This is a genomic window from Streptomyces sp. NPDC096324, from assembly GCF_044763015.1.
Lineage (GTDB): Bacteria > Actinomycetota > Actinomycetes > Streptomycetales > Streptomycetaceae > Streptomyces.
The window spans coordinates 339,833-396,884 of record NZ_JBIWFK010000007.1 but is presented as its reverse complement, the minus strand read 5'-3'; the positions used below and the strand labels follow the sequence as shown (position 1 = coordinate 396,884).

Genomic DNA, 57,052 nt, shown 5'->3' with positions numbered 1-57,052 from the left:
ACGCCCGCTCCACGGTGTGTGGGTCGACGGCAGACGGGATGGGAGCCGGGGTGAGTGGTGGGTTGCGGTAGCTGAGCGGCGTGAGTCCAGCGGACCCGGGATCAAAGCAGCAGCTCGGGCGGGGTAGCCTGGCATTCCATGGCAATAAGCACCGCCCTGTGGTCCTTCGCCCTGGTTGTAGGGCTTCTCACTCTGACTCCCGGACTCGACACCGCGCTGATCTTGCGCACCTCCGCCCTCGGTCGGCGCAGGAGAGCCTGGGGAGTCGTCCTCGGAATCCAGACCGGCACCCTGCTATGGGGTGCGTTCACATCCCTCGGAGTGACCGCACTTCTCACGGCCTCCCACCTCGCCTACACCGCGTTGCGCTGGATCGGCGCCGCCTACCTCGTCTGGATGGGGGCCCGCATGCTCCGGGACACCTTCCGGGCTCTGCCCGCGGCAGACACGACCGATGCAGTCCTGAACGCCGGCGCGGACTCGGTCACCGGCGGCTGGCGACAGGGAACACTCACCAACCTCCTCAACCCGAAGATGGGCGCCTTCTACGTCGCCGTCCTGCCCCAGTTCATCCCTACAGGCACGGATCACTTCACCATGGGCCTTCTGCTCACCACGGTGCACGTCCTCATCGGCCTGCTCTGGTCTGCCGTCCTCATCGGCTTCGCTCGTATCCTGCACGGCTGGCTCCGCAAGCCCCAGGCCCGCCGCCTGCTCGACCGGATCACCGGCACGGTCATCGGCATCTTCGGCATCAGACTGGCGCTCAGTAACTGACCATCCGACTGTCAGAAATCAGCAGGCAGAGCAGCGCCGAATCGGGATCAAGTCTCGTTGGAACTGCGGATCAGAAGGCATCGTGCCCCAAACGTGCCCGATCGAGCGGGGAACGACGGTGAACCGCGGGCACCCACGGGCACCCACGGGCAGCATGCAGCGCAACGGCCCCTAGAAAGCGCCGTACCTGGTCAGGGGCCGTTCACCTGCGGTGGGCGTGGGATTTGAACCCACGGTGACTCGCGCCACGACGGTTTTCAAGACTGTCCGCCAGGCCTCACCGCGGCAGGTCGAGGTGTGCAAGGAGGCGCAGCACACCAGCGAGGTGATCGAGATCGTGCCAGAGGGGGATCACGTCCTCAGGATCGCGTCGCACGAGCGCCGTAATCTCGGCGACATCGTCGCTGACCTGTCCGCAGCCAAGCGGTGCTGCTGGCGTCTCGCTCATGTCGAACGCAGTCGCAAGGTCGAGAGTCCAGTAGTAGTCCGTGGACACCCTGGAGAGGTCCACCTCGAGGCCGAACCGGCGTTCCGTCTCGTCTAGGAGTACAGAACAGGCCCGCCGGAGGTCGGCCATCCTCAGCACGTATTCGCTCTGCGTCATGCGAGCGATGATCCCGGGTGCTGACATCAGTGGCTGACACCAACAAGCGCGAACAGTGACGGCCAGCACCAGATCTCAGCGGACGCTCGACCGAAGCGCCTAGCTGGTCGACCGGTGTCGACAGCTTCCCGTGATTGACCTGATAAGGATGAGGCCACAGCTTCAAAAGCTCGCGACTATCCCGGCGTAGGCTGCCCGACTTGCCGACCTCCTGCCGTCGCCGGACGGACGTATGGCCCTTGATACCGTCCCGCCTGTGAAGAATGCGCACTGGTGGCCGAAGACGAGACACCTGCTCGTGGCCTGGCTCATCACGACGCCAACCCTGTGGGCGGTGGGCAGGCTCACTGGAGAGCGTGAGGGCATCGTTTCTTGCGCTGTTCTTGCCGTCTGGGTGACCGCGGGCGGTGAGCTCGCGCCCAAGTGGCATCGGTACCGTCGATCAAGGAAGCAGGCTCGGAACGCCGCCGCATGATCAAGGTCGCGTCGTGTGCCACGGCCGTGCCAGAACGGGCGGGGAGCACCGGGAAGCCACGGACAGTGGCGTGATCCGGGAACGAGAACGACCCCTGACCAAACTTGCTGGTCAAGGGCCGATTCCCATTAGGGTGGCGGCGCCAGGATTCGAACATGGGAAGGCGAAGCCGGCAGATTTACCGACTCCATCCGCCCGCTTGATCGAAAGACGGCAAGCACAGAGCCCCCGCCCAGAGTTCTGAGCGGAGGCTCCGTACAGCGACCGCGAGATCGCTAGGTCAGCCTGTGATGGGGCTTGTAGCGCATGCGGCGTAGGCAGGGCCGAGGTCGAAACCCTGGTTCCACGGAGCAGGGCAGGGAACGTTGACGTTGACCAGGGAGGCGCCGACGGTACCCACGAGCTGGTCCGCCGCCCCGATCAAGTTGACTGGCGCAGCAGCGGTTTGGCCGAAGCCGCTAGGTGTCGGGTCTGCGTTGGCTGTCGTACCGCTACCGAGGATTACGGCGCCGACGAGCAACGCGACCGCACTCATCCTTCTTCCACGCATCAGGATTGCTCCGTTCTTTCATGTCAGCACGGGAGTGGTGCTGCTCGCCAGAACGACTGCAGCCTGATCTTGGTCACTCCATGGGGAGTACAGCAGCGAAATACCGCAACCTTCGCGACCAGCCCCGACCGCCATCGGCCCTGGGTGACCTTCTGACGTGCCCGGCAGGCCTCAGCGACCATCGTGCCCATAGTTCGCATCGAGGGGTGTCGATCGGGCGGCGGGTTACCTCTGCCATTGAGACTGCGGCATTCGAGCGGTAGCGGGCAGCCGGGTAGTACGATTCCGCTCCCATGACCCAACTCACGGGGGAGTTCCGCATGGCCAGCTACGAAGTACACGCCCAAGCCGCGAGCGATCTCTTGGCACCGATCAAGATCGGAAAGCTGGCCTCATATGAAGTCCGTGCCCAGGTTGCACAGGTCGAAGCCCTGCTGGCACTCGCCGCAGCCGTCGCCGGTCGTCAGACGGGATCGTCATTGCAGCCGCCGCAGTCGGAGCGGTAGCCGGGCCGTCACGGGGGCGTCCGGAGCGGACCAAGGTTGACAGATGTCGACAGCTACGGCGGCAATCGCTGTCTTGGCCTTGTGCACTGACCGACCTCTTTAGAGCTACGGATCAGAAGGCTTCTGACATCCACGTCTGACATCAACAACGCCGGACGGGGCCGCACGCCAGCAACTCTGTCCGGCCGTCGCACCAGTCGACGACAGCAGCGTGAGCCGTCGCGGATCGAACTCCTAAAGCAGGTGTCGCAGGTTCGAATCCTGCCGGGGGCACAGCATGAAGGGCCAGCTCAGGAGGGGTTTCCCCCTGGGCTGGCCCTTTGCCGTGATCACGGCCGTGCCACACGCTCGGTGGCTCAAGCCGTCAAGCCGACTGATCCTCGTGGCCCCACCGCGCCCAGAGAACGTGTTGCCAGTCGTTGTCCATGGCGTCCGGACCGGGTTTGGAAACGGCAGGTACCGGTCTGGGCCCTGTCTCGATGAGATGGAGGAGAGTCCAGGCGACGCCGTAGCAGTCGTCCGGGCCGAAGCAGGCAGCCAACGCCGCCGCCTCCTCGGCCGTGACGGGCCGGGGGATCTCCTCCAGTTGTTGCCACCGCCTGTCGATCTCCTCTTCGCTGCCATCCCAGCCAGGAAGAGGTCCGTCTGCGACAAAAAGCTGAACCTCGGGTCTCACCCCCGAATGCTCACCTGTTCCGTCCACAGTGAGCAAGACACAGTTCAGGCTCCTTCCGGTCTCCGCGCGAGTAGGCGCCATTGGGCCGGCAGCCTCACAGCACCTCCGAGGGGCGCCGGGACGCTTGCACCAGTAGCAAGAGCTCGTGTCACGTACATCGCAGGCGACTGACATCAGCGGCAAAGAAAAGGCGGGGGGTTCCACTTCTCGAGGGGTCTGGCGGAGAACGGAGGTGTCGGCGTCCGCCCCTGGGCGAGGGTGGCCTCGTCGACAGTTCGCCGTCGGTTTCTATTGCACGCGGCGGCGGCCCTTGGAGCGGCCGGGGTAGGGGAACAGGCGTGGGCGGCGTTTGGCGGCGACGTCCTCTATCCAGCCGAAGAGCAGGATCGCCAGGCAGATCAGCGGGACGGCTGTGATCAGCGGGGTCCATTTGCTCGACAGCAGCCACTGCGCGTGGTCGTAGAGGAAGGGGTTGCTCCACAGCGGGTCGATCAGCGGTTCGGTGATGACCAGCACGAAGGAGTGCCAGAGGTAGACCGTGACCGCGCGGGAGTTGAGCAGGGTGATCACGCCGTTGAACCGCTCCAGCGGCTTGGGCCACTGTTCCCAGGACGGGCTCAGGTGGAGCAGCAGCATCACCGCGCCGAACGACCAGATCGCCTGGGCGACCGGCACCGCTTCCAGGTCGTGCCCGAGCCGGGGGTCGTCCACCGGCGCCCGCATCAGCCACCAGAAACCGAACATGAGCACCAGCGGTGCGATGGACGGCACGACGTACTGCGGGATCTTGCGGAGCAGCCCCTCCTGGTGGGCCATGCCGAGCAGCCAGCAGGAGCCGAAGGTGGTGAAGTCGGTGGCGGCTTCCATCAGCCGGCCGGACTGGTCGATCAGGCCGGAGTTGATGACGAACGCGAGCGCCAGCGGCACGAGCAGGGTGACCCAGGGCAGCTTGCGCATCGCCTTGAGCAGGAGCGGCGACAGCAGGACGTACCAGAGGTAGGCGCGCAGGTACCACAGCGGCACACAGATCTGTTCGGCCCAGGACGCCGGCAGGTGTCCGCCGAAGGTGTCCAGCGAGGCCCCGAACGGCGGCTCGCTGAACGGCAGGATCCAGTAGGCGAGGTCGCCCCACCACCAGTTGGGGTGGTGGAGGTCGGGGCGCCAGCCTTCCAGGAGCATCAGCGGCACCACGACCGCGCCGAACAGCCACATCGGCGGCAGCAGACGGCGCAGCCGGCCGCGGATCACGCTCAGCGCGGGCCGGTTGAGGGAGCGCGCCATCAGCGACCCGGCCAGCGCGAACATGACGCCCATGGAGGGGAAGACGATCGGCAGCCAGGTCCAGCTGAAGTTGTGGTAGATCACCACGCGGACCAGGGCGAGCGCCCGCAGCAGGTCGAGGTAGCGGTCACGGCCGGGCTTCCGCGCCGGCGCCGGGGCGGTCTCCTCGGGCCCCGGGCCGCGCTGCGTGGGAATCCCGGCGGGGTCCACCCGCAGGGCGACGGTGTCGTAGGACTCCTGGATGCCGAAGGCACCTGGTTCCGCGGTGTTCATGAAGAGCTCGCCCCCGTTGTGACATCAAGTCCGACCTCGCCGGTGCGCCGCAGCTTCTGCCAGCGCAGCCGGCCCCCGGTCAGCGCGGTGATGGCGGACTGCAGCAGCACCATGTACATGAGCACCCGGTAGACCACCTGCTGGGCCGGCAGCGTGATCAGATGCCACGCCTTCTCCTTGTCCAGGTGGAAGGACCACCAGGCGCAGACGGCCTGAAGGGCCATCACGGCGAACCAGGCGGCCAGGGTCCTGTACGCGTCGACGAAGACCACGCCGTAGATCATGCCGATGTCGATGGCGGGCGCGAGCAGCGGTGTGATCACCATGAACAGGGCGACGAACGGCAGGCCCACGCGGCCGAAGTGGCCGGCCGCGCCGCGCTCCAGCACCGAGTGCCGGTGCTTCCACATCGCCTGCATGGTGCCGTAGCTCCAGCGGTACCGCTGCGACCACAACTGCTTCATGCTGACGGGCGCCTCGGTCCAGGCCCGGGCGTCCTCGGCGTAGACGACCCTCCAGCCGGCCCGGTGCAGGGCCATCGTCACGTCGGTGTCCTCGGCGAGCGTGTCGTCGCTCATGCCGCCCGCCTCCTCCAGCGCCGAACGGCGGAAGCCGCCCACGGCGCCGGGAATGGTCGGCATGCAGTTGAGCACGTCGTACATCCGGCGGTCGAGGTTGAAGCCCATCACGTACTCGATGTGCTGCCAGGCCCCGATGAGCGTGTCGCGGTTGCCGACCTTGGCGTTGCCGGCCACGGCGCCGACGCGCGGGTCGGCGAAGGGCTGGACGAGCTCGCGGACGGTGGACGGCTCGAAGACCGTGTCGCCGTCCATCATCACGATCAGGTCGTACGAGGCGGCGGCCACACCGGTGTTGAGCGCGGCCGGCTTGCCGCTGTTCGGCTGCCGGATCAGCCGGACCATCGGCAGGTCGAGCTCCTCCACGATGGCGGAGGTGTCGTCGCTGGATCCGTCGTCGACCACGATCACTTCGATCGGGTAGTCGCTTCTGGTCAGGGACAGCAGGGTGTTGGTGATGCACTCCTGCTCGTTGTACGCGGGCACCACCACGGTGACCGGTTCGGTGACCGGGTCGCCCCAGGAGAAGCCCTTCTTCCGGGTGCGCCGCACGTGGACGGCGGAGAGCACCAGCATGAGCGCGAACCGCAGCATGACGAGGACACCGACGACCGCGAGGAGGCCGACGAGCCACGGCAGCAGGTGCACCGAGAAGGTGGTGCACCACAGGAACGCCTTGCCGAGCCACAGGTTGTAGCTGGAGACCTCGGTGTTGGCGGAGCCGGTGCCGAGCGCCTCGCCGATGGTCTTGAAGGTGTAGCCCCTGGCCTTCAGCTTCTCGATGATGACCGGCAGCGCGTCCAGCGTCTGGGACCGGTTGCCGCCCGCGTCGTGCAGCAGGATCATCTCGCCCTGGCCGGGGAGGTCGGGCATGGCGGACTTGACGATGGCGTCGACGCCGGGGCGTTTCCAGTCGTCGGTGTCCTTGTCGATGAAGGCGGTCAGATACCCCTCGGACCCGGCCTGCTTGGTCACCGGCCACGACCAGTCGTCCAGCGCGTCCACGGTGGAGGAGTAGGGCGGGCGGAACAGGCTGGTGTGGATGCCGGCGACACCGGCCAGCGCGAGCTGGGTCTCGCCCAGCTCCCAGGTGAGCCGGGTGCCGGAGTGCAGCGCGAGGTCGGGGTGGGTGAAGGTGTGCAGTCCGATCTCGTGGCCGCCGGCCACGATCTGGCGGATCAGCGACGGGTTGCGGGTGACCATCGAGCCGGTGACGAAGAAGTCGGCGCTGATGTTCTCCTTCTTCAGCACCTTGAGGATCTTCGGCGTCCACTGGGCGGACGGTCCGTCGTCGAAGCTGAGGACGACCGTCTTGTCCGGGATCGAGTAGTTGACCGGCTTGTTCTTCTTGTCGCCGCGCGCGTCGACGATCGGGCCGCCCTCCAGCACGCTGGTCGGGACGGTGGCCTTGTCCACCGAGGTGGCGATCTTCTCGTCGTGGAAGACCTCGTTGTTCGCCATGCCCCGCAGCACCATCAGTGCCAGCAGGGTCGCCAGCACGGTCACCGGCAGGAAGAAGCGCAGGGGAGGCGCGGCGAGTCGGCGCGGGCGCGCTATGGACTGCCGGGGGCGTTGGTGACGGGAGCGGGACATGGACTTCCTGGTCGTTCGCGTCTGGCTGCTGCGCGGTGTCGGGCACGGAGTCCGACGCCGTCGTACAGGCCGTCGTCGTCGCGACGACCGACGCGGTGGTGTCGGGTGTGTTGGCTTCTGGCTACTGCGCGGTGTCGGGAACGGAGTCCGACGCCGCCGTACCGGCCGTCGTCGTCGCGGCGACCGACGCGGTGGTGTCGGGTGTGCCGGCTTGCCCGGGGCCGTTCACGGAGCTCGACCGTGTGGGGTCGGTCACCGGGCTCGACGCCGTCGTACCGGCGTCCGCCGTACCCGTGTCCGCCGTCGCGGTGGCCGACGCGGTGGCGTCGGGCGTGGTCACCGTGGGGGTGGCGGTGACCTCGGTCGCTGTGGCGGTGGTGCTCGTTCCGGGCTCGACGCCGGGAGCCGCGGGCAGCGGCGCGTTCAGGTACTGGCTGGGCGGCGTGGTGTTCGCCGTGCCCGGGATGGTCAGGGCGGGCGCCTGCGACTGGGTTCCGACGAGGCCGGAGATCATCGCCACGACGCACCCGGCGCAGAGGATGCCCACCAGCCAGCCGAGACCGCGCAGACGGCGGCCGCGCTGACCGGTCTGGTCGACGAAGACAGGAGCCGGCTCGACCTCCGTGGAGGTACTGGTCATCGACAGCTCCGGGCCTTCCTTCGTGCGTGGCATGACGACCGCCGGTCCGGCGGTGCCGAACTGGCGGTGAGTAGTGCGGAAAAGTGATCCATGTGCGAGGAAAGAGAGATTATTCGACCCGCTCCTGTTTCCGTACCAAGATTATTATGAAGATTCGATGAAGGTCACGCGGGTCTCGTAGAGTTCGGTGTGTCGTCGGCAAGTCTCGTAGAGTTCGCTCCGTCGCCTGCCCACCGCCTGATCGGACCTTCCCGCATGGCCATACCTCGCAGCCGCCGCGGCCGCCGTCTGACGGCCGCGGTGATCGTCGTGGTCGCGCTCTCGTTCCTGGTGGACGCCTGCGCAGGCGCGGGCGGCGGGGGCGACGCCAAGCCGGGTACGGCCTCCGCCCCGGGCGCGCGCTTCGACGTCTCGTCGCTGATCGAGCCGTCCGGCCGCGCGCTGGGCGTCGTCGACGACAAGACGCCCTGGCAGTACGACATCGTCGACACCTTCGCCGAGGAGGCCGGGCGGGCCCCCGACATCCGCGAGTACTACAGCTCCTGGGGCGACGACTTCGACACGGAGGGCAACGCCTTCCTGTGGCAGCACGGCCAGTTGCCCATGATGGCGCTGGTGCCCTCCGACACCTCGCTCGCCGACATCGCCCAGGGCCAGGACGACGCCTACATCCGCCGGCTGGCGGGCCAGGTCGCCGCCTACGACGGCCCGCTGGCCCTGTCCTTCGCCGGCGAGATGAACGGCCCCTGGAACTCCTGGGGCCCCAAGGAGACCAAGCCCGCCGACTTCGTCGCGGCCTGGAAGCACCTGCACGACCTGTTCGCCGACCGGGGCGTCACCAATGTGATCTGGGTGTGGACCCCGCACGTGGTCGACTCGGGCACCACCGCCAAACTGCGCCCGTACTACCCGGGCGACGCCTACGTCGACTGGGTCGGTCTCATCGGCTACTACGGGCCGATCGACGGCGTCGCCTTCTCCAGCCTCTTCACGCCCACCATGCGTCAGATCTCGGGCTTCTCCGGCAAACCGGTACTGATCGCGGAGACCGGGGTGGCGGAGAGCAGCCGCAAGGAGTCGGACATCCGCGACCTGTTCCAGGGTGCCGCGAAGGCCGGCGTCATCGGGCTCGTCTGGTACGACCAGCGCAAGGACTGGCCGGGCGGCAAGCAGCTCATGGACTGGCGGATCAGCACCTCGGTGGGTGCGCGGGCCGCGTTCCAGGTGGAGAGGGCGCGGGCCGGCTTCGGTCATTCGTTCACCAAGGGCTGATCCACGGACAGCCGGGGGAAGTCGGGCGCGAGCCCTCGAAGAAACGATCTTTATCGTGGCGCATCACTGCGGCAGGCGCATGCGGATGCCCGACCAGGGGAGAGCACGGAGATGACGACGGATTCGTCGCCGGGGCAGGGGGCTTCGCCGGAGGACGAGGGCTGGGCCTTCCGGCCCCGCAGGGCGTCCGCCGAATCACAGCCGTACCGGGAAGAGCAGCCGTACCGGGAAGAGCAGCCGTACCGGGAAGAGCGGTCGTACCGGGCACAGCGGTCGTACCCGGAACAGCAAGCGGCGTACCCGGAACAGCGGTCGGCATACCCGGAGGAGCAGTCGTACCCGGAACGGCAGTCCGCGTACCCGGAGCAGCAGTCGTCGTACCAGGAGCAGCGGTCCTACGGGACACAGCAGTCGTACCCGGAACAGCGGCCCCACCAGGGACAGCGGTCGTACCGGGCGCAGCAGTCGTACCCGCAACAGCAGCCTCACCGGGAGCAGCAGTCCCACCAGGCACGGCAGCCGCACCGGGAACAGCAGCGGACGGAGCCGGCCGTGCCGTGGGACGGCCGGTCGCCCGCCGAGCCGTACGACGACAGCTCCTCCGGTACCCGGTGGGACGGCACCATGGCGCTGCGGGTCTCCGAGCCCCCCGCCTCGGAGCCGCGGCCGGACTCGGGCGCGGACGGCAAGCGGGCCGGGAAGCCCCGGCGGGTGGGCAGGATCGTGCTCACCCTCGCCCTCCTCGCCGCCGGGGGGACCGCCGCCGTCCTGTTCAAGCAGGAGGAGGCCGCCGCCGTCGCCTCGGAGAACCTGACGCGGGCGTGGCAGACGCCGGCGCCCGCCGCCGACGACGCGCTGATCGGCAGCTGGCTCACCGACAAGCTGCTCGTCCGGGCGGGCAGCCGGGGCGGACTGCGGGCGTACGACCTCACGGACGGCAAGCAGGTGTGGCGCGCCACGCCCTCCGCCGGCGCGGCCGAGCGCGGCACCGTCCCCTGCGCGATGTCGCCGACGCTCAACGCCCAGGGCATCGGCACGGTCGCCTTCGGCACGGACGGCAGCACCTGCACCTGGCTGGCCGGTGTCAAGGCGTCCACGGGCAAGATCCTCTGGTCCATGCCGCTGACCGGCGCCAAGCACCGCAGTCCGGCGACCGCCGCGACCTATCTGCAGGGCGATGTCGCCACCATCGTCAGCGAGAACTTCCTCGGCGGTGTGGACGTCCGCACCGGCAGCCGCGTCTGGGGCTACAAGGCCCGCGGTCACTACTGCAACGCCTACGACTGGGGCACCGACGGCACCGTGCTGGTGGACGACTTCTGCCTCGACAAGAAGACCCGGTTCACCCTCACCGCGTACGACGGGAAGACGGGGAAGGTGATCTGGAGGAAGCCCGAGAAGGCCCACTCGGACGTGACGCACGTCCTGTCCGGCTCGCCGCTGATCGCCTCCGTCCACACGGCGCGCCAGGACGCCGTACGGGTCTTCGACACCGCCGGGAACGGCCGCAAGCTGGCCGTCGGCAACGACGAACTCACCTCCGGCAACGACACCGGCGCCGACCACTCCGCCCGGCTCTACGGCAAGGTCCTGGTCACCCCTGCCCTGGCCGCCGGCCACCCGGTGATCGACGGCTTCGACACGAGGACCGGCGCCAAGCTGTGGACGTACCGCTCCGCCGCGCTCGCGATCCCCGCGTCCGGGACGGACGGCAAGGCGTACGCCGTCACCACGTCCGGCCCCCCGCAGCTCGTGAGCATCGACCCGCGCACCGGTCGCAGCACCCCGGTCGCGGGCCTGCCGAAGGGCACCGGCAAGTGGAACTTCACCTCGGGCACGGTGTACGTCACGGCGGACGGCGGCGTGCTGGAGCTCAACGCCCTGGGCTCGAACGGCGGTGTACGGCTCTACCGGTAGACCGGGCCGTCACGCCGCTGTATCAGAATTTCGCGATCGCGAAGGCCCCGGCCGGTCATGGCCGGGGCCTTCGAGCCGGTCGTCCGGATCAGGCGGCGCCGGTGACGCCGGGGGCGATGAAGCGGCGGTGGAGGGGGTTGAAGGAGGTGTCGGGGGCGCCGGTCATGCCGGCCTTCTGGATCGCGGGGGCGAGGCGTTCGGCGAAGAAGGCCTCGAACGCCGCCTGGGACTCCCAGACGTCGGTGACGTGCAGCCCCCGCGCGTCGAACCAGGCCACGTGCATCTGACCGCCGGCCCCCGGGATCTCCTCCCACTGCACCGCGTCCCGCACGGTGTCGTACTGCTCCGGCGTGGCTTCCGCCCAGTGCATCGACATCACGATTGCCATGTCCGGCCCCTTGCTGCTCGTAGTGGTCACACCGTTTCCCGGTATCAGCAGACACCCGTCCGCCGCCGCTCACACCTCCACGGCGGCCAAAGGCGTTCCCCCCGCCGGGACCGGGCACCGGGATCGTTCCATCCGGCGGGCCGCGCCGGGCAGAGCGTGCGGAGGCACACCGGCGCCCGCGGACACGCCCGTACGCTCGTCCCGACTCCCCCGCTCCGGCGACGTCGTGGTTCCCGGCGGATCTCTCAGTCCTGGAAGCTCCGCGCGCCCGGACGTCCGTGCCCAGGCATCCCGTTCGGCACCGGCCACACATGGGGAGTTGTCACCGCCGCCGTACAACCTCTGCCGGTTCAGGGAGAGTTCGCCTCGGATTGCCGCACCCCTGGTCCGGACGGCTCCGGGCGTCGGCCCTCCGGAGGCGCGGCGCGGTGGCGGAGCAGCGCGGGGGCCAGGGCCAGCGTCACGGCGATCGACGCGGCGGCCATCACCGTCATCGCCGTCGCGGGCGAGGCGAGTTGGGCGATCCCGCCCGCCAGTGCCGCGCTCACGCCCTGCAGGGTGAGCATGCCCGCGGTGTGGAGCCCGAGGGCGTGGCCGCTGAGCTCGTCGGGGATGAGCGCCACCAGGCGTTCCTGCTGGATCAGGCTCGACCCGAAGCCGATCGAGGCGAGGGCGGCGAGGGCGGCCGCCACGGCCACGCCCGGGCGCAGCACGAAGAAGAGGTAGGGCGTCGCGAGGAGCAGCAGGAACGGTATGCCGAGGCGGGCGCGGACGCGGGGCGGCAGCAGCCGTCCGGTCGTCACGTCCCCGATGAACATGCCGAGGGCCGCGAAGGCGAACAGCGCGCCGGCCCGGCTCGGCGCGTACGACACGTACAGCGATTCGCAGCCGCCGACCAGGCCGTTCGGCACCCAGAGCAGGAGATAGAGGGTGCGGCGCTCCGGTGAGGAGAAGAGGCGGGCGTTCGTGCTCCAGGTCCGGGCGACGGACGGGCGGCCCAGGGCGCGCGGCGCCCGGGGTGTCAGGCCGAGCCGGGCGGTCAGGGCCGCCGTCAGATACAGCCCGGCTGCCAGGAGGAGCGTGACGCGCGGGGACAGCAGGGCCACCAGGACGCCACCGGTCGCGTATCCGGTGATCTGGGCGATCCCGCTCATCATGTTGAACACCGAACGCCCCAGCAGATAGCCCTCCTTGGCGAGGATCTCGGTCAGCAGGCCCCACAGGACCCCGCCGCCGAAGGACTGGATCAGACCGAGGAGCAGGAGGAGGGCGAAGATCGTCCAGATCGGCAGACCGGGGACGGCCATCGCCGCCGTGCCGAGCCCGAAGAGGAGCGCGATGCCCGCCACGGTCGCGCGCGGCGGCAGCCGGTCGGCGGCCGAGAGCAGGGTGGCAGCGCCGACCATCTGGGCGAGCGAGGGCCCGAACATGCTCAGCGCGCTGAGCAGCGGCGAGCCGGTGGCCCGGTACACGAGGGTGCCGAGGGCCAGACCGCTCACCGTCGAGGCGGCGGTCCGGAAACAGGAGGACAGGAAGAGCGGGGTGAACTCCCGCGTGCGGAAGAGCTCGGAGTAGCTGCGCATGCGCGGAGTCTGCGGGGACGCCCGGACGGTCGATATTCTTTCGCGCGGGCGCGAAACGTCAGGAGCGGGGAGGAGACCGGCATGGGCTGGTGGCAGGTGAACGCCGACACCCTCGCCGGGAGCCGCTTCGTGCTGTCGCCGCTCGCCGAGACGTTCGCCGCCCTGAAGCTGCTGCACTCGGGGGCGGCGACCCACCCCGGTGAACGCGCCTGGCTGGACGCCCATCTGCCTGCGTACCGCGGGCGGCTGGCCGCCGACCCCGTCACCGCGCTGCTCGTGCGCTGCGGGCTCGGGCAGGCGTGGATCGCCGACTTCCTCACCCCGACCCCGTACGGCGACGAGACCTTCGAGACCGAGGTCGCCCGGGTGCGGGACGTCTCGCCCCGCGACGCACGCGGCCATCTGGTGCGCTCGGTGGGCGGCCCGCTGCCCGCCGCCCTCGCGGACCGTGACGATCTGCCCGAGCGGGCCGCCGCCCTGCTCACCGCCGTGTGGGAGGAGTCCGTACGCCCCGACTGGGAACGGCGGCGGCGCGTCCTGGAGGCCGATGTGGTGGCGCGGACGGCGCGTCTCGGCCAGGGGGGCTGGGCGGCGGCGCTGGACGGGCTGCGGCCCGGGACGCGCTGGCTCGGCGGCAACAGGCTCCAGGTCAACCTCCACGAGTACCCGCCGCGCGAGATCTCCGGCGCCCAGCTCGTCTTCGTCCCCGTCACGCCGAAGGCCGGCTGGGTCTGCTGGGAGGGGCGGGACCGCTACGCGCTGGTCTACCCGTGCACGGGGGCGCTGACCGACGTGGGTGCCGCGGTGGTGCCGGAGAGTCTGGGGGCGCTGCTCGGGACGGCCCGGGCCGGTGTCCTGGTCCGCCTCGACTCCCCCCTGTCCACCAGCCAGCTCGTCGCCGTGACCGGGCAGGGGCTGGGGTCGGTCGGCCGCCATCTGCGGGTGCTGCTGGACGCGCGGCTCGTGCGGCGGCGGCGGGCGGGACGGTCGGTGCTGTACTCGCGCACGGCCGCCGGTGAGGTGCTCGTCACAGCGCAGCGCCAGGACCTGTCCGGCAGAGGGGAATTGCCGGGCGGGCCCGGGGAGCGGAGCGGCGGGACCGGCCGGACCGTCACCTACCGGAGTTAGCATCCGCTTATGACTACTGACAACACCGGTACCTCCGTGCTCGACATCGAGATCGGCGCCCTCCAGGGCGGCTCCGCCGACCTGTCCCAGTACGCGGGCAAGGCCGTCCTCATCGTGAACGTGGCCTCCAAGTGCGGGCTGACCCCGCAGTACGCCGGTCTGGAGCGGCTGCACGAGCGCTACGCCGGCCAGGACTTCACCGTCCTCGGCGTGCCCTGCAACCAGTTCCTCGGCCAGGAGCCCGGCACCTCCGAGGAGATCGCCGAGTTCTGCTCCGCGACCTACGGCGTGACCTTCCCGCTGACCGAGAAGGTCGAGGTGAACGGTGACGCGCGGCACGCGCTGTACGAGCGTCTGGTGGGCACCGCCGACGCCGAGGGGCACTCCGGCGACATCCGCTGGAACTTCGAGAAGTTCCTGATCGGGCGCGACGGCACGGTCGTCGGCCGCTTCTCGCCGCAGACCGAGCCGGAGGCGGCCGAGCTGGTCTCCGCCGTCGAGAAGGCCATCGGCTGAACCCTCCCCCGCGGTTGACCTTGCCCCTGGGGCAAGGGAGAGCGTCCCTGTCACCGGGCGGAAGGCGCCCGGTGACGGAGGATGACAGGGTGGACAAGGACCTGCTCACCATCGGCGCGTTCGCCTCGCGGGCGCGGCTCTCGGCGAAGGCTCTGCGGCTGTACGACCGGCTGGGCCTGCTGGCCCCGGCGTACGTCGACGAGGTCAGCGGCTACCGCTACTACCGGGCCGGGCAGACCGAACGGGCCCGGCTCGTCGCGCTGCTGCGCCAGCTCGACATGCCGCTGGCGCGGATCGCGGACGTGGTGGAGGCGCGCGGCACGGAAGCCGCCGAGCTGCTCGCCGCGTACTGGGACGGTGCCGAGGTCCGGTTCGCCTCGCAGCGGGCGCTCGCCGACTACCTCCGTGGACGTCTTTCCGGGAGGAGTTCCGAGATGTACGAGAAGTTCGTCGTCGAGACCAGTGAGGTGCCCGAGCAGGTCGTGCTGACCGAGAAGCGGCACGTCCTGGCGCCCGAGCTGCCGGTGTGGATCCCCGGCTCGCTGGGGCGGCTGGAGGAGGGCGCCCGGGAGGCCGGGGGCGTCACCGGGCCTCCGTTCGTCGTGTACCACGCGGAGGTGAGCGTGGAGAGCGACGGCCCGGCCGAGACGTGCGTGCCGGTCGCCGACGAGGCCGCCGCACGGGCCTGGGCCGAGAAGCAGGGACGGGCCACCGGGGCCGGGGTGCGGGTCGAACCGGCCCGCCGCGTCGCGTTCGTCCGCATCAGCAAGGCGCAGGTCGCCCACCCGCAGATCCTGGCCACCTTCGAGGCGGTCGAGAGCTGGGTCGGCGAGCGCGGGCTGACCGTCGACGGCCCCTGCCGGGAGATCTACTTCGCCGACTGGGACGCGGCGGGACCGCAGGACCCGGTCTGCGATGTGGCGTTCCCGGTGAAATGACCTGACGGGACGTGCCGGGGTGGCGTGGCGCCGCGCGGCGGCCGCGCCACGTCCACCTGCACGCGGTGCAGCGCCCACCTTCGTGTGACATTGCGGGCACGGCACGCGGGAGCCATGTACGAGTGGGGAGTTTCGGTGGTCTCGTCCCCTCCCGGGAGTTCGCTGTGCCTTCTGTCGCTTCCTCGGTCCCTGTTCCCGCCCCCGCGCAGGGAGGCGAGACGTCCACGGAAGTGGCGGAGTACCGGTTCTCGTGGGAGGGCTACGGGTACACCGCGCGGGTCGCCCGGCACGGCTCCCCCGTCACGGAGCCGCTGCTCGTGCTCGGCGGGTCGGATCAGACGCGGTACTCGTGGGTGCGCCACGAGCGGTGGCTCGGTGAGCTCGGGACCCTCGTCACCGTGGATCTGCCCGGATTCGGCGACGCGGACTTCCTGCCCGCCGAGCACGGGATCGACTTCCTGGCCGAGTGCGCGGGCCACATGCTGCGCGGGCTCGGGCTCGGTCCGGTCAACCTGTACGCGGGGTGCTACGGCGGGGCGGTCGGACTCCGGCTCGCCCAGCGGTATCCGGAACTGCTGCGCCGGATCGCGGTGCAGGGGATGTCGGACCACGTTCCGGACTGGTTCGCCGAGGCGCTCGTGGGCTGGGTCCGGCTCCTGGAGCAGGGGCGCGTCCAGGAGACCGCCGAGGAGTTCGTACGGTGCTTCGTCCCGCCGCCCGGCAACCGCACCGTACGCAAGCACGCCGCGCTGGCCCGGCTGATGTACCAGCAGTTCGCGGCGCAGACCCCGCGCGATGTCGCCGTGACGGTCGAGCGGAACCGGCGGCTGCTGGCCCACGAGTGGTACCGGCGGGCGCCCGTGCCCGCCGTCCCGTACCTCGTCTTCACCGGCGAGCACGACACGCTGACCACCCCCGACATGGTCCGCTCGGTGGCGGCGGACCTGCCGGGCGCGTCGTTCACCACGATCGCGGAGTGCGGCCATCTGGCCCATCTCCAGCGGCCCCAGGACTTCTGCGATCTGCTCGTCCGCTTCTTCCGCGACGGACGGCCGGAGGAGGCCGGCCTGTCGTACTGCGGGCCGTTCGAACGGTTCTAGGGCCTGTCCGGCGGTTCGGGGCCGGACGGGCCCCGGCCCGGTCGCGGAGGGGTCAGCGCAGTTCCTCCGGGCACGGTGTCCCGCGAGGAAGCTGGTACGGCGCCGCGAGCCGGTAGGTGCCCGGCTTCGGGGCGAGCAGCTCCGTCCACGTGTCGCCCGCCGCCGTCTCCTCCATCGGCGTCAGACAGCCGTTGAGGTTCTCGTACGTCTTCGGGGTGCCGTCCGTGCGGCGCTTCGACGCCCGCGTCTCCTGGGGCGCCTTCAGGCTCTTGCCGTCCGCGTCGACGATGCTCAGCCACGGCGAGTACGGGATGCGGATGAGGACGCGGCCCGCCTTCGTCACCTCGATGGTCATCTCGCCCTGCTCGGCCAGGTCGACGACGGCGTGCGGCTCGGCGAGCGGGGTGGGGTCGGTGACGGTGAAGAGCTGCCAGTTGGCGTCGCCCCAGATCTGCTTCAGATAGGGCATGCCCCGCTGGACGAGCTCCCGCTCGCGCTGGCCGCCGTCGCCGTCCGGTTCGCCCTTGGGCAGCACGACGTAGTGGATGGCCCAGCGCTGGAGCCACTCGTGGTAGTTCGCGGAGTTGAGCGTGTCGTCGTAGAAGAGGGGGTTGCGCTCCATGTCGGCCTGCCGGTTCCAGCCGCGGGCCAGGTTCACGTAGGGGGCGAGGGCGGAGGCCTCGCGGTGCGAGCGGGCCGGGACCACCTCGACACGGCCCTTCTCGGCGTCCACGAGCTGGAGCTGGTTGACGAGCGGGGCCAGCTCGCGCGCCCAGGACGCCGCCGGGGTCGTGTGCACGATGTCGTCGACCGTCTTGAAGCCGATCCAGCCGGTGAACACGCTGAGGGCGATGACGGTGGTGTACCACTTCCGCGACTTCGGCACGGTGAAGGGCAGCGCGGCGACCAGGGCGACTCCCGCGAACAGCATCGACAGGCGCGTGATGTTCGAGCCGATCTGGGAGCTGATCAGCCAGACGAGGAGCACCGCGAGGCCGTACACCGCCGCCGTGATCCGTACCGTCGTCCACTCCTTGGGCACCACGTAGTAGACGGCGGCGGCGGAAGCGAACGGCAGGATGACCGAGAAGAACGTCATCGGCTGGGTGCCGGAGAAGGGGAACAGCAGGGCCGAGAGCCCGACCACGACCGTCGGGGCGATACCGAGGGCGTAGGCACCGGGGCGGCGCCTCTGGAGGAACATGGCCGCGGCCAGCAGGCCCACGAACAGTCCCGCGACCGGTGAGGCGGCCGTCGCGAGCGCGGCAAGCGGCGCCGCGCACAGGGCCTTCGCCCAGCGCTTGTAGCGCCAGCGGTGGGGCCAGCAGAAGACGACGGCGACCGCGGCGAGCGAGAACGCCGTGCCGAGGCCGTACGTCACCCGGCCGGAGATCGCGTTGCAGACCAGCGCGAAGATGCCCGCGAACGAGGTCGCGATCGGGTTCCGGACGACCCGGCTGCGCACGAGGATCAGCGTCAGCAGGCCGGCCGAGAGCGTTCCGGCGATCATCATCGTCGTACGGACGCCGAGCACCGACATCAGATACGGCGACACCACGCTGTACGAGACCGGGTGCATCCCGCCGTACCAGGCGAGGTTGTACGCCGAGTCCGGGTGCCGACCGACGAACTCCGCCCACGCGTCCTGCGCCGCGAGGTCACCGCCACTGTTCGCGAACGTGAAGAACCACACGATGTGGAGCACGCCGGCGAAGGCGGTGAGGACGAGGACGGGGTAACGGTGGAGAAGGCCGAGCGGCGCGAAGCCGGCCGACGCGACCGGCTCGGTCACGGCGGGCTCGGAGTCGGCGAGATCTCCGGTGGGCTCGGACTCGGTGGCTTCGGACTCGGTGGCTTCGGACCCGGTGGACTCGGACCCGGTGGGCTTCCCGTCCGGCTTCTTGGCGGCGCCACCGCCCGTTGCCGCGGCCGAGTCCGCGTTCCTGTCCGTACCTGGGCTCGTGTCCGCGCCCGTGTCCGCGGCCGGGCGCGCGTTCGCGCCCGCGTCCGTGACTACGTCCCGGACCGCTTCCTGGATGCCGACGCGCGGTATTCGCGGGCCCGTTCCGTGGCCCGCGTCGGCGTCGTCGGCGTGTGTCGGCTCCGCTGTCGCCACTGCAAGGTTCTCCCGCTGTCCCGTTGGTCCGTACTGGGCCGGGACCCGCGGCTCGCGAGCAGCCCCGATGAGCGCGACGCTAGCACGCACTCCGCCGGACAGCCCCCGAGTGGGGCGCCGTCCGACGGAGTGCGGTGCGGGTACCGCTCCCCGCCGTACGTCACCGATGCGTGCGCGCGTACGCCATCGGTGCGCGTGTCGGCTCAGCCGACCCGGGTCACCTTCGCGCCGAAGCCGGGCTCGGCCAGGTCCGACTGGAGCGCGACGGGGATCCGTACGGCCTCGCTGGAACCGTCGCCGACCCTCAGCTCGCCGACGACCGTGCCGGCCTTGCCGGTGTGCGGGACGGCCGACTTGCCCTGGCCGATGCTCAGCTTCGTCTTCAGGCCGGGCCAGCCGATCGCGGTCATGTTCTTGGTGGCGACGACCGGGGTCCGGCCGCCGAGCTGGTCGTCCACGTAGCCGACGACCTGGCCCTTCTTCACCACCGTGGCGGTGACCAGGCTCTGCTGAACCTTGTCGATCAGCTTCTGGCTGTTGGCGAGCGCGAGCTGGAGGCTGTCCCAGACCTTGCCGGTACCGGCGTTCTGGTTCATGACCGCGCCGTAGATCGTCTGGGTCTTGCCGTCGACCACCTTGGTCGCGGCCCACACCAGGTTGCCGCCCGCGGGCGTCGACGAACCGGTCTTCAGACCGATCACGCCCACCTGCTTGACCAGCAGATCGTTGTTGTTGTAGATCGTGTTGGCCAGCCCCGGGATGTCCGCCTTGGCCATCCCGACGATGCTGCGGAACACGTCGTTCTTCATGACCTGCTTGGCCAGCTTGATCTGGTCGGTGGCCGTGCTGACCGTCGTCTTCTGCAGACCGCTCGGGTCCGTGTACGTGGTGTTCGTCATGCCGAGGTCCTTGGCCGCAGCGTTCATCTTGGTGACGAAGCTCTTGCTGTCGGAGTCCCAGCGGGCCAGCAGCCGCGCCACGTTGTTACCCGAGGGGATCATCAGCATCTGGAGCATCTGACGCTCGGTGAACTGCTGACCCTTCGACAGCGCCGCCGTCGACTCGTCCGGCAGCTTCGACTCGTCCTCGGCCTGCTGGTCGACGGTGATCTTCTCGCCGTCCTCGTTCCCCTTCAGCGGGTGCTCCTGAAGGATCACGTACGCCGTCATGATCTTGGCGACGCTCGCCGTGGGCGCGGGGGTCTGCTTGCCGTCGGTGCCGAGGACGCCCACACCGTCCACCTCGATCGCGGACTGTCCCTGACCGGGCCAGGGCAGGTCGAGGGTGCCGCCGCCGAAGGTGTACGTGCTGTCGGCGCTGAGCGTGAGAGTCGGGGCCGGCAGCGGGCGGAAGGCCTGCGCGACTGCAAAGATCACCACGAGCAGCAGAACCAGCGGCGTCCAGATCTTGACCCGCCGCACGAGGGTGCGGACCGGGGTCTGCGGCGGCGGCGGGGTGTTCGTCAGCTCGGCGAGCAGGTCCAGCGGGGGCTTCGGCGGAAGCGGGAGCTGGGTGGTGCGCTCGGGGCCGACCTGCGGAATGGCCGCGGTGGCCGCCGCGGGCCTGTCGGCCGGCTTGGGGGTGGAGGCCGGAGCGGCGGTCCGCTCGGGCTTCGCGGTCCGCTCCGGCTTCGCGGAGGGCTGGGGCGCGGGCTTCGGGCGCGTCGGCGGCGGGAAGTCGTCGAGGCGGTTGAGGGGGACGAACTTGCTGGTGCGTGCGGGGGTGCCGGCGGGCTTGGCGCCGGGCTCGCCGACAGGCTGCTCGGCGGGCTTGCCGGAGGGCTTGTCCGCGGGGGCGTCCGTCGGCCCGGCGGCGGGCTTGCCGTCGGCCGGCTTCGGGGTGGCGTCGCCCAGCTTGAGCATGGTGGTGGGCTGGTCCACGGCCGGGCGCCGGGGGGTCTTGAAGACGGCGGTGGGCTGATCGACGGGAGGCGCGGCGGCGGACCCCTTGCCGGCCTCCGCGTCCGAGTCCTCGCGGGTCGCCGGGTCCGCGTCCTCGCGGGTCGCCGGGTCCGCGTCCTCGCCGGTTTCCGGGTCCGTGCTCGTGTCCGGCACCGCGTCCGAGGGCTCGTCGGACACCGTGTCCGACGAGTCCTCGCGGGTCTCCGGGTCCGCGTCCTCGCCGGCCTCCGGGTCCGTGCTCGTGTCCGGCACCGCGTCCGAGGGCTCGTCGGACACCGTGTCCGGGATCGCGTCGGCCGGGGCGTCCGAGGGCTCGTCGGAGGAGTCGTCGTCGCCGTCGTCGTGCCGGTCCTCGGGCGCGGTGTCGCGCTCGTCCTCGGGTTCGGCGTCGCGCTCGTCGTCGGACGCGGAGGCGGGCTCGTCCTCGGCGGCGGACGCGGAGGCGGGCTCGTCCTCATCGTCGGCGGAGGCCTCGTCGGAGGCGGCTTCCGGCCCGGCTTCCGGCTTCCGGCCGGACTCGGGCTCCTCGTCGGTGGCTCCGTCGATGTCACGGTCGGGGCCGGCGGTGGGTTCGGCGGCCTCCTCGTCCGTGCCGGACGCCGCGTCGGACGCCTCGGACGCCTCGGACGTGTTCGCGGCCCTCGCGGGGTCCACGGGCTCGCCCGGCTCATCGGCGGGCTCCGCCTCGGCGTCGTCACCCTCGGCATCGCCGGCCGGCTCCGCGTGGTCCGCGTCCGCGACCGCGCCGTCCGTGTCCGTCTCGTCGCCGTCACCGTCGGAGGCCGTGGCCTCGTCGGGGCCGTCGTCGTCCCCGGAGCCGGTCGTGTCCGCCGGGGCGGGCTCGTCCCCTCCGGCGACCCACGCGGCCACCGCCGCGCGCAGCCGGGTGTCGCCCTCGGCGTTCTTGCCCCCGTCCACGGCTTCGCCGTCGGCGGAGTCGGAGACCCGTTCCGGCTCCGTCGTGACGGGAGCGTCCGCCGTGCGGGCGGTCTCACCCGAGAGCGCCTTCGTCGAGAACACGGCCGTCGCCTGATCCACCCGTACCGTGGCGGCCCGCTCACGGGCCATCGCCATCCGGGGGTCGGCCGGAGCCGAGCTCTGGGTCGACGTCGACGCCGGCGCGCCCGCCCGCGCCGGACTCGGAACCGGCGCCGGGCTCACCGGCGTCGCTTCTGCCGACGACGCCGACGACTCGTGCTGCTTCGACCTGTCGGGGGACTCGCCCGCCACCGATGCCTCCTCCATGCGGCGCGCGCCCTCCGCGCGCCGAAAACGAACCGTCAAACCCTTGAACCGCCGCCCGGACACCGCTGCCCGAACCAAGTATCAGTGTCCTGTGCCAGGGCTCGACCCTTGCGGTAGACGAGAACGACATACCTGCCGGTTCCCTCATATTCCGGTCACGTGCTCTCGACAGACCAATGTGAGAGGGGTCACCCTGTCATTCATCCACGCGGGGAGGCATGGATGGGCAAGAGCCGCAGAACAATTCCGGAGGAGCTTCTGCTGCTGGCGTTGGACCCGGCCACGGGTACCACCGCGCAGCCGCAGTCGCTCGACCTCGGTCTGGCCGGAGCACAGCTAGTGGAGCTGGCGCTGGCCGGACGGATAGCCCCAGACGGGGATCGTATCGCCGTGGTGGTGCCACGGCCGACCGGAGATCCAACACTGGACTGTGCGTTGGAACTCCTTCGCCGACGCGGAGCACCCGTACGCGCGGTCAACTGGATCGGCGGACCCCGCCTGGGGCTCCGCCAGACCTACCTCTCGCATCTGGAGAGGTGCGGCATGGTCCATGCCGTGGCCGGCCAGATGTGCGGGGTCCTTCCGACGACTCGCTACCAAGCGACGGACACGGAGATCAGCCGGGAGATCCGAACCCGGCTGGACAACGCGATCCGCACCGGCGTACCGCCGGACCCGCGGACCGCGGCGCTCGCCGCGCTGGCCCACGCGGTCGGTCTCGGCAAGCACCTGTATCCGGGGAACGAGGGACGCTCGTCCCGCTCCCGGCTGCGGGATCTGATCAGGCACGACCCCATGGGCGGCCTCGTGGCGCACGCCGTGATGGACGTTCAGAGCGGTGTGGCCGCACAGCCTCGCCGCAACCCGGCACCGGTCGGCCGTCCGGCCACCGCCGGTGTCAGGTCCGCACCGGAGCCCGCACGCGGGGTTCCGATGCAACCGCGCCATGGTTCGATGGCGCGCGCCGTGGCGCACTGAGCCGCGGGCCCACGACGGCCCGCGTCCCGCACCGCCGGCACCATCGGCGGCACACAGCACCCGCACCGCCCGCACCGCCGCAAGACACCAGCGCCGCACCGCAGTCCCCATGATCCGGTTCGGGAGCCGCCGGCTCGCGCGGGGTGGCTGGGACCGTACGTCCGGACGACGACACGGTCCCAGCGCCCCGCGCGACCGCATCCGAGGGGAAGCCCGCCTCCGGGGTCAGGCGCGATCTCGCCGTCCCGTCAGTGGAGTTCGGCAGGGCTGCCGGCCATGGCGCGGGGACGCGTATACACGCCGAATCTGCGAACTTGCGCCCACCAGGCGCATATACGCCGTTTCCCAGCGGTAGAAAGCACCTTGGTGGCAATCTGCTCAACAGCAGATACGCAAAGTACAGGCCCGCAGCCGGAGGTGCACGTCCCGTGGCGTCAAGTGTGAATCCCACCGTCCGGCGGCGCCGGCTGGGCCAGGAGCTTCGGCGGCTCCGCGAACTCAAGGGCATGACGGCCGAAGAGGTCGCCGAGCGCCTGCTGGTGTCCCAGTCGAAGATCAGCCGGCTGGAGAACGGCAGGCGCAGTATCAGCCAGCGCGACGTCCGCGATCTGTGCGGAGTCTACGAGGTCGAGGACCACCGGATCGTCGACTCGCTGATGCAGATGGCCAAGGACTCGCGCCAGCAGGGCTGGTGGCACTCCTTCGGCGACATCCCGTACAGCGTCTACATCGGTCTGGAGACCGACGCCGCGAGCCTGCGCGTGTACGACCCGCAGGTCGTCCCGGGCCTGTTGCAGACCCGGCAGTACGCCGAGGCCCTGATCGCGGGGGCCCTGCCGGAGACCGCGCCGGCCGACATCGACAAGCGCGTCCAGGTGCGGATGAAGCGGCAGGAACGAATCTCCGCCCCCGACAACCCGCTGCGCCTGTGGACCGTCCTCGACGAGTCGGCCCTGCGCCGCGCCGTCGGCAACCGCTCGCTCATGCGCGAGCAGCTCGAATACCTCGTGGAGCAGTCCCAACTGCCGCACGTCACCGTCCAGGTGATCCCCTTCGACATGGGCGCGCACCCGGGCCTGAACGGCCAGTACGCGATCCTGGAGTTCCCCGACGCGGCCGACTCCAGCGTCGTCTACATCGAGGGCGTGACCAGCGACCTGTACCTGGAGAAGGCGAACGACGTCCAGAAGTACAGCGTGATGTACGAGCACCTGCGGGCCCAGGCCCTGAACGTGGAGCAGTCACGGCAGTTCATCGCCGACCTCGCGAAGGACTACGCGCGCTGATCGGCGCGGGGGCGGCCTCCGAGGGCGCCCCCGCCGATGAGCGGCCGGACTCTACACTGTCGCCGCCCGGATGCGGAAGACCCCCATGGAATATGCCATCCAGTCGAGTGAATAGTCGCTTCGTCAGCCGATGTTGGCGAGTAGCGTCGATCACGCCATCGAGCAACAACGTTGGCGCAATCCGGACCGCTGGACTCCTGACGGATCCGCGGTCCGGTGACAGCGCGCCGACGGCTTCGTGGCGGCAACTCATCGACGAACGACAGCTTTCTGGAGCGATCATGGCAATTCAGCAGGGCGCCCTCGACACCTGGACCAAGTCTTCCTACTCCACCGGCAACGGCGCCTGCGTCGAGGTCAAGTCCCCGGTTCTCTCGGCCATGGCGGTCCGGGACTCCAAGGTCATCGCCGGCCCCACGCTCGCCTTTCCCGCGGACGCCTGGAACGCCTTCGTCACCGAGGTGAGCCGCGGAGCGTCCGGCCTCGTCTGACCCCTGTGGCCGGGACAACCTCACACGCTCCACCGCAGAGCCCTCTCGTCCGGCCCGCCGTCCTGGCCGAGAGGGCAGGTGCGCGTCAGCGAAGCCGGTCCACGTAGGTGTCCGTTCCCGGGATCGTGGGGATGAACGGTGCCACCAGCTCCACGCGGCCCAGACCTGATTCGGCCACGGCCTCGTCCAGGCCCGTGAAGTGCGCCTCCCAGCAGTCGCGTGGGTCCTCCTGAAGGAACCACAGCAGGGTCAGCCGGGTGTCCACGCCCTCGACCTGCTTGACATAGGTCATCCGGTCGCCCGGGAGCGGAGTCGGCCGGAAGACGGTGACGAGGGCCGCGGGTGAGCCCGCCAGCCGCCGGGGCAGATGGCGGGAGCGCAGCCACTCCAGCAGCTCCGCCCGCTGCCCGGCGGATTCGGCGTCGACGACCTCGACCACGAGGCCCGCGTAGGGGTGGTCGAGGGCGTGGAAGTCGCGGGGGCCCGCGGCGCCGTCGCGGTAGACGGTGGCCTCGTGGTCCTGGAAGGCCGTGAAGACGTGTGTGCGGTCCTGGTAGACGCGCCCGTCGCGGTTCAGCCGCTTGTTGATGCCGACGGTCCACTTCATGTGGTCGTCGTAGCGGCCCTCGGTGACCCAGTAGGTGGAGATGTAGCAGCCCGCGGTGACCGGCTGGGCGACCGCCGACTTCTCGGGGTAGCGCAGGAGCTGGAGGTCGCGGGTGGCCACCCAGCGGCGTCCCGCGTACATCCAGGGCATGGCCATCGCGCCCGCGTAGTAGTGGTCGTCCTCGTACCAGCGGTTGTAGGCGTACTCGTGGCCCTGGTGCGGTTCGACCAGGGTGATCAGGGCGTGGCCCGGACGGACGCCGTACGGGCCGAGGGCGGCCAGTTCCGCGTAGGTCTCGCTGCGGGTCTCCTCCGGCATGACGAACCCCTTCCTCGGTGGAACGTGCGCGGGACTTCCTTCCTCCGCCGGACGCCCATACTCTGACGCCCCGTCAGACAATGCGCCAGAGCCGAGGAGGCCCCGGATGTCTTTGCTCACCGGCAGGACCGTCGTGGTGTCGGGCGTCGGGGCCGGGCTCGGCCATCAGGTCGCGGCGGCCGTGGTCCGCGACGGGGGCAACGCCGTGCTCGGGGCCCGCACCGAGGCCAATCTCGCCAAGTCGGCGGCCGAACTGGACCCGGACGGCACGCACACGGCGTTCCGCGCGACGGACATCACCGACGAGGGGCAGTGCGACGCGCTCGCGGCACTCGCGGCCGAGCGCTTCGGGCGGATCGACGCGGTGGTCCATGTCGCCGCCTGGGACAGCTACTTCGGCGGTCTGGAGGACGCCGACTTCACGACCTGGCAGTCGGTCATCGACGTGAACCTGCTCGGCACGCTGCGGATGACCCGCGCCTGCCTGCCCGCGCTGAAGGAGCGCGGCGGTTCGGTCGTCGTCATCGGGACGCAGTCGTCGGTCGCCGCGCCGAGCCAGGTGCGGCAGGCGGCGTACGCGGCCTCGAAGGGCGCGCTGACGAGCGCGATGTACTCCCTGGCGCGCGAGCTCGGCCCGCACCGGATACGGGTCAACACCGTGCTGCCCGGCTGGATGTGGGGCCCGCCGGTCGAGGCGTACGTGCAGTTCACGGCCTACACCGAGCAGGTGCCCGAGGCGGACGTCCTGAAGCGGCTCACCGAGCGGATGGCCCTGCCCGAGCTGGCCACGGACGGGGACGTCGCGGACGCCGCGGTGTTCCTGGCCTCCGACCGGGCGCGGGCGATCACGGGGCAGTCGCTGCTCGTGAACGCGGGCGAACTCATGCGGTGACCGATACGGCCGGCGACCCCTCTCCCAGGCGCACGGGACCCGCATCCCGTACGGCTGTCGACTTGTCATCACTGTTGCTGTTGCTGTTGCTGTTGTGGGTCCGACGAAGTGCCCGCTCATGGTGTGGCCCCCGTCACGAACACGACAACAGCCCGGTGGGTAAAGTGGAGGCAAAATCGTTCTGCTTTCTGATCTGCGTTCATATCTGTGACCGTGAAGGGTCTTGACCGCTCCCTCCGAACGGCGGTTCAATCCCCGAAGTCCCCGCTCCCGCACGGGGCGCCCGCCCATGCACCTACCGGCGAAGTGCCGTCCGGTATCTGCAAGTTCACAAGGCGGACCCCTGGAGGGGGCACATGAACGGTCTCGACTGGGCCGTCCTGGTCGCGTACTTCGGCGTGATGACCGCGATCGGCGTCTGGTCCCACAAGCGTGTGGACGATGTCAGCGACTTCTTCACCGCGGGCGGCAAGATGCCGTGGTGGCTGTCCGGCATCTCGCACCACATGTCGGGCTACAGCGCGGTGATGTTCACCGGCTACGCCGGCATCGCGTACACCTACGGCATCACCTCGTACGTCACCTGGGCGCTGCCCATCGCCATCGGCGTCGCCATCGGAGCCAAGGCCTTCGCGCCCCGGCTCAACCGGCTGCGCTCACGACTGCACGTCGCCTCACCCCTCGAATACCTCAAGGACCGTTACAACGTGCAGACCCAGCAGGCGCTGGCGTGGTCCGGCATCCTGCTGAAGATCGTGGACGTCGGCGCGAAGTGGGCGGCCATCGCCACCCTGCTCAGCGTCTTCACCGGCGTCTCGCTCACCCAGGGCATCATCATCACCGGCGGCATCACGGCCGTGTACTGCACGATCGGCGGTCTGTGGGCGGACGCGCTGACCGAACTCGGCCAGTTCGTCATCCAGTTGCTGGCCGGTCTGTCGATGCTGGTCATCGTGCTGAACAAGATCTCCGACCGGGGCGGGCTCTCCAAGGCGCTGGACTCGCCGAAGCTGCACGGCCACGGGGACGGGTTCGCGGGCCCGTACCTGACGGTGTTCTTCATCGCGTACCTGTTCATCAAGCTCTTCGAGTACAACGGCGGCATGTGGAACCAGGCCCAGCGCTACATGGCCACCGGCGACGCCAAGCAGGCCACGCGGTCCGCGTTCCTGTCCGCCGGTCTGTGGTTCGTGTGGCCGGTGATCCTGTTCATCCCGATGTGGCTCTCGCCGCTCCTGGTCACCGCGCAGAAGCCGGACGGCTCGGACGCGTACGGTCTGATGACCGAACAGCTCCTGCCGCACGGGCTGCTGGGCCTGGTCGTCGTCGGGTTCTTCTCGCACACGATGGCCATGTGCTCCTCGGACGCGAACGCCATCTCGGCCGTCTTCACCCGGGACGTCATGCCGGTGTTCTCCCGGGCCGCGCGCGCCTGGGACACCCGGGCGGGGCTCATCGCGGGCCGCGTGACCACCGTCGCCTTCCTCGGTCTGTCCATGGCCGTGGCGACCCAGGTCAACTCCCCCGCGTTCAAGGACATCATCACCGTCGTCATCAAGTGGGTGGCGGGTCTGATGGGGCCGATCGCGATCCCGTTCATCCTCGGTCTGCTGCGGCCGTTCCGCAGGTCGGGACCGACGGCGGCCCTGACGAGCTGGGCGTGCGGTCTGCTCGCCTTCTTCCTCGTCAACTACCACCTGGACTTCTCGCAGCGCACGGACGTGAAGCTGGAGTACCAGGTCGCCCTCCCGATGGCCATCTCCCTCGTCCTGTACATCCTCATCGGCTTCCTGCGGCCCGAGGACACCCCGGAGCGGGACGCCGTCATCGAGCTGATCAACACGGACGACGACGGCTCGGCCGCGGCGGCGATCCCGGCACCGGCGGGTGCGGGCGCGGCGGACGGCGCGGTCGCCACGCCGGCGAAGGAGTAGACCGCTCAGGCTCGGGGGTAGCGGGCGAGCCAGCCCGGGGACGATCCGGCGGGGCCGTGCAGCGCGGGCCCCTGGGTCATCTCCATCGCGAAGTCGTCCGCGAGGACCAGCACCGTGGGACGGCCCTCCAGTTCGGCCAGCCAGGCCGGCGGGAGGGCCGTCTCGCCGTGCAGGGCGCCCAGCAGACCCCCCGTGAGGGCGCCGGTGACGGCGGAGGGCCCGCCGTGGTTCACCGAGAGGCACAGGCCGTGCCGGACGTCCTCGCCGACCAGCACGCAGTACACCGCGGCGGCGAGCGGCCCCTCGGAGATGCCGCTCACGGCGAGCTCCTGGACCCGCTCGGGAGAGGGCATGCCCTGCCGTACGGCGCCCAGCGCGTGCTGGAGCGCGGCGGCGACCGGCTGGTGCCCGGGCCGGGCCGCGAGCAGCGCGAGGGCCTGCTGCACGGCCGCGTCGAGGTTCTCGCCGCGGGCGAGCGCGTGCACGATCACGGCGTACGCCCCCGCCGTCAGGTACGCCGAGGGGTGGCCGTGGGTGTGCGCGGAGCACTCGACGGCGAGCTGCATCACGAGCTGCGGCTCCCAGCCGACGAGCAGCCCGAACGGCGCGGAACGGCCGGCGGCCTCGGGACCCTGCTCGCCGGGGTTCTTGGGGGCGTCCAGCGTCCCCATGATCTCGTCGGCGAGGCCGAGGAGACAGGCCTTGGAGGGGTCGCGGCGGGCATAGAGCCACTCCTCGCGGGCCAGCCAGCCGTCGTCCTTGCGGCGTTCGTCGGGCCCCCAGTCGGTCTGGGTGGCCGCCCAGCGGCGGTAGGCGCGGTGCAGGTCGGAGGGCGGATGCCAGGCGCCGGTGTCACGGCGCACCTGGGCGCGGACGAGTCCGTCGACGCCGAACAGGGTGAGCTGGGTGAGGTGGGTGACGGCTCCGCGCCGCCCGTACGCGGGAGCGGGACCGATGAGGCCCTCCGCCCCGTACGTCTCCAGGATCGCCTCCAGCGAGAGCCGGTCGACCGGGGCGCCCAGCGCGTCGCCGACGGCGGCGCCCAGCAGTGTCCCGCGGACCCGGCTCCGGAAGTCCTGCTGCTCCCCACGGCCCCAGACGGCACCGGCTGTCGTACCCACCGAGACCTCCTGAGGCACCGTCCCTACGTCCGACAGCAAAGCACTGTAATCGAACGTGAACGGTCGGTTGAGGCCACGGATCCATAAAGGCCCGGTCGGATCCACGACGGGCGTGATCAGCCGGTGTGGCGCTCCCGGACGGCGTCCCGGGCCGCGGTGACCGCCGTGAGGCGTGGGGTCAGCTCGGCGGTCTCGGCGTCGGGGCAGCGCAGGAGTTCGGCGAGGGCGTCCACGAGGTTCGCCAGCTCGTCCCAGCCGGGTTCCAGGGCCAGGAGACCGGTCAGTTCCCGGTCGGCGGCGGCCCAGTCCGCGAGGGCCCAGCCGACGATGCACCGGCCCGACGCGCGGAGCCCGTCCTCCGCCTCCGTGTCCAGCAGCCGTGCCAGCTCCCGCCACCAGGGCTCCGCGGCCGCCCGGCCCCGGAAGCGCCGCTCCGTCATCGCCAGCTCGTAGGTGCCCGACAGCGGGGCCTCCCCGCGCAGCCGCTCGGCGAGGTCCCTGGCCTCCTCCCACCGGCCCGTGTGCCGGAAGACCTCGACGTGGAGCTGGTCGCGGTCCGGGACGAGGTCGTCGTCCGGGCCCGGCGCCGGGTCCTCGGCCAGCCGGGCCGCCGCCTCCTCCCACCGGCCGGAGTGGATCAGCAGCTCCACGATCTCGTGGCGTGCCGTGGCCGCGTCCCCGCCCAGGGCGATCAGCCGCTCCCAGTCGGCCAGCGCCCGCTCCGTCCGGCCGGTCGCCCGGAAGACGCAGGCCCGCTGCTTGCGGGCGTAGACGTAGTCCGGGTCGGCCGCGAGGGCCCGGTCCAGCCAGACCAACGCCTCCGCGTGCTCTCCGAGATCGCGGTGGACCGCCCCCAGGCAGCCCATCGCCGAGGCGTTGCGCGGGTCCCGTTCCAGGAGGTCCCGGAAGACGGCCATCGCCTCCTGGTGCCGGTCCTCCAGGTAGTGGGTGTTGCCGAGCTCGATCTCGATCCAGTCGGCGTCCGGGTCCGCCGCGAGCGCGCGCCGCAGGTCCTCGTACGCGCCGGGCAGGTCCCCGAGGCGGCGCCTCGCCCGCGCCCGCATCACCAGCGCCCAGGAGTACTCCGGGGCCAGTTCGACGGCGCGGTCGAGGTCGGCCAGTGCCTCCGCTCCGTGGCCCAGTTCGTGGTGCGACACCCCGCGGCCCGCCAGGGCCGAGGCATGGTCGGGCTCCAGGGTGACGGCTCGGCCGAGTTCGGCGACGGCCTCCTCGAAGCGGCCCGCGAGCCGGTAGGTGTCGCCCCGTTCCGACGCGACCCAGGCGTTCTCGGGTTCCAGGCGGGCCGCCCGGTCCAGATCGGCGAACGCCTTCTCCCAGTCGTCCGTGTCCCGGCGCAGCCGGGCTCTGCGCACGAGCGGCCACAGGAAGTCCCCGTCGATGCTCAGCGCCCGGTCGAAGTCCGCGGCGGCCTCCTCGAACCGGCCGAGGGCGTGCCGGCACACCGCCCTGGTGGCCACCGCGTCGGCGTTCGTCGGGTCCAGGGCGACGGCCCGGTCGAAGTCGGCCGCCGCTTCCTCCGCGCGGCCGGCCATGCGGTGGGTCTCCGCGCGCTCGGCGATGATCCAGGCCGTGCCGGGCCGCAGTTCGTCCGCGCGGTCGAAGGCCGCGAGCGCCGCGGGGTAGTCGCCCAGCGACTGGTGGGTGAGGCCGTGGCCGTAGTGCACCCGTGCCTCGTCCGGATCGAGTTCCAGCGCCCTGTCGTACTCGGTCAGGGCCCGTGCGTACTCCCCGGCGATCCGCAGTTCCCTGGCCCGCACCCCGTGGGCCAGGGCCCGTGCCGGACCCTGGAGTTCGGGGCGGGCGAGCAGCAGTTCCATCGCCCGGCCGACCCCGTCCTCGTCGTCGGCGAGGGCCTCGGTCAGCGACCTGCCCAGCTCGCCCGGGACCGGGGCCCCGGCCGCGTCGCCGGCCTCCTGGAGCATCCTGGCCCAGGTGCGCCCGGCGACCTGGTCGGCGCGGCAGGCCTCGACCATGGTGTGCAGCGCGTCGCCCAGCGCGGCGACGGGGCGGGCGCACAGCCGGTGGTAGGACTCCTCGACACGAAGCCGCAGCCACGGTTCGTGCCGCCACACCTCGTCGGGATCCGCCAGCCCCCTCCCCGCCTCGTCGCGCCACCGGCGGAAGAACTCCGCGAGCCGCCCGTGGCGCTCGGTCCAGCCGCGCGGGGAGTGGCGGCGCTGGAGGCGGAGCATCGCCTCGCGGACGAGGTCGTGATAGCGGACCCGGTCGCCGCGGCCGTCCACGAAGGGCAGCGCGCGCAGCCAGTCGAACAGCGCGCCGCTCCCCTCGTCCACGTGCTCCTCGTCCGTGTGCTCGACGGCCGCCCGGAACACGTCCAGGTCCAGGCTCCGGGGCAGGGCGCCCGCGAGCGCCACCGCCCGGCGCAGCGGATCCGGTTCCCACTTCAGGAAGCGTTCGACGGCCGTGGCCGAGGGATCTCCGACGTCCTCGGGATCCGCGGGGCGCTGCTCGGCCAGGGTCGAGACCAGCAGGGGAAGTCCGCCGGTGAGCCGCAGGACCTCGGCGACCACCGGCTCCGAGACGACGCCCTTGCCGGCGAGGAGCCCCCGTGCCTCGGTCTCCGTGAACGGTCCGAGGGGCAGGTCGGTGACGAAGTCGCCGAAGCCGCCCCAGCGGGCGGTGTCGAGGGGACGCTGTCCGGCGGTCACCACGACGACCGTGGCGGGCAGGGCGCCGTACTCACGGGTGGTCATCATCGTGTGGAGCCAGCCGTCGAGGAAGGGGCCGGTCCGCTCGTACGTGTCGAGGAACAGGACGATCCACGGCACGGCCGGGGCCGCCTCGGAGAGCTCCGCGACGAGGACCGGGGTGAGCACGGCCTGCGGCGCGAGGACCAGCCGTACGTCCTCCTGGCTGCGCAGCCGGGCGCTGACCCTGGCGTGCAGCCGGTCGGCGCCCTGGGCCAGTTGGGCGGGGTCCATGATCCCGGCGAGGGCGCCGACGCCCGGCACCATCCCGAGCCCCAGCAGTCCGGCCCGCGCCACTGTCAGGCCGGCCGCCGAGGGGCCGGGCCGCTCCGCCTCCTGCGGGGCGAGGACGGCGCTCTGCGCCTCGTGACGCCGCTCGTGGTAAGCCGTCAGCAGGCGGTCGAGCTCCTTGAACCGGTGCCCCTGTGCGGCGAACTGACGGCTCATCGCCTCCATCGCCTCGGGCAGCCCGGTGACGTTCTCGTCGACGTAGGCCGTCAACGCCCCGTGCTCAGCGGCCAATTGCTCCATCTCACGGACGAGGAACGACTTCCCGACGCCCGCGTCGCCGTGCACATGGAACAGGAACCGGTGCCGCTCGTCCTCCGGGGGCAGCTCGAAGTTGGCGCGGAAAAGGGCGCGTTCGGTGCCTCGTCCGACGAACCCGTGCCGTCGTCGCCCCTCGATCAGCTCCTGCATCGACGGCCGCGCCCGCGCCATCGCCCCGCCCCCTCAGTCCAGCACCGGCAGCAGTTCCGGCAGGTGTCCGTCCGAGGCGGCCGCCGCGCGCTGCCGCTCCTGGGGGACCTCGCCGTAAAGGGTGGTGCGGGGCCTGGCGGGGCGGCCCGCCGCCTCGGCCACCGCGATCAGTTCCTTGACCGACTTGTAGGAGCCGTAACTGGAGCCCGCCATGCGGGAGATGGTCTCCTCCATCAGGGTGCCGCCGAGGTCGTTGGCGCCGGAGCGGAGCATCTCCGCCGCACCCTCGGTGCCCAGTTTGACCCAGCTCGTCTGGATGTTGGGGATGTGCGGGTGGAGCAGGAGGCGGGCCATCGCCATGACCGCGCGGTTGTCGCGGGTCGTCGGGCCGGGGCGGGCGATGCCGGCCAGGTAGACGGGGGCGTTGGTGTGGATGAAGGGCAGGGTCACGAACTCCGTGAAGCCGCCCGTCCGCTGCTGGATGCGGGAGAGCGTGCGGAAGTGGCCGAGCCAGTGCCGGGGCTGGTCCACATGGCCGTACATCATGGTGGAGGAGGAGCGGATGCCCAGTTCGTGGGCCGTGGTGACGACCTCGATCCAGGTGGCCGCGGGCAGCTTGCCCTTCGTCAGGACCCAGCGCACCTCGTCGTCCAGGATCTCGGCGGCCGTGCCGGGAATGGTGTCCAGGCCCGCCTCCTTGGCCGCGATCAGCCATTCGCGGATGGACAGGCCGGTGCGGGTCGCGCCGTTCACCACCTCCATCGGGGAGAAGGCGTGGACGTGCATGCCGGGGACCCGTTCCTTCACGGCCTTCGCGATGTCGAAGTACGCCGTGCCGGGCAGGTCCGGGTGGATGCCGCCCTGCATGCACACCTCGACCGCGCCGACGTCCCAGGCCTGGGCGGCCCGGTCGGCGACCTGGTCCAGGGACAGCGTGTACGCGTCGGCGTCCGTGCGGCGCTGGGCGAAGGCGCAGAAACGGCAGCCGGTGTAACAGACGTTGGTGAAGTTGATGTTGCGGGTGACGATGTACGTGACGTCGTCGCCGACGGCCGCTCTGCGCACGTCGTCGGCGATCCGGCACAGGGCGTCGAGCGCCGGGCCGTCGGCGTGCAGCAGCGCGAGGGCCTCGTCGTCGGTCAGCTTCGTCGGGTCGTCCGCCGCCGTCGCGAGGGCGGCGCGGACGTCCGTGTCGATCCTGGACGGCACCATCCCGGGGGCCGCGGCCTCCTTCAGGGCCGCCCAGTCGCCGTACACCGTGTCGAAGTCGTCGCGGCGGTCGCCGGTACGGCCCTCGGTGTCGATGGTGTGGTGCAGGTCGGTGCGCCCCGAGGACGTGAAGGCCTCCTCGGGCTCCTGCCAGGGCCGGCCCTCGACCACCGCGTCCGGCAGCGCGAGACCGGTCTCCGGGTCCGCGAGCGCCCGTACGTGGGGCAGCAGCCGCGGGTCCAGCCAGGGCTCTCCCCGCCGCACGAACTCCGGGTAGACGCAGAGGCGTTCGCGCAGTTCGAAGCCCGCCTCGGCCGACCGCTCGCGCAGCAGGTCGATCTGCGGCCAGGGCCGCTCCGGGTTGACGTGGTCGATGGTCAGCGGCGAGACCCCGCCCCAGTCGTCGATCCCGGCGCCGATGAGCCGCCCGTACTCACTGTCGACCAGGTTGGGCGGCGCCTGGAGGCAGGCGGCCGGGCCCATGATGTGCCGGGCGACGGCGACGGTGGCGATCAACTCGTCCAACTCCGCGTCCGGCATCCCGCGCATCGCGGTGTCCGGCTTGGCGCGGAAGTTCTGGATGATCAGTTCCTGGATGCCGTGCTGGGCCCGGGAGATCCGGCGCAGCGCGAACAGCGAGTCGGCGCGCTCCTCGTACGTCTCGCCGATGCCGATCAGCAGCCCGCTGGTGAAGGGGACGGAGGAGCGTCCGGCGTCCTCCAGGACCCGCAGCCGCACGGCGGGCTCCTTGTCGGGGGAGCCGAAGTGGGGGCCGCCGGGCTCGGACCACAGACGGGTCGCGGTGGTCTCCAGCATCATGCCCATCGACGGGGCGACCGGCTTCAGCCGCTGGAAGTCGGTCCACGACATCACACCCGGGTTCAGGTGCGGCAGCAGGCCCGTCTCCTCCAGGATGCGGATCGAGACGGCCCGTACGTAGGCGATCGTGTCGTCGTAGCCGTGCGCGTCCAGCCATTCGCGGGCCTCGGGCCAGCGGTCCTCCGGCTTGTCGCCGAGGGTGATCAGGGCTTCCTTGCAGCCGAGTTCGGCCCCCCGGCGGGCGATGTCGAGGACCTCGTCCGGGGACATGAACATCCCGTGGCCGGCCCGGCGCAGCTTGCCGGGGACGGTGACGAAGGTGCAGTAGTGGCACTTGTCCCGGCACAGCCGGGTCAGCGGGATGAAGACGCTCTTGGAGTACGTGATGACGCCGGGCCGGCCGGCCGCGTCCAGGCCCGCGTCCCGCACCCGCGCGGCGGAGGCGGCCAGGTCGTCCAGGTCCGCGCCGCGCGCCTGGAGCAGCACCGCGGCCTCGGTCACGTCGAGCGCGACGCCGTCCCGCGCGCGCCGCAGCGCTCGCCGCATGGAGTTCGCCGTCGGCCCGGATCCGGGAGTCGCGCCCGTCGCGGAGGTCGTCATCCTTCGAGCATACGGTCGAGGTCACCGGGGACAGCGGGACGCGAGGCATTCCGGCCGCACGGCATCTGTCGGTCTCCCCGCAAGCCGTCGATTCCCCTGGTGTGCACTCTCGTTCACTGCCCGCTCGCACAGTGGTCCGTGGCACTTCGCATCACTCATGTCACTGTCACGCCCGACTCCAGGGGAGCAGCAGTATGTGCGAGGACGACCACGGCATCGGCAGACGCGCGCTGTTCGTGACGGGAGCGGCGGCCGCGCTTACGTTGGGGAGCGTGACCTTCCCCAGCGGTGCGCACGCGGAAGCGGCGGACGACCAGGAGACGCGGACGGTACGGGGCACCCTCCCCACCGGCTCCCCCGACTTCGTGTATCTCCCGGTCGAGGTACCGGCCGGGGTCGCGGAGATCAAGGTCTCCTACAGCTACGAGCGGCCCACCGTCCCGGCCGGCACCGCGGGCAACGCCCTGGACATCGGCATCTTCGACGAGCACGGCACGGAGCTGGGCGGCCGGGGCTTCCGGGGCTGGTCGGGCGGCGCGCGCACGGAGTTCTTCATCCGCTCGGACGACGCGACCCCCGGATACGTCCCCGGGCCCATCCGCCCCGGCACCTGGCACATCGCGCTCGGCCCGTACACGGTGGCGCCGCAGGGTCTGGCGTACGAGGTCACGATCACCCTGACGTACGGGAAGCCGGCTCCGGCGCCGGAGCCGGTGTACCCGCCCTCGCGCGCCAGGGGCCGCGGCCGTGCCTGGTACCGCGGCGACTGCCATCTGCACTCCTGGTACTCGGACGGCCGCCGCACGCCCGCGGAGATCGCGGCGCTGGCGCGGGCGGCGGGCCTGGACTTCATCAACTCCTCGGACCACAACACGCATGCCGCGCATCCGCACTGGGCGGACCAGGCCGGCGACGATCTGCTGATCATGCTCGGCGAGGAGGTCACCACCCGCAACGGGCACGTGCTGGCGCTCGGCACGGACCCCGGCACCTTCGTCGACTGGCGCTACCGGGCCCGCGACAACCGCTTCGGCCGGTTCGCGCGCCGGATCCGCGGGGCCGGCGGGCTCGTGGTGCCCGCGCACCCGCACGCCACGTGTGTCGGCTGCGGCTGGAAGTTCGGCTTCGGCGAGGCGGACGCGGTCGAGGTGTGGAACGGCCCGTACACCCCCGACGACGAGGTCGCCCTCGCGGACTGGGACAACATGCTGGTCGCCTCCGTGCGCGGGGGCCACGACTGGCTCCCGGCGATGGGCAACAGCGACGCGCACCGCGACCCCGACCGGGTCGGCTCCCCGCAGACGGTCGTCCTCGCCGACGACCTGACCCGCGAGGCGGTCCAGGAGGGCATCCGCGCGGGCCGCTCCTACGTCGCCGAGTCGAAGCTGGTCTCCCTCTCCTTCTCGGCGTCCGGGGCGAAGGGCGAACACGCGGGCATCGGGGAGCGGTTGAGGGTCGCCCCCGACACCCCGGTCACCGTCCGCCTGGAGGTCACCGGCGCCCCGCGCTGCACGGTCCGCCTCGTCACCGACCAGGGCACCCTGTTCACCAGCGACCCGCTGCCGGTCGCGGGCTCCGGAACGGTCGAGTGGCGTACGACGGCGTCCTACGCGGCGTACGTACGCGCGGAGCTGCGCCACGAGACGGCGGCGGGCCCGGTCCCGGGGGCTTTGGCGGCGTTCACGAACCCGATCTTCCTGGGGGCGTAGCCGAAGGGGAGCGTGAGGGAGACCGTGCTCCCTCACGCCCACCCCTGGCACGCTGAGTTCTCCGGCTCCGCCTCTAGTTCTGGTAGACCTTGTCGGTGCCCGCGCCGCCGGACAGCCTGTCCGTGCCCGCGCCGCCGTGCAGCAGGTCGTTGCCGGTGTTGCCGTAGATCGTGTCGTTGCCGCTGTCGCCGTACAGTTTGTCGTCGCCCCTGCCGCCGTGGACGAAGTCGGCACCGGCGCCGGCGTGGATGACGTCGTTGCCGTCGTCACCGTACAAGTCGTTCTGGTGCCCGGTGGAGGTGCCGGTGAGACTGTCGTTGCCGGGCCCTCCCTGGCACCTGGAGTCGCAGTTGGTGAGCGTGTCGTTGCCCGCGCCGCCGTCCGCGCCCTCGCCGTAGACGCCCCCGCCGCCGTCGAGGCGGTCGTTGCCGTCGCCCCCGAACAAAATGGTGCCGCCGTCGCCCTTGATGACGTCGTTGCCCTTGCCGCCGGAAATCGTGGCCAGCGCGCCGGTGGCGGTCACGGTGTCATTGCCGTCACCGAGGTCGGCGTTGTACTGGTCCATGTCGCCGGTGCCGCCCACGCCGATCACCGCCGTGCACTCGACGACCTTGTGATCGGTCGCCGACGGGTAGGTGCACTTGTCCGTGGAGAAGGTGATGTCGTAATTGTCGCGGAAGGTGATACGGAGGTAGTAGTAATCCTCGGAGCCGGCGTCGGCCTTCTTCGTGGTGACTCTCAGGTTGTTGGTCTGTCCGGCGGCGGCTTTGTACGAGAATGTGCCGTAGGTGGCGCGGGTGAGCGTGGCTGAACTCGCCGTGGCCGCCTGGGCGGTGGTCACCGAGAACAGGCCTCCGCCGAAGGCGAGAGCGAGAGCGGCAGTGGCGGACATTGCCCTTAACGTGCGCATGCGGAAATAACCCTTCGCGGAATCAGTGATGTTCAGGCCCGACGAAGAAGAGCGCCGGTGAATTCGCCGTCATCGCTGCCACCGTCGTCACGGCGGTCAGCGAGCAGGGATCGGTGATCGAGTCGTGCGCCCGCACCTATGTGCGGGGCTGTTGTTGTTCCTGGTCCACACGTTTGGACACCGCACCCCGGACGGGGGTTGTAGCGGAATTCCACTCAGTTCTCGCAGGCGACCTTGATTTCCCTGCCATTAACCGGCCGGACACCGGCCTGCCGCCTTCTCTTCGGTTTATCGGAGATCTGACGAACGGTCGGCGGGACCGGCGCGGTCACCGGGCACCCGTCCCGCCCCCGCACTCCGCCCACAGCAGTTTCCCGCCTCTCGACGCGCCCATCTCGCGCAGGACGGACACGCCCCAGGCGTCGGCGCAGGCGCGTACGAGGTGCAGGCCGCGTCCGTGTTCGGCGTCCGCCGGGGGTACGGAGGTGTGGGGCTGCCCGTACCCGGGCGGGACTCTCGGGTCGGTGTCCCAGACGGCGACCGTCAGCCGGTGCGGCTCCGTCGAGAGGACCTGGAGGGCGTACGGGCCCCGGGTGTGCAGATGGGCGTTGGTGAGCAGTTCGGAGGCCAGGAGCTCGGCGGTGGGGGCGAGTTCGGTGAGGTCGTGCGCGGCGAGGACGGTACGGAGGGTGGCCCGGGCGATACCGGGGGCGCGGGGATCGTGCGGGAGTTGGAGGGTGTAGGCCCACGGCGGCGATACGGTGGCCATCGGAAGTCTCCGATCACGAGAGGGGGGTTGATCTCTTCGTCTCCGGTGCCCAGTGACCTGGCCGCTCCGTCGAGCGGGGTGCTTCTGGGCGAGGGCGCCTGCATACGAAGATACGGCTCCCGCAAATGAAATTTGCGCGAGTTCGAGATGATCCCGCCCGACTTCCCTCGTGTGGGTGACGACTCAACTGGACTTGCACGCCTGAGGAGTTCGAATGACCGCACGGCCTGCCCCTACGGCCCGGCGAATTCGCCTGGCCGTAGAGCTGCGCAAGATGCGCGAGCGCGCGGGCATGACGTCAACCGAGGCGGCGCGCGCCCTCGGGACGAGCCAAGGGCAGCTCTCCAACGTCGAAGTGGCACGGTTCGGTGTGAGCCCGGACCGCATCAGGTCCCTGGCCCGCTTGTACTCGTGCCCCGATCAGGCCTTCGTCGAAGCCTTGACCAAGATGGCGACGGACAAGACGCGAGGCTGGTGGGAGGCGTTCCGCGAGACCCTGCCTTCAGGGCTGCTCGACCTCGCCGAACTGGAATATCACGCCACCGCCGTACGCACCGCGTACACCACGCACATCTCGGGGCTGCTCCAGACCCGCGAGCACGCGCGGGAGATCTTCCGCCATGTGATCCCCGCCCCCACTCCCCCGGAGATCGAACACCGTGTCGCGCACCGCATCATGCGGCAGGACGTCATCTACCGTCCAGACCCGATTTCGTACCGGACCGTCATCCACGAAGCGGCCCTGCGCATCCGTGTAGGCGGACGGGAGGTGACTCGCGCCCAGCTACAGCATCTGCTCTACATGAGCGAGCGGGAGCACATCACCGTGCGGGTGCTTCCCTTCGAGGTCGGAGCGTTTCCGGGGTCGGGCCAGTCCATCAACTACCTGCACGGGCCTGTCCCCCAGCTCGACACAGCACAACTCGACCAGTTCCACGGTCCCGTGCTGCTGGACGCCGAGGCACTCTTGGAGAAGTACCGGAACCTGCTCGACGTCGTCGAGGACGCCTCCCTGAGCCCCGAGAAGTCCCGGGACCTCATACACGCCATCGCCAAGAACCTGTAGAGGAGCCCCCCATGCCCAATCACGACTGGCAGAAGTCGACCTACTGCGCCGAGGGCGAGGCCTGCCTCCATGTCTCCGATACCTGGCAGAAGTCCTCACACTGCCAAGAAGGCGACGCCTGTCTCCATGTTGCCGCCTCCGGCGTTGCAGAAACGGTCCACCTGACCGAGAGCGCCGACCCCGCCCACTCCACACTCTCGACCACCCCGGCCGCCTTCGGTGCCCTTCTCCGCGTGCTCAGGGGTGACGACCGCCGCTGAACCACCGAGGCTTCAGGGCGTGTCCCGGCCACCCGGCGGAAGGGACAGGTCGGCCACGACCGCCGCGTGGTCCGAGGGCCACACCCCGCCGACCGGGGCGTCCCCGGCCCGTCGTACGGACCGGACGTGCCCGAGGCCGCTGGGGCCGGGCGGGCCGACGTGGACGTAGTCGATGCGTGCGGCGGGGCTGTGCGGGCCGACGTGGGCGTTCGCCGGGTCCCAGGTGGCCCGGGGCGCCGTCGGGTCGGCGTACTCCCAGGCGTCGAGGAAGACCTGTCCGGGCACCACGGGGGACGTCTTGTATCCCCCGAACAGCCGGATCTCGTCGGAGTCCGGCCAGGCGTTGAAGTCACCCGTGACGACCGGGGGGAAGTCGGTGCCGCCCCGGTGCGCGGCGACGAACTCCGCGAGGGCGGTGACCTGTTCGCGGCGTACGCCCGAGGCGTGGATGGCCGAGGTGAGGTGGGTGGTGAAGAAGGGCACCTCGTGGGTGGGCGTGGCCAGGCGGGCGTGCAGGGCGAGCCGTCCGTCGTACAGCTCCTCGGGGGCGGGCAGCCGCAGCACCTCCTGCGCCACCACCGGCCAGCGGCTCAGCACGGCGTTGCCGACGTCGACGGTGGGATCCCCGATCCGCCGCTGCCAGCGGTCCGAGGCGTCGGAGGCGGCCCAGGTCCAGTGCATCCCGAGCTCGTCCGCCAGCCATCCGGCGAGATTCTGCCCGCCGCACTCCCACACCTCCTGCAACCCGACCACGTCGGGCCGCAGTTCGCGCAACACGGCCAGAATGGCCTTCTGCCGCTCCTCCCATGGCCCGAACCGCCACCAGAGGTTCCAGGTCACGACCCGCATCCTCAGCCACCTGCTCCCGTCGCGCGACATCGGGGACCATTGAAACAACTCCCTTGTGCCACACACCAGCCCGGACAGGAGACCCACCCACCATGGCCCGCCTCAGCGACCTCAGGTTCCGCACCACGACCGCCTTCCAGCGGCACCTCGTCAACCCGCTCGCGCGCCGGATGCCGTTCCAGACGCTCCTGGAGACCACCGGCCGTGTCTCCGGCCTGCCCCGGCGCACCCCGCTCGGTGGCCGCCGCGTCGGTGACACCTTCTGGCTGGTCTCGGAGTTCGGGGAACGGTCGCAGTACATACGCAACATCCAGGCGGACCCGAGCGTGCGGGTGCGGCTCCGCGGCCGCTGGCACGAGGGCACGGCGCACGTCCTCCCGGACGACGACCCGGTGGCCCGGCTGCGCACCCTGCCCCGGGGCAACAGCGCGGCGGTACGGCTCATCGGCACGGGGCTGCTGACGGTGCGGGTGGATCTGCGGGGGTGAGGTCGCCGGGGGGCGGGCCGAGGGTGAGCCGGCCGGGAGGTGAGCCGGCCGAGGAGTGAGTGCCCGGGGTGAGCCGGCCGGGGTCCCCGCATCCCTGTCGGGCATCCCAGGCTTCCGCGTTTCCGCAGGTCATCATGGGTGGGATGGTTCCACCGTCTCAGGTTGACGGGCTTCTGTTGTCCCGGGCCCCCGAGGAATCCCATGCTGTGGCTGTCGCACCGGCCGAGCAGGTCGTCCGCTCGGCGGCGCCACGACCATCCGGCCCGCCCGTCCACCGGGGACACCCATGTCCGTCGGTCCGGAGTGCCGGCCTCCGGCGCGTGCGACCTCCATACGGATCGGAAGAGGAAACGGGGACACCATGAACACGCCTGCCCGCAGGAACCACATGAGCTCCATGCGCTGGAAGTCCTACGCCCTCGGGGCCGCGGCGGCCGCGGCACTGCTCGCGACCACGGCGTGCGACCCGGGCGCGGCCGAGGGGTCGGGCGGCTCCCAGTCCTCGGCCCAGCCGAGTGCGACGGCTTCGGCGAAGCCGGGCGGCTCTTCGGGCGACGCGAGTGGTGACGGGGCCGGGAGTGGTGGCGGCAGCGCGGGAAGCGGTGGCAGCAGCGCCGGGAGCAGCGCGGGGACCGGAGGCGGCAAGGGCGGCGGCACGGGCAGTGGTGGGGGCAAGAGCAGCGCCGGCGGCACGGGCGGCACGACCACCGGCAGCAGTGGTGGCAGTGGTGGCAGCACCGGCGGTGGCGGCAAGGAGACGATCGCCGCGTGCTCCCAGACGGAGCTCGGGGTGTCCGCCGTGACGGAGCGGGACGCCCGGCACCTCGTCCTCACCGTCCAGAACGCGAGCGACAAGAAGTGCAACCTGTACGGCTACCCGCTCGTGCGGCTCGGCGACGGCCGGACCACGGCCCCCGTGATCAAGGACAGCGACCCGGACCCGGGAAAGCCCGTCACTCTCGACCCGGGCCGGGAGGGGTACGCGGCGCTGCTCGTCAGCGGCCCCATGGACGAGTACGAGGCGAAGAGCATCACCCTCACGCTCCAGGGCAGCAAGGCCGGCAGCACCGTGGGCGGCCCGATCGACGTCCCCATGCCCGTCAAGACGCTGTACGCCAACGACTATCAGCGTGTCACCTACTGGACGACCGCTTCCGGCTACGCCCTGGACTTCATCATGTCGAAGTAGCGAAGCGACGGACCCCGGACGGGACGTCAGTCCGCGTTGGACAGGCGGTCCAGCCACTCGCCGAACAGGGCCGTCTCGGCGGGGGTGAAGGCGGGGCTCGGGTTCCGGCGGAGCTGTGCGCCGAGGCGGGTCGCGGTGGCCGGGACGGCGGAGGCCTCGGACCCGGCCGTCCGCGGCTCGGGGGCGGTCACGTCCGGGGTGAAGACGGAGACGTGCACCGCGTCCCGTACCCGGCGCGACAGGGTCTCGTCCGTGAAGGTCGCCGGCCGGGAGACCAGCATCAGGCAGACGCCGACATTGGCGGACATGATCATCTGCGCGGCGAGTTCGGGGGCGAGCCGCAGCTTGCCCTGTTCGGCGGCGCGGCGCAGGTCGCCGGTGAGGATCCGGTGGGCCTCAAGGGCCGCGGCGGGCGGGGTGCGCATCGCCGGGGAGTGCATCAGCCGGTAGAGGTTCGGGTTCCGCAGGGCGAAGTCGGTGTGACCGTCCCAGCCGTCGCGCAGGTCCTGGACCGGGTCCGTGCCGGGGTGCCGTTCCCGTTTGGCCGCGAGGTAGCGCTCCCAGCCGTGGTCGACGACGGCCGACAGCAGGCCCTCCTTGTCGCCGAAGTGGCGGTAGAGCGCGGGTGCGCCGACTCCGGCGGCCTCGCACACGGCCCGGGTCGAGACGTCGCCGTCCGGGGACCTCGCGACGAGATCGGCGGCCACGGCGAGGATGCGCGCCCGGGTGGTCACCGGGGCCGCGCCGGGGTTCGTGCTGTCGCTCATGGCGGTGATCCTGACATCCTCGGCGCTGCGGGCGGAACGGACGGTGTCAGGCGATGCCGCCGTTGGCGCGCAGGACCTGGCCGTTGACCCAGCGGCCGGAGGGGCCCGCGAGGAAGGCGACGACGGAGGCGATGTCCTCGGGGGTGCCGAGCCGCTCCAGGGGCGGCTGGGCGGCCATCCGCGCGATGGTCTCCTCGTCCTTGCCGTCCAGGAAGAGGGCGGTGGCGGTCGGGCCGGGGGCCACGGCGTTGACGGTGATGTCCCGGCCGCGCATCTCGCGGGCGAGGATCAGGGTCATGGCCTCGACGGCGCCCTTGGTGGCGGCGTACGCGGTGTAGCCGGGGATCGCGAGGGCCAGTACGGAGCTGGAGAAGTTGATGATCGCGCCGCCCGTGCGCAGCCGGCGGGCGGCCTGCTGGTCCACGACGAACGTGCCGCGGATGTTGGTGCGGTGCATGCGGTCCAGGGCGTCGAGGTCGAGGTCGACGAGCGGGGCCAGGGTCATGACACCGGCGGCGTGGACGACGACGTCGACGCCGCCGAAGGTCTTCTCGGCCGTGTCGAAGAGGGCGGCGACCTCCGCCTCCTCGGCGACGTCGGCGCGGAAGGCGACGGCCTGCCCGCCCGCCTCGGCGATCGCCGCGGCCGCCTTGTCGGCCTCGGCGGCGTTGCCCGCGTAGTTCACGACGACGGCGTATCCCTCACGGGCCAGCCGCTCGGCGCACTCACGGCCGATGCCGCGGGACCCCCCGGTGACGACCGCGACGCGCGGGGAGGTGCTCGGCTGCTCACTCATGGCGTTGCTCCTTGTCTCGGCCGGGGTAGCGGCGTTCACCATCCCGATGAGAGCAACGCTAACACTCACACCGTAGCGTCGCTACCCGAGCCGGCCGCCTCCCTCCGTAGCGCCGCTGTCGGAGCCCACCCCTCTCGCCGTAGCGCCGCTACGGGCACCCGCCGCCTCACCCCGGCCACACGATCGCCTGGGTCTCGCTGTACGCGTGCAGGGCGTACGAGCCCACGTCGCGGCCCACTCCGCTCTTCTTGAAGCCGCCGAAGGGGGCCTCCATGTTGCGGCCGACGGTGTTGACGCCGACGCCGCCCGCGCGCAGCCGGCGGGCGACGCGGAAGGCGCGGGCCACGTCCCCGGACCAGACGTAGTCGATCAGGCCGTAGTCGGAGTCGTTGGCCAGGGCGATCGCCTCCTCCTCGTCGTCGAAGGGCAGGACGACGACGACCGGGCCGAAGATCTCCTCACGGACGACCCTCATGTCCGGTGTGCAGTCGGCGAGAAGGGTGGGGGCGACGTAGAAACCGCTGGGGAGGGAGGGGCGTTCGCCGCCCGACACGACCCGTGCGCCCTCCTTGCGGCCGAGTTCGACGTAGGACTCGACGCGGTCGCGGTGGGCCGCCGAGATGACCGGGCCGACCACCGTGCCCCGCTCGCGCGGATCACCCACCTTCAAATGGCCCGCATAGGTGGCCAGTTGACGGACGAGGGCATCGTGCGCGCCGCGCTGCACCAGCACCCGCGTCGGCGCCGTGCAGATCTGCCCGCTGTAGAACGAGAAGGTCGTGCCGATGCCCGACACCGCCGAACCCAGGTCCGCGTCGTCGAAGACGATCGCCGCGCCCTTGCCGCCCAGTTCCATGAGCTGGCGCTTCATGCCGCGCCCGCACACCTCGGCGATCCGCTGCCCGACCGCCGTCGAGCCGGTGAAGCTGACCATGTCGACGTCCTCGGAGTCGACCGCCGCCTCGCCGGACTCCGCCGTCGAACCGCTGACCACGTTGACCACGCCCGGCGGCACACCCGCCGCCTCCAGCGCCTCGGCCATCCGGTACACCGACAGCGGGTCCTGCGGGGCCGGCTTCACCACCACGGTGTTGCCCATCGCCAGCGCGGGGGCGATCTTGCCCGCCGGGTTGGCCCACGGATTGTTGTACGAGGTGATGCAGGTGACCACGCCGACGGGCTGGCGCACGGCCAGCGCGCCCATCACGGCGGCCCCGCCGAACGGGCCCGCCTCGTTGATCTGCGGCGGCAGCGCGCTCTCGACCGGCTCGGGCCGCGCGTAGCGCCGGAACCGGGCCACTCCGACCCCGACCTGCATGCCGCGCGCCGTCCCGGTGGTGGCACCGCTCTCCGCCTGCGCGAGATCGGCGTACGGCACGAAGTTGCGCTGGACGACGTCCGCCGCCCGCGCGAGAACGCCGGCCCGCTCCTCGGCGGGCGTGCGCGACCAGGGCCCGAACGCCTCGCGGGCGGCGGCCGCCGCCGCATGCACCTGGGCCCGGGAGGCCTCGGGCGCGAGCCCGACCACCTGCTCGGTCGCCGGGTCCAGGACCTCGTAGAAGCCGTGCTCGGGCGGCACCCACGCTCCGCCGATGAACAGCCGCTGCCCGGTGCTCCCGGAGGCCGTCACCGGGTGCCCACCGTCCGGGTGTCGCGGCCCGACCGCAGCACCTTGCCCGGCACCGCGCCCGTCACCACGTCGTCCCGGATCGCCTCGACCCCGTTGACCCACACGGCCCGCACCCCGATCGCCCGGGAGTCGAGACGCGGACTGTCACCCGGCAGGTCGTGCACCAGGGTGGCCTTGCCGGCGTCGATCCGCTCCGGGTCGAAGAGCACCAGGTCGGCATGGAATCCCACCTCGACACGTCCGCGTCCGCGCAGCCCGAACAACCGCGCCGGATCGTCCGTCAGCATCTTCACGGCCTGTTCCAAGGAGGCGAGCCCGCGGCCGCGCAGACAGTCGCCGAGGAACCGGGTGGTGTACGGGGCCCCGCACATGCGGTCCAGATGGGCGCCCGCGTCGGAGCCGCCGAGCAGGACGTCCTCGTGCCGCCAGGTCTCGGCGCGCAGCGCCCAGGAGTCCGGGTCGTTGTCGGTGGGCATGGGCCACAGGACCGTACGCAGTTCGTCGGCAGCGCAGATCTCCACCAGGCACGCGAAAGGCTCCTGGCCGCGCTCCGCGGCGATGTCCCGCACCACGCGCCCGGTCAGGCCCTCGTTCGCGGCGCTGTAGGTGTCGCCGATGACGTACCGGCCGAAGTCGGCGAGCCGCCGGAAGACGCCCGCCTCCTTGCTCTTGGCGCGCCGGAGCAGCTCGGCGCGGACCCCGGGGTCGCGGAGCTTCGCGACGCGTTCGGGCACGGGCAGCGCGAGGACCGGTCCCCAGCCGGGGATCAGGTTCAGGGCGCAGAAGGTGCCGAGCGACATGTTCATCGGGGTGAGGATCGGCATGGTGAGCGCGACGACCCGGCCGCCGGACTTGCGGGCGCGTTCGCTCGCCTCCAGCTGGCGCGGGACGCGCTCGGGGACGGCGGCGTCGATCGTCAGGACGTTCCAGTTGAGCGGGCGGCCCGCGGCCGCGCTCATCTCCACGAACAGATCGATCTCGGCGTCGCTGAACTGGTCGAGGCAGCCGGCCGTGATCGCCTCGATCTGGGTGCCCTCGTGCTCGCCCACGGCCCGCGCGAGGGCGAGCAGTTCGGCGGGCCGGGCGTGCCGGGAGGCGACCGGAGCGCCGTCGCCGTCGGAGTGGGTGGAGGACTGGGTGGTGGACAGACCCCAGGCCCCGGCGTCCATGGCCTCGTGGAACAGCCGGAGCATGGCGTCGAGTTGTTCCCCCGTCGGCTGTCCGCCCACCGCGTCGGCGCCCATCACGTACCGGCGCAGCGCGCAGTGGCCCACCATGAAGCCCGCGTTGACCGCGATCCGGCCCTCCAGGGCGTCGAGGTAGTCCCCGAAGGTGTGCCAGTTCCAGGGCGCGCCCTCCTCCAGGGCGACCAGGGACATGCCCTCGACCCTGGACAGCATGCGGCGCGTGTAGTCGGCGTCCTCGGGGCGGTCCGGGTTCAGCGGGGCGAGGGTGAACCCGCAGTTGCCGCCCGCGACGGTGGTGACGCCGTGATTGAGGGACGGGGTCGCGTACGGGTCCCAGAAGAGCTGGGCGTCGTAGTGCGTGTGCGGGTCCACGAAGCCGGGGGCGAGGACGAGCCCGTGCGCGTCCTCGCTGGCCCGGGCCGGCTCGGTGACCGTGCCGATCACGGCGATCCGGCCGCCGCGCAGGCCCACGTCCGCGGTGCGGGCGGGCGCTCCCGTCCCGTCCACGACGGTCGCGCCCTTGATCAGATGGTCGAGCATCGCGGAGGTACCCCCTAGGCGGCTTGGCGGAACCGGGTCGTGCGGTGCACCGGGTCCGTGTCGATCTTCGGAATGACGTGCTCGCCGATCAGCCGGATCGTCTGGAGGGTCTCCTCCTTGGGAACGCCGACGGGCAGCCCGAAGCTGAGCTGGTCGGCACCCGCCTGCTCCCACCGCTTGCACTGGGTGAGCACCTCGTCGGGGTCGCCGCAGATCAGCAGTTCCTCCTCGATGAGGAGCTCGACGAACTCGGGGGTGTACTCGGGGAGGGTCTCGGGCCAGACGGGGAAGCCCTCGGGACGCGGGAAGGTGTCGTGGTAGCGGAAGACGAGGGAGGGCAGGTAGTGCAGCCCGCCGGCGACCGCGATCCGGATCGCCTCGTCGTGGGTGGGCGCGCAGATGGCGGTGGTGGTCACCATCACGTTGTCGTTGACGAAGTCACCGATGGGCTCGGCGTTCACGACGGCCGTCTTGTACTGCTCCAGGACCCACTCCATGTCGGCGACCTTCTGGACGCTGAAGCCGAGCACGCCGAGCCCCTTGCGGGCGGCCATGGCGTACGAGGGCGGCGACCCGGCGGCGTACCACATGGCGGGGTGGGACTTCCCGTACGGCTTGGGCAGGATCTTGCGCGGCGGCAGCGACCAGTGCTTGCCCTGGAAGCCGACGTACTCGTCCTGGAGCCACATCTTCGGGAACTCGGCGATGGTCTCTTCCCAGATCTCCTTCGTGAAGTTCATGTCGGTGATGCCGGGGAGGAAGCCGAGGATCTCGTGCGAGCCGGCGCCACGGCCGGACCCGAACTCGAATCGGTTGCCGCTGAGATGGTCGAGCATGGCGACCTTCTCGGCGACCTTGACCGGGTGGTTGACCTGGGCGAGCGGGTTGAAGATGCCGGAGCCGAGGTGGATGCGGTCGGTGGCGTGCGCGAGGTAGCCGAGGTAGACGTCGTTGGCCGAGAGGTGCGAGTACTCCTCCAGGAAGTGGTGCTCGGAGGCCCAGGCGTACTTGAAGCCGGACTTGTCCGCCTGGATGACGTACTCGGTCTCCTCCATCAGCGCCTTGTGCTCCGCGAGCGGGTCGGTCTCGGCCCGCTTGCCCACGTATCCCTGTACAAAGAGCCCGAATTCCAAGGAGGTTCACCGTCCCCATCCAGTTATCTGACATACCGTCAGATTCATTGAGCCGACTGTTCCACCGCGCGCGGGGACCGTCAATAGCTGACGCGTCGTCAGAGAACGCTCACGCCCGCGAGCCAGCCGCCGTCGATCACGAAGGGCTGCCCGGTGATGTACGAGGAGTCCTCGCCGGTCAGGAACAGGGCCAGCCTGGCCACGTCCTCGGGGCGGCCGATCCGGCCGAGCGGCACGAGCTTGCCGTAGAACGCGTCGAGCGCCTGCGAGGCCTCCTGGCCGTCCGCGCCGCCGGAGAGCTGCGCCGGGTTGCTCATGGCCGTGTCGACCGCGCCCGGGCAGACCGCGTTGACACGGATCCCCTTGTCCGCGAGTTCGAGCGCCGCCACGCGGGTGAGGCCGACGATGGCGTGCTTGGTCGCCGCGTACGCGCCCACGTACGCCATCCCCGTGAGCCCGGTGAAGGAGGACGTGTTCACGATCGTGCCGCCGCCGGCCTCGGCGATCTCGGGCGCGAGCGCCTTGATCCCGAGGAACACCCCGACCTGGTTGACCTGCACGATCTGCATGAACTCGGCCAGCGGGGTGTCGACGAGCGCGTTGAAGCGCAGGATGCCGGCGTTGTTGACCAGCCCGTCGATCCGCCCGTACGCGGCCTTCGCGGAGGCGACCGCCGCCGTCCAGTCCTCCTCCCGGCCCACGTCCAGGTGCACGTAGTGCGCGCCGATCTCCTCGGCGAGTTCCCGGCCCTGGTCGTCGAGCACGTCCGCGACGACCACGCGCGCGCCCTCCGCGGCGAAGATCCGGGCCTCCTGTTCGCCCTGCCCGCGCGCCGCGCCGGTGATGAGGACGACCCGCCCGTCCAGCTTGCCCATGCCATGACTCCCTAGCCGAGGTGGGGTGCGACGTCCGCTCCGAACGCCGCTATCTGGTCCGTGAGTTCGGCGCGGCTCCGGCTGCGGAACCGCACCTGGATCTGGTGCACGCCCATCGCGCCGTACTCCCGCAGCGACGCGGCCAGCTCCTCGGGCGATCCGCTCAGCGTCCGCCGCCCGGTCTCCCAGCCGGGCTCGCCGACGTACAGCGGCTCGGTGATGGCGCCGATCGTCAGGGGCTCCCCGACCCCCGCCTCGGCACGCAGTTCCCGCAACCGGGCGATCTGCCCCGGCAGCCGGTCGCGCGGATCGCCCTGCGGCAGCCAGCCGTCGCCGCGCAGCGCGGCCCGGCGCACGGCGGCGGGCGAGGAGCCGCCCACCCACACGGGCACCCGCTGCTGGGCGGGCCTGGGCCGCTGGCCGAGGCCCTCGAAGTCGTACGTCTTGCCGTGGTGGACGGGGAACTCCTCCGGCCCGAGCGCGGCGCGCAGGGCGTCGATCGTCTCGTCGAGGACGGCTCCCCGGCGCTCGAAGTCGGCCCCGACCGCCTCGAACTCCTCCCGTACGTGCCCGGCGCCGACCCCGAGGACCAGCCGGCCACCCGAGAGGTGGTCGAGGGTCGCGTACTGCTTGGCCGTGACGAGCGGGTGCCGGAGCCCGACCACCGCGACATGGCTCAGCAGCCGGACGCGCTCGGTCACGGCCGCGAGGAAGGCGAGCGTGGCGACGGGGTCGTACCAGATGGTGCTCATGGCGTCCGCGAGCCGGCGCGGTACGGCCACGTGGTCGCAGCTCGCGATGTAGGCGAACCCCGCGCGGTCGGCGGCACGGGCGATCTCGACGAGGTCGTCGGGCCCGGCGGCGGCTTCCCAGGGTTCCGCGTAGATCGTGCTCTGGGACTGGACGGGGAGCTGGATACCGTACGCCAGCCGCCCTTCGGGCAGGATCTGCATGGGCCCGCACCTCTTATCTGACGGTCCGTCATTTCTCGTACAGCGCTGCCATGTTCATCGCCGACGCAGCGTCGGGCAAGGGGCGGGCGGATATCCGGGCACGGTCCCTCAGGGGTCCCGGGCGTCCGCGGGCCGCGTGGTCCCCCACCCTTCCGCCCCCCTCAGCCCGCCCAGAGACCCTCCGCCGTCAGTCCCAGCAGGTCGATCGCGTTCCCCCGCACGATCCGCTCGACGACGTCCGGGGCCAGGTGCCCCATCTGGGCCTCGCCGACCTCCTTCGACTTCGGCCAGGTGGAGTCGGAGTGCGGGTAGTCGGTCTCGTAGAGGACGTTGCCGACGCCGATCGCGTCGAGGTTGCGCAGCCCGAAGGCGTCGTCGAAGAAGCAGCCGTACACGTGGTCGGCGAAGAGCTCGGACGGCGGCCGGTGGACCTTGTCGGCCACCCCGCCCCAGGCGCGGTTCTCCTCCCACACCACGTCGGCGCGCTCCAGGATGTACGGGATCCAGCCGATCTGCCCCTCCGCGTACATCACCTTCAGGTTCGGGAAGCGCTCGAACTTGCCGCTCATCAGCCAGTCGACCATCGAGAAGCAGCAGTTGGCGAAGGTGATCGTGGAGCCGACCGCGGGCGGCGCGTCGGCGGACGTCGACGGCATACGGCTGCTGGAGCCGATGTGCATGGCGATGACGGTGCCCGTCTCGTCGCACGCGGCGAGGAAGGGGTCCCAGTCGTCGGTGTGCACGGACGGGAGCCCGAGGTGCGGCGGGATCTCGGAGAAGGCCACCGCGCGCACCCCGCGGGCCGCGTTGCGCCGCACCTCGTCCGCCGCGAGACGGGCGTCCCACAGCGGTACGAGCGTCAGCGGTATCAGACGCCCGCGGGCGTCCGGCCCGCACCACTCCTCCACCATCCAGTCGTTGTAGGCCCGCACCGAGAGGAGGGCGAGTTCCCGGTCGGCCGCCTCGGTGAACGTCTGCCCGCAGAACCGGGGGAAGGTGGGGAAGCAGAGGGCGGACTGGACGTGGTTGACGTCCATGTCGGCCAGCCGCCGCGGCACGTCGTACGAGCCGGGGCGCATCTGCTCGTACGTGATGACTTCGAGCCGGATCTCGTCACGGTCGTAGCCCACGGCCGTGTCGAGGCGGGTGAGAGGCCTGTGCAGGTCTTCGTAGACCCACCAGTCCCCGATGGGACCCTCGCCGCCCGGTGCGCCCATCACGGGGGCGAACTTCCCGCCCAGGAAGGTCATCTCCTTCAGGGGCGCGCGGACGATGCGGGGCCCGGTGTCCTGGTACTTCGCGGGCAGCCGGTCCCGCCAGACGTCGGGCGGTTCGACCGTGTGGTCGTCCACCGAGATGATCCTCGGGAAGGCGGCCCCAGCGTCCGCCGAGGGGCTCTGCGCGGTTTCCGTGGTCTCCATACCGGCCACGGTAGCGCTGATCTGACGACCCGTCAGCTCCCTGGCGGCGACCTGTCGGCTCACCGACGGACACCGTGGGACCACCGCCGCCGGTCCGTCCGCCGCCCGCCGAAGGGCGCGGCCGGGAGCGGCGCGGAGATGAATGGGCGCGGAAGCGTGGGGAGCCCCTGTGGGGAGCCTGTGTGGGGACGGTGTGGGCTGCCGCACCACACCTTGTGATCGCTGTCTCGCACGGCTGACGCATCCGCCATGAACAAGGCAAACTGGCCTCGTTGTACTGACAGTTCGGCAGGGGGACAGCGATGGACGGTGTGCCGCGCGTACCGAAGCAGTGGCATCCGGGCCCCGAGGAGCCCGCGGCGTTGCGCTTCAGCGTGCTCGGCCCGGTGCGCGCCTGGCTCGGGGACGAACCGCTGCCGGCCGGGTCCCCGCAGCAACGCGCACTGCTGGCCGCGCTGCTGCTGCGCGACGGCCGCACGGCCACGGCCTCCGAGCTCATCGACGCCCTGTGGGGCGACGAGCCCCCCTCCCAGGCGCTGGCCGCCCTGCGGACGTACGCCTCCCGCCTGCGCAAGACGCTCGGCGCCGAGGTGCTGGTGAGCGAGTCCGGCGGCTACGCCATCCGCTCCCTGCGCGAGGGCGCGCTCGACCACGTGAACGCCCAGGAACTCGCCGCCGACGCCGAGAAGGCGCGCGCGGCGGGCGACCTCTCCCGCGCCCGCGACCTGCTCAGGGACGCCCTCGACCTGTGGGACGGCGAACCGCTCGCGAGCATCCCCGGCCCCCACGCGGAGACCCAGCGGGCCCGCCTGGAGGAGTGGCGCCTGCAACTCCTCGAATCCTGCCTCGACATGGACCTGGAACAGGGCTTCCACGCGGAGGCGGTCTCCGAACTCACCGCGCTCACCGCGGCCCACCCGCTGCGCGAACGCCTGCGGGAACTGCTGATGCTGGCGCTGTACCGCTCCGGCCGCCAGGCGGAGGCCCTCGCCGTGTTCGCGGACACCCGGCGGCTGCTCGCCGACGAGCTGGGGGTGGACCCGCGGCAGGGGCTGAAGGAACTCCAGCAGCGCATACTCCAGGCGGACCCGGGCCTCGCGGAACCCTCCGCCCCGAAGGCGGAACCCGTCGTCGCCCTCGTCCGCCCGGCCCAGCTCCCGGCGACCGTCACCGACTTCACCGGCCGGGCGTCCTTCGTGCAGGAACTGAGCGACGTCCTCGCCGCGGCCTCCTCCGAGGAGGGCCGCGTCATGGCCGTCTCGGCGCTCGCGGGCATCGGCGGCGTCGGCAAGACCACCCTCGCGGTGCACGTGGCCCACCAGGCCCGCGGGGCCTTCCCCGACGGACAGCTCTACGTCGACCTCCAGGGCGCCGGATCACGGGCGGCCGAACCCGAGACGGTCCTCGGCGCCTTCCTGCGGGCCCTCGGAACGGCGGACTCCGCGATCCCGGAGTCGCTGGAGGAACGCTCGGCCCTCTACCGCTCAACCCTCGACGGCCGCCGCGTCCTGGTCCTGCTGGACAACGCCCGCGACGCCGCCCAGGTGCGGCCGCTGCTGCCCGGCACCGAGGGCTGCGCCGCCCTGGTCACCTCGCGCATCCGGATGGTGGACCTGGCCGGCGCCCATCTCGTGGACCTCGACGTGATGTCCCCCGAGGAGGCGCTGCAACTCTTCACGAAGATCGTGGGCGAGGAGCGGGTCGCCTCCGAGCGGGAGGCCGCCCTCGACGTGGTCGCGGCCTGCGGCTTCCTGCCCCTGGCCATCCGCATCGCCGCGTCCCGGCTCGCCGCCCGCCGCACGTGGACCGTTTCGGTGCTCGCGGCCAAGCTCGGCGACGAGCGCCGCCGGCTCGACGAGCTCCAGGCCGGCGACCTGGCCGTCAAGGCCACCTTCGAACTTGGTTACGGCCAGCTCGAACCGGCCCAGGCGCGCGCCTTCCGGCTGCTGGGCCTCGCCGACGGCCCGGACATCTCGCTCGCGGCCGCGGCGGCGGTGCTCGACCTCCCGGCCGAGGCCACCGAGGACCTCCTGGAGTCCCTCGTCGACACCTCCCTCCTGGAGTCGGCCGCGCCCGGCCGCTACCGCTACCACGACCTGGTCCGCCTCTACGCCCGCGCGTGCGCCGAACGCGACGAACAGCCACCGAGCGAGCGGGCCGCGGCCCTGTCGCGGTTGCTGGACTTCTACCTGAGCACGGCGGCGGGGGTGTACGCGATCGAACGCCCCGGAGACCGTCTGGTGGACCACCTGGAGCCGACGGCGTACACGGGCCTGTCGTTCGGGGACCGGCACCGGGCGCAGGACTGGCTGTACTCGGAGGCGATCTCCCTGCTGGCGTGTGTCCGCCAGTCCACCCAGGACGGATTCCTCCGGCGCTCCGTCGACGCGCTGTGGGCCTCCGTGGACCTCGCGGAGTCCGGCACCAACTCCAAGGCGTACGAGGGCGTCGCCGCCGCGCTGCGGGAAGCGGCCCAGGAGGCCGCCGACGCGCACGCCGAGGCGCGGGCCCTGGTCACCCTGGCCTACGTCCACTACTACACCGGACGCTTCGAACCCGCCCGCGAGGCCGCCGCGGGGGCCCTCGAACTGGCCGCCGAGACGGACCACCTGACGAGCTGCTGGGCCTCCAACACCCTGGGTGTGATCGCCCTCCTGCAGAACCAGTACGAGGACGGCGAGGCGCATCTGGCCCGGGCGATCGAGAGCTTCGGGGCCTGCCACGACCGGGCCGGCGAGGCCAGTGCGCTGTGCAACCTCTCACGCATCCACCTCGCCACCGGACGCACCGGCAGCGCCGTGTCGCTGGCCCAGCAGGGCACCGACATGTACGACGACATGGGGCACGCCCTGAAGGGCGCCAACGGCCGTTACGCACTGGGCCTCGCCCTCACCCAGAGCGGCCGGCTGGCGGAGGCGACCGCCGTCCTCGGCGAGGCGCTCGCGGTGTTCCGCAACAGCCGCCAGCGGCTGTGGGAGGGCATGTCGCTGTTCCGTCTCGCGGAGGCCGATCTCGCCGCCCAGCGCCCGGCCGCCGCGGCGACGAACGCCGAGACGGCCCTGACGGTGCTGCGGGGCATCGGCGGCGAGTGGCGCAGGGGCAATGTCCTCATCGTGCTCGGCCAGGCCCTGAACGCGATCGGCCACTCCGGCCGGGCCCAGGTCTGCTGGCGCGAATCCCTCGACATCTTCCAGACGTTGGGCTCCCCGGAGGCCGCCACCGTCAGGGCGCTGCTCAATCCCATGGCGGTTGCCTAGGGCTCATTGGCGTTCACATGCGGAGGCGTTCATCGTTCGTTTATCGCCGCCCGGCAGTCTCTGTGTTGTCGATCCGTCGCGTCGGGGGGCAGTCGGGACGACCTGAGGCCGTAGCACTAAGGTGATCGGCCCCGAGTGCCCGTCCGGCGGCCCACGGGGGAGCTGCCGGACGGGCCGCTCCAAACAACGCACCAAGACTGTCAGGGGGACAGCCACCATGAGCGACACCAACAGCACCGACAACATCCACGCCACGGACGAGCCGACCGGCGGGGCCTCCACGGACAACATCCACGCCACGAGCGAGCCGCTCACCGGCAAGAACCCGATCACCAAGGACGACGGCGCCGGCGACGCCTCGACGGACAACATCCACGCGACGGACGAGCCGGTCTAAGTCCCACCTGGGGGGGCGGACTTACACCACACGGGGATCGACCGCGGCGGCGCGGAGGGGGAGCCGCCGCGGTCGCCGTGTGTCCGGACCCGGGCGCCGGGTTCACCTCCCCCGCAGCTCCCCCTTCACCACCTTCCCGCTCGCGTTGCGCGGCAGTTCGGTGACGAAGGCGACCGTGCGCGGGACCTTGTAGTTGGCCATTTCGCGGCGGGACCAGGTGATCAGGTCCTCGGCCGTGACGGTGGAGTGCGGGCGGCGGACGACGTAGGCCCTGCCGACCTCGCCGAGGCGGCTGTCCGGGACGCCGACGACCGCCACGTCGGCGACGTCGGGGTGCAGGCCGAGGAGCTGCTCGATCTCCGCGGGGTAGGCGTTGAAGCCGCCGACGATGAACATGTCCTTGATCCGGTCGGTGATGCGGAGATTGCCCTCGGGATCGAGGACGCCCACGTCGCCGGTGCGCAGCCAGCCGTCCGGCGTCAGGACCTCCGCCGTGGCGACCGCGTCCTCGAAGTAGCCGCTCATCACGTTGAAGCCGCGGACCAGGACCTCGCCGGGGACTCCGGGGGCCGCCGGGGCTCCCGAGGCGTCCACGACCCGCACCTCGGTGTCCGGGATCGCCCGGCCCGAGGTCGAGGCGATCACCTCCGGCCGGTCCCCCCTGCGGCACATGGTGACGATGCCACTCGCCTCGGAGAGGCCGTACGCCGTCAGGACCGTGTCCACGCCGAGCTCCGTACGCAGGCGCTCGACCAGCCGCAGCGGGACCACGGCGGCCCCGGTCACCACCAGCCGCAGCGCGGAGAGGTCGTACGTGTCGCGGGCGGGGTGGTCGAGGAGGGACTGGTGCAGGGTGGGCGGGCCGGGGAGGACGGATATGCGTTCCGCGGCCACGTTCGCCAGCACGGTGTCCACGTCGAACACCGGCTGCGGCACCATCGTCGCCCCGCGCATCAGACAGGCGATGATCCCCGCCTTGTAGCCGAAGGTGTGGAAGAAGGGGTTCACGATCAGATAGCGGTCGCCCTCGCGCAGACCGGCGAGGTCGCTCCAGATCTCGTAACCGCGCAGGGTCTGCGCGTGTGTGATCAGGGCGCCCTTGGGCCGGCCCGTGGT

General features: G+C 71.2%; 45 protein-coding genes and 1 tRNA gene (1 of these 46 only partly in view). 20 read left to right on the top strand and 26 right to left on the bottom strand.

Features of this window, described 5'->3' with window-relative positions; translation table 11 throughout:
* Positions 1-138: 138 nt before the first annotated feature.
* Positions 139-777: a LysE family translocator gene (locus ACIQ7M_RS21600; protein ID WP_403646617.1), complete on the top strand. Its 639-nt coding sequence runs from the start codon at positions 139-141 to the stop codon at positions 775-777.
* Between the two features lie 207 nt (positions 778-984).
* On the opposite strand, the gene ACIQ7M_RS21595 is transcribed toward ACIQ7M_RS21600, so the two are convergent.
* Positions 985-1,061 (bottom strand) — tRNA-OTHER (locus ACIQ7M_RS21595).
* Positions 1,055-1,381 (bottom strand): hypothetical protein, encoded by a 327-nt coding sequence (locus tag ACIQ7M_RS21590; RefSeq protein WP_403646615.1) that lies wholly within the window; start codon positions 1,379-1,381, stop codon positions 1,055-1,057. The genes ACIQ7M_RS21595 and ACIQ7M_RS21590 overlap by 7 nt, the downstream gene beginning before the upstream one ends.
* Positions 1,382-2,726: 1,345 nt before the next feature.
* On the opposite strand from ACIQ7M_RS21590, the gene ACIQ7M_RS21585 reads away from it, so the two are divergent.
* Positions 2,727-2,912: a hypothetical protein gene (locus ACIQ7M_RS21585; protein WP_403646612.1), complete on the top strand. Its 186-nt coding sequence runs from the start codon at positions 2,727-2,729 to the stop codon at positions 2,910-2,912.
* A gap of 364 nt (positions 2,913-3,276) precedes the next feature.
* Here ACIQ7M_RS21585 and ACIQ7M_RS21580 read toward each other — a convergent pair whose 3' ends face one another.
* From ACIQ7M_RS21580 to ACIQ7M_RS21565, 4 genes are all read right to left on the bottom strand, one after another.
* A complete protein-coding gene (locus ACIQ7M_RS21580; RefSeq protein ID WP_403646974.1) occupies positions 3,277-3,615 on the bottom strand; it encodes a hypothetical protein in 339 nt (112 codons plus the stop codon).
* 261 nt (positions 3,616-3,876) lie between these two features.
* A complete protein-coding gene (locus tag ACIQ7M_RS21575) occupies positions 3,877-5,142 on the bottom strand; it encodes an acyltransferase (protein WP_403646609.1) in 1,266 nt (421 codons plus the stop codon).
* Positions 5,139-7,313: a bifunctional polysaccharide deacetylase/glycosyltransferase family 2 protein gene (locus ACIQ7M_RS21570; protein ID WP_355759516.1), complete on the bottom strand. Its 2,175-nt coding sequence runs from the start codon at positions 7,311-7,313 to the stop codon at positions 5,139-5,141. The genes ACIQ7M_RS21575 and ACIQ7M_RS21570 overlap by 4 nt, the downstream gene beginning before the upstream one ends.
* 121 nt (positions 7,314-7,434) lie before the next feature.
* The gene (locus ACIQ7M_RS21565; RefSeq protein WP_403646606.1) at positions 7,435-7,953 is read right to left on the bottom strand and encodes a hypothetical protein; all 519 of its coding nucleotides are present in this window, start codon (positions 7,951-7,953) and stop codon (positions 7,435-7,437) included.
* A gap of 255 nt (positions 7,954-8,208) precedes the next feature.
* Here ACIQ7M_RS21565 and ACIQ7M_RS21560 point away from each other — a divergent pair, with 255 nt between their 5' ends.
* Both ACIQ7M_RS21560 and ACIQ7M_RS21555 read left to right on the top strand, forming a co-directional pair.
* On the top strand, positions 8,209-9,225 hold the full coding sequence (locus tag ACIQ7M_RS21560) for a glycoside hydrolase family 26 protein (RefSeq protein ID WP_389844377.1): 1,017 nt from the start codon (positions 8,209-8,211) through the stop codon (positions 9,223-9,225).
* A 111-nt stretch (positions 9,226-9,336) separates the two neighbouring features.
* The gene (locus tag ACIQ7M_RS21555; protein WP_403646603.1) at positions 9,337-11,142 is read left to right on the top strand and encodes a PQQ-binding-like beta-propeller repeat protein; all 1,806 of its coding nucleotides are present in this window, start codon (positions 9,337-9,339) and stop codon (positions 11,140-11,142) included.
* An 88-nt stretch (positions 11,143-11,230) separates the two neighbouring features.
* Here ACIQ7M_RS21555 and ACIQ7M_RS21550 read toward each other — a convergent pair whose 3' ends face one another.
* The gene (locus ACIQ7M_RS21550; protein WP_403646600.1) at positions 11,231-11,530 is read right to left on the bottom strand and encodes a hypothetical protein; all 300 of its coding nucleotides are present in this window, start codon (positions 11,528-11,530) and stop codon (positions 11,231-11,233) included.
* 350 nt (positions 11,531-11,880) lie between these two features.
* On the bottom strand, positions 11,881-13,113 hold the full coding sequence (locus tag ACIQ7M_RS21545; RefSeq protein ID WP_403646597.1) for an MFS transporter: 1,233 nt from the start codon (positions 13,111-13,113) through the stop codon (positions 11,881-11,883).
* Positions 13,114-13,194: 81 nt separating this feature from the next.
* On the opposite strand from ACIQ7M_RS21545, the gene ACIQ7M_RS21540 reads away from it, so the two are divergent.
* The 4 genes from ACIQ7M_RS21540 (at position 13,195) to ACIQ7M_RS21525 (ending at position 16,795) form a co-directional block, all read left to right on the top strand.
* Complete coding sequence (locus ACIQ7M_RS21540; RefSeq protein WP_403646595.1) at positions 13,195-14,241, top strand: transcriptional regulator; 1,047 nt, start codon at positions 13,195-13,197, stop codon at positions 14,239-14,241.
* Between the two features lie 9 nt (positions 14,242-14,250).
* Entirely contained in the window at positions 14,251-14,757 is a 507-nt protein-coding gene (locus ACIQ7M_RS21535; RefSeq protein ID WP_355759530.1) for a glutathione peroxidase, read from the top strand.
* Positions 14,758-14,828: 71 nt separating this feature from the next.
* Positions 14,829-15,695, top strand: a complete 867-nt coding sequence (locus ACIQ7M_RS21530) for a MerR family transcriptional regulator (RefSeq protein ID WP_403646592.1) — start codon at positions 14,829-14,831, stop codon at positions 15,693-15,695.
* A gap of 164 nt (positions 15,696-15,859) precedes the next feature.
* Positions 15,860-16,795: an alpha/beta fold hydrolase gene (locus ACIQ7M_RS21525; RefSeq protein WP_403646589.1), complete on the top strand. Its 936-nt coding sequence runs from the start codon at positions 15,860-15,862 to the stop codon at positions 16,793-16,795.
* Positions 16,796-16,847: 52 nt separating this feature from the next.
* Here the strand turns inward: ACIQ7M_RS21525 and ACIQ7M_RS21520 are convergent, their stop codons facing one another.
* Positions 16,848-18,911: an MFS transporter gene (locus tag ACIQ7M_RS21520; RefSeq protein ID WP_403646586.1), complete on the bottom strand. Its 2,064-nt coding sequence runs from the start codon at positions 18,909-18,911 to the stop codon at positions 16,848-16,850.
* A 203-nt stretch (positions 18,912-19,114) separates the two neighbouring features.
* Positions 19,115-22,057: a D-alanyl-D-alanine carboxypeptidase gene (locus tag ACIQ7M_RS21515; protein ID WP_403646583.1), complete on the bottom strand. Its 2,943-nt coding sequence runs from the start codon at positions 22,055-22,057 to the stop codon at positions 19,115-19,117.
* 222 nt (positions 22,058-22,279) lie between these two features.
* Here ACIQ7M_RS21515 and ACIQ7M_RS21510 point away from each other — a divergent pair, with 222 nt between their 5' ends.
* The 3 genes from ACIQ7M_RS21510 to ACIQ7M_RS21500 all read left to right on the top strand — a co-directional run bounded on the left by ACIQ7M_RS21510 (position 22,280) and on the right by ACIQ7M_RS21500 (position 24,812).
* Positions 22,280-23,035, top strand: a complete 756-nt coding sequence (locus ACIQ7M_RS21510; RefSeq protein ID WP_355759538.1) for a GPP34 family phosphoprotein — start codon at positions 22,280-22,282, stop codon at positions 23,033-23,035.
* Between the two features lie 428 nt (positions 23,036-23,463).
* Positions 23,464-24,321 carry a helix-turn-helix transcriptional regulator gene (locus ACIQ7M_RS21505; RefSeq protein ID WP_355759540.1) on the top strand — a complete coding sequence of 286 codons (858 nt, stop codon included), beginning with the start codon at positions 23,464-23,466 and terminating at the stop codon, positions 24,319-24,321.
* 281 nt (positions 24,322-24,602) lie between these two features.
* Positions 24,603-24,812, top strand: coding sequence for a DUF397 domain-containing protein (locus ACIQ7M_RS21500; RefSeq protein WP_355759542.1), 210 nt, complete (start codon positions 24,603-24,605; stop codon positions 24,810-24,812).
* Positions 24,813-24,897: 85 nt separating this feature from the next.
* On the opposite strand, the gene ACIQ7M_RS21495 is transcribed toward ACIQ7M_RS21500, so the two are convergent.
* The gene (locus tag ACIQ7M_RS21495) at positions 24,898-25,737 is read right to left on the bottom strand and encodes a hypothetical protein (protein ID WP_355759544.1); all 840 of its coding nucleotides are present in this window, start codon (positions 25,735-25,737) and stop codon (positions 24,898-24,900) included.
* Between the two features lie 106 nt (positions 25,738-25,843).
* Between ACIQ7M_RS21495 and ACIQ7M_RS21490 the strand changes: the two genes are divergently transcribed.
* On the top strand, positions 25,844-26,629 hold the full coding sequence (locus ACIQ7M_RS21490) for an SDR family oxidoreductase (protein WP_403646578.1): 786 nt from the start codon (positions 25,844-25,846) through the stop codon (positions 26,627-26,629).
* 356 nt (positions 26,630-26,985) lie between these two features.
* Positions 26,986-28,563 (top strand): sodium:solute symporter family protein, encoded by a 1,578-nt coding sequence (locus tag ACIQ7M_RS21485; RefSeq protein ID WP_403646575.1) that lies wholly within the window; start codon positions 26,986-26,988, stop codon positions 28,561-28,563.
* Positions 28,564-28,568: 5 nt separating this feature from the next.
* On the opposite strand, the gene ACIQ7M_RS21480 is transcribed toward ACIQ7M_RS21485, so the two are convergent.
* The 3 genes from ACIQ7M_RS21480 to ACIQ7M_RS21470 form a co-directional block, all read right to left on the bottom strand.
* Positions 28,569-29,684 (bottom strand): ADP-ribosylglycohydrolase family protein, encoded by a 1,116-nt coding sequence (locus ACIQ7M_RS21480; protein WP_403646573.1) that lies wholly within the window; start codon positions 29,682-29,684, stop codon positions 28,569-28,571.
* 116 nt (positions 29,685-29,800) lie between these two features.
* Complete coding sequence (locus ACIQ7M_RS21475) at positions 29,801-33,133, bottom strand: tetratricopeptide repeat protein (protein WP_403646570.1); 3,333 nt, start codon at positions 33,131-33,133, stop codon at positions 29,801-29,803.
* A gap of 12 nt (positions 33,134-33,145) precedes the next feature.
* Positions 33,146-35,740 (bottom strand): bifunctional FO biosynthesis protein CofGH, encoded by a 2,595-nt coding sequence (locus ACIQ7M_RS21470; protein WP_403646567.1) that lies wholly within the window; start codon positions 35,738-35,740, stop codon positions 33,146-33,148.
* Positions 35,741-35,934: 194 nt separating this feature from the next.
* Between ACIQ7M_RS21470 and ACIQ7M_RS21465 the strand changes: the two genes are divergently transcribed.
* The gene (locus ACIQ7M_RS21465; protein WP_403646564.1) at positions 35,935-37,449 is read left to right on the top strand and encodes a CehA/McbA family metallohydrolase; all 1,515 of its coding nucleotides are present in this window, start codon (positions 35,935-35,937) and stop codon (positions 37,447-37,449) included.
* A gap of 73 nt (positions 37,450-37,522) precedes the next feature.
* Here ACIQ7M_RS21465 and ACIQ7M_RS21460 read toward each other — a convergent pair whose 3' ends face one another.
* Positions 37,523-38,341, bottom strand: a complete 819-nt coding sequence (locus ACIQ7M_RS21460; RefSeq protein ID WP_403646561.1) for a calcium-binding protein — start codon at positions 38,339-38,341, stop codon at positions 37,523-37,525.
* Positions 38,342-38,687: 346 nt separating this feature from the next.
* Entirely contained in the window at positions 38,688-39,128 is a 441-nt protein-coding gene (locus ACIQ7M_RS21455) for an ATP-binding protein (RefSeq protein WP_403646558.1), read from the bottom strand.
* 214 nt (positions 39,129-39,342) lie between these two features.
* On the opposite strand from ACIQ7M_RS21455, the gene ACIQ7M_RS21450 reads away from it, so the two are divergent.
* Together ACIQ7M_RS21450 and ACIQ7M_RS21445 are read left to right on the top strand one after the other, a co-directional pair.
* Positions 39,343-40,194, top strand: coding sequence for a helix-turn-helix transcriptional regulator (locus ACIQ7M_RS21450; RefSeq protein WP_403646555.1), 852 nt, complete (start codon positions 39,343-39,345; stop codon positions 40,192-40,194).
* A gap of 11 nt (positions 40,195-40,205) precedes the next feature.
* On the top strand, positions 40,206-40,454 hold the full coding sequence (locus ACIQ7M_RS21445; protein ID WP_403646552.1) for a DUF397 domain-containing protein: 249 nt from the start codon (positions 40,206-40,208) through the stop codon (positions 40,452-40,454).
* 12 nt (positions 40,455-40,466) lie between these two features.
* Here ACIQ7M_RS21445 and ACIQ7M_RS21440 read toward each other — a convergent pair whose 3' ends face one another.
* Positions 40,467-41,303: an endonuclease/exonuclease/phosphatase family protein gene (locus tag ACIQ7M_RS21440; RefSeq protein WP_403646550.1), complete on the bottom strand. Its 837-nt coding sequence runs from the start codon at positions 41,301-41,303 to the stop codon at positions 40,467-40,469.
* Between the two features lie 92 nt (positions 41,304-41,395).
* Here ACIQ7M_RS21440 and ACIQ7M_RS21435 point away from each other — a divergent pair, with 92 nt between their 5' ends.
* A complete protein-coding gene (locus tag ACIQ7M_RS21435; protein WP_403646547.1) occupies positions 41,396-41,791 on the top strand; it encodes a nitroreductase/quinone reductase family protein in 396 nt (131 codons plus the stop codon).
* 361 nt (positions 41,792-42,152) lie between these two features.
* The gene (locus ACIQ7M_RS21430) at positions 42,153-42,980 is read left to right on the top strand and encodes a DUF4232 domain-containing protein (RefSeq protein WP_403646545.1); all 828 of its coding nucleotides are present in this window, start codon (positions 42,153-42,155) and stop codon (positions 42,978-42,980) included.
* A 26-nt stretch (positions 42,981-43,006) separates the two neighbouring features.
* On the opposite strand, the gene ACIQ7M_RS21425 is transcribed toward ACIQ7M_RS21430, so the two are convergent.
* The 8 genes from ACIQ7M_RS21425 to ACIQ7M_RS21390 form a co-directional block, all read right to left on the bottom strand.
* Entirely contained in the window at positions 43,007-43,747 is a 741-nt protein-coding gene (locus ACIQ7M_RS21425; protein WP_403646543.1) for a TetR/AcrR family transcriptional regulator, read from the bottom strand.
* Between the two features lie 46 nt (positions 43,748-43,793).
* Complete coding sequence (locus ACIQ7M_RS21420) at positions 43,794-44,543, bottom strand: SDR family oxidoreductase (protein ID WP_403646540.1); 750 nt, start codon at positions 44,541-44,543, stop codon at positions 43,794-43,796.
* A gap of 166 nt (positions 44,544-44,709) precedes the next feature.
* On the bottom strand, positions 44,710-46,173 hold the full coding sequence (locus tag ACIQ7M_RS21415) for an aldehyde dehydrogenase family protein (RefSeq protein WP_403646538.1): 1,464 nt from the start codon (positions 46,171-46,173) through the stop codon (positions 44,710-44,712).
* Complete coding sequence (locus tag ACIQ7M_RS21410; protein WP_403646535.1) at positions 46,170-47,900, bottom strand: amidohydrolase family protein; 1,731 nt, start codon at positions 47,898-47,900, stop codon at positions 46,170-46,172. Before ACIQ7M_RS21410 ends, ACIQ7M_RS21415 begins: the two co-directional genes overlap by 4 nt.
* A gap of 14 nt (positions 47,901-47,914) precedes the next feature.
* Entirely contained in the window at positions 47,915-49,033 is a 1,119-nt protein-coding gene (locus tag ACIQ7M_RS21405) for an LLM class flavin-dependent oxidoreductase (protein WP_355759585.1), read from the bottom strand.
* A 98-nt stretch (positions 49,034-49,131) separates the two neighbouring features.
* Positions 49,132-49,908, bottom strand: coding sequence for a glucose 1-dehydrogenase (locus ACIQ7M_RS21400; RefSeq protein WP_355759587.1), 777 nt, complete (start codon positions 49,906-49,908; stop codon positions 49,132-49,134).
* An 11-nt stretch (positions 49,909-49,919) separates the two neighbouring features.
* Entirely contained in the window at positions 49,920-50,861 is a 942-nt protein-coding gene (locus ACIQ7M_RS21395) for an LLM class F420-dependent oxidoreductase (RefSeq protein WP_403646531.1), read from the bottom strand.
* A 161-nt stretch (positions 50,862-51,022) separates the two neighbouring features.
* A complete protein-coding gene (locus ACIQ7M_RS21390; protein WP_403646527.1) occupies positions 51,023-52,282 on the bottom strand; it encodes an amidohydrolase family protein in 1,260 nt (419 codons plus the stop codon).
* 302 nt (positions 52,283-52,584) lie between these two features.
* On the opposite strand from ACIQ7M_RS21390, the gene ACIQ7M_RS21385 reads away from it, so the two are divergent.
* Positions 52,585-55,539, top strand: coding sequence for an AfsR/SARP family transcriptional regulator (locus ACIQ7M_RS21385; protein ID WP_403646524.1), 2,955 nt, complete (start codon positions 52,585-52,587; stop codon positions 55,537-55,539).
* Positions 55,540-55,756: 217 nt separating this feature from the next.
* Positions 55,757-55,936, top strand: coding sequence for a hypothetical protein (locus ACIQ7M_RS21380; protein ID WP_355759594.1), 180 nt, complete (start codon positions 55,757-55,759; stop codon positions 55,934-55,936).
* A gap of 102 nt (positions 55,937-56,038) precedes the next feature.
* Here ACIQ7M_RS21380 and ACIQ7M_RS21375 read toward each other — a convergent pair whose 3' ends face one another.
* A protein-coding gene (locus ACIQ7M_RS21375) for a fatty acid--CoA ligase family protein (RefSeq protein ID WP_403646522.1) crosses the window boundary here: on the bottom strand, positions 56,039-57,052 show its 3' portion. The gene runs 615 nt beyond the window's last position; only the last 1,014 of its 1,629 coding nucleotides appear in the window; its start codon lies beyond the right edge, outside the window; it ends in the stop codon at positions 56,039-56,041.

Coding starts and splice junctions, on each gene's coding strand:
- ACIQ7M_RS21600 (WP_403646617.1), top strand. CDS start 139: ATGGCAATAAGCACCGCCCTGTGGTCCTTCGCCCTGGTTGTAGGGCTT.
- ACIQ7M_RS21590 (WP_403646615.1), bottom strand. CDS start 1,381: ATGACGCAGAGCGAATACGTGCTGAGGATGGCCGACCTCCGGCGGGCC.
- ACIQ7M_RS21585 (WP_403646612.1), top strand. CDS start 2,727: ATGGCCAGCTACGAAGTACACGCCCAAGCCGCGAGCGATCTCTTGGCA.
- ACIQ7M_RS21575 (WP_403646609.1), bottom strand. CDS start 5,142: ATGAACACCGCGGAACCAGGTGCCTTCGGCATCCAGGAGTCCTACGAC.
- ACIQ7M_RS21570 (WP_355759516.1), bottom strand. CDS start 7,313: ATGTCCCGCTCCCGTCACCAACGCCCCCGGCAGTCCATAGCGCGCCCG.
- ACIQ7M_RS21565 (WP_403646606.1), bottom strand. CDS start 7,953: ATGACCAGTACCTCCACGGAGGTCGAGCCGGCTCCTGTCTTCGTCGAC.
- ACIQ7M_RS21560 (WP_389844377.1), top strand. CDS start 8,209: ATGGCCATACCTCGCAGCCGCCGCGGCCGCCGTCTGACGGCCGCGGTG.
- ACIQ7M_RS21555 (WP_403646603.1), top strand. CDS start 9,337: ATGACGACGGATTCGTCGCCGGGGCAGGGGGCTTCGCCGGAGGACGAG.
- ACIQ7M_RS21550 (WP_403646600.1), bottom strand. CDS start 11,530: ATGGCAATCGTGATGTCGATGCACTGGGCGGAAGCCACGCCGGAGCAG.
- ACIQ7M_RS21545 (WP_403646597.1), bottom strand. CDS start 13,113: ATGCGCAGCTACTCCGAGCTCTTCCGCACGCGGGAGTTCACCCCGCTC.
- ACIQ7M_RS21540 (WP_403646595.1), top strand. CDS start 13,195: ATGGGCTGGTGGCAGGTGAACGCCGACACCCTCGCCGGGAGCCGCTTC.
- ACIQ7M_RS21535 (WP_355759530.1), top strand. CDS start 14,251: ATGACTACTGACAACACCGGTACCTCCGTGCTCGACATCGAGATCGGC.
- ACIQ7M_RS21515 (WP_403646583.1), bottom strand. CDS start 22,057: ATGGAGGAGGCATCGGTGGCGGGCGAGTCCCCCGACAGGTCGAAGCAG.
- ACIQ7M_RS21510 (WP_355759538.1), top strand. CDS start 22,280: ATGGGCAAGAGCCGCAGAACAATTCCGGAGGAGCTTCTGCTGCTGGCG.
- ACIQ7M_RS21500 (WP_355759542.1), top strand. CDS start 24,603: ATGGCAATTCAGCAGGGCGCCCTCGACACCTGGACCAAGTCTTCCTAC.
- ACIQ7M_RS21495 (WP_355759544.1), bottom strand. CDS start 25,737: ATGCCGGAGGAGACCCGCAGCGAGACCTACGCGGAACTGGCCGCCCTC.
- ACIQ7M_RS21490 (WP_403646578.1), top strand. CDS start 25,844: ATGTCTTTGCTCACCGGCAGGACCGTCGTGGTGTCGGGCGTCGGGGCC.
- ACIQ7M_RS21485 (WP_403646575.1), top strand. CDS start 26,986: ATGAACGGTCTCGACTGGGCCGTCCTGGTCGCGTACTTCGGCGTGATG.
- ACIQ7M_RS21475 (WP_403646570.1), bottom strand. CDS start 33,133: ATGGCGCGGGCGCGGCCGTCGATGCAGGAGCTGATCGAGGGGCGACGA.
- ACIQ7M_RS21470 (WP_403646567.1), bottom strand. CDS start 35,740: ATGACGACCTCCGCGACGGGCGCGACTCCCGGATCCGGGCCGACGGCG.
- ACIQ7M_RS21465 (WP_403646564.1), top strand. CDS start 35,935: ATGTGCGAGGACGACCACGGCATCGGCAGACGCGCGCTGTTCGTGACG.
- ACIQ7M_RS21460 (WP_403646561.1), bottom strand. CDS start 38,341: ATGTCCGCCACTGCCGCTCTCGCTCTCGCCTTCGGCGGAGGCCTGTTC.
- ACIQ7M_RS21455 (WP_403646558.1), bottom strand. CDS start 39,128: ATGGCCACCGTATCGCCGCCGTGGGCCTACACCCTCCAACTCCCGCAC.
- ACIQ7M_RS21450 (WP_403646555.1), top strand. CDS start 39,343: ATGACCGCACGGCCTGCCCCTACGGCCCGGCGAATTCGCCTGGCCGTA.
- ACIQ7M_RS21445 (WP_403646552.1), top strand. CDS start 40,206: ATGCCCAATCACGACTGGCAGAAGTCGACCTACTGCGCCGAGGGCGAG.
- ACIQ7M_RS21440 (WP_403646550.1), bottom strand. CDS start 41,303: ATGCGGGTCGTGACCTGGAACCTCTGGTGGCGGTTCGGGCCATGGGAG.
- ACIQ7M_RS21435 (WP_403646547.1), top strand. CDS start 41,396: ATGGCCCGCCTCAGCGACCTCAGGTTCCGCACCACGACCGCCTTCCAG.
- ACIQ7M_RS21430 (WP_403646545.1), top strand. CDS start 42,153: ATGAACACGCCTGCCCGCAGGAACCACATGAGCTCCATGCGCTGGAAG.
- ACIQ7M_RS21425 (WP_403646543.1), bottom strand. CDS start 43,747: ATGAGCGACAGCACGAACCCCGGCGCGGCCCCGGTGACCACCCGGGCG.
- ACIQ7M_RS21420 (WP_403646540.1), bottom strand. CDS start 44,543: ATGAGTGAGCAGCCGAGCACCTCCCCGCGCGTCGCGGTCGTCACCGGG.
- ACIQ7M_RS21410 (WP_403646535.1), bottom strand. CDS start 47,900: ATGCTCGACCATCTGATCAAGGGCGCGACCGTCGTGGACGGGACGGGA.
- ACIQ7M_RS21400 (WP_355759587.1), bottom strand. CDS start 49,908: ATGGGCAAGCTGGACGGGCGGGTCGTCCTCATCACCGGCGCGGCGCGC.
- ACIQ7M_RS21395 (WP_403646531.1), bottom strand. CDS start 50,861: ATGCAGATCCTGCCCGAAGGGCGGCTGGCGTACGGTATCCAGCTCCCC.
- ACIQ7M_RS21390 (WP_403646527.1), bottom strand. CDS start 52,282: ATGGAGACCACGGAAACCGCGCAGAGCCCCTCGGCGGACGCTGGGGCC.
- ACIQ7M_RS21385 (WP_403646524.1), top strand. CDS start 52,585: ATGGACGGTGTGCCGCGCGTACCGAAGCAGTGGCATCCGGGCCCCGAG.
- ACIQ7M_RS21380 (WP_355759594.1), top strand. CDS start 55,757: ATGAGCGACACCAACAGCACCGACAACATCCACGCCACGGACGAGCCG.